Here is a 57,671-nt window from a genome sequence, read left to right on the forward strand (position 1 = left end):
AGGCGATCAGGGTTACTCATGCCGCCCTGCTGGAGCAGAAAACAGAGCGCAAGCCTGTGAGCCATTCCGCAGCGGTCGCGGCAGCGGCGCTTGCAAACACGCGCCCGGCAATGCTACTCATGCGGCAGCTGCGCTTCTTCGCGCTGGCGCGCACTGTGGAGGCGTTTACGCCCCGCATTTATTTTAGGTAGCCAGGCTGAAAACTGGTCAACGAGTCGATGAGCCTCTGCTTCATTATCGGCATAACAGATAAATATCCGGCTTTTTGCATTACTGTTTTCGTCAATAGCGTAAATTTCAAAATCCGCCCCATATTTGCTGTATATAATGGACGTAAAAAATATCTTTTCCCAGTACTCAATCCTGGTTTGAAACTGCTTATAATTCACTTGATTCACCTGATTATCATTACCGCATCTACCTAAAACCCGGTCGCGCCCGCGCATTATAATTGATACAAAGTGGCAAACCAGTGATTAAAAGAGTCATTCGCGTGGGCCTGACGCCCTTTCCCGCCAATACATTTGATTTAAATCAAATAAGCATCGATTTACACGCGACCCGACAGCTAAGCAGCCGCTTATGCTGCATTAAAGGAACTTTTTAAGTGAAAAAAATAACAGTAATAAGGTAAAAAAGAGGCGGTTATATCATTTTTTAATTACGGCTTCGCTTTATTTTTCGCGCGTAATACCGCTCCGCTATTATCAAATTCGTTATCTGTTTCTGCCGCCGCCTGATCCCTTAATGGTGAATGCAACCGGCAAAAGCGCGCGCGCTGTCGGGTATAAGCATAAGCCGCTGGCTTAGGGGTTATCCGGTTCATCAGTGTGCGCAGGCGGCAACAGCCTGTCGCTAATAATTTTATACGACATACGTTTAAACCAGGCGGAGGTTACCGGAACAGAGACCTGAGGTCGGTACCAGCCAAACTGTGATAAATAGTACCAGACCTGCGGCGGATCGTTTCCCGCCTGAACCCAATAGAAACCATCTTGCATACGCGGCTCGATCAGCTAACGCTGTGTGAAAGGCGACCATGAATGCCTGGAAATGGACCGCGATTTAACTGCCGCCCATGAGGGTTTCCCGGCATTCATGACACTGTACCCTGAGTGCTAAATAGTAGCATTTTTTATCAGCTGCGCAGGAAAATTAACAGCCAGATAACTATTTCCACTAACGCCTAAACAGATTTGATAAATTTTTATAACTAATAATCAATGAGTCTGATTTACAAAAACAGGAAAAAGCGGCACGAATAAACCGCTATTTTCTGACAAAAAAAACCTCGCCATAAAGCGAGGTTAGCGTTAAAGGCAGCGCGCGCGACAATTATTCTTCGCGCTGTAAAAGGCAGCGGTAAATAAGCCCACCCGCACAGCCGCCGGCAATCGGCGCCAGCCAGAAGAGCCAAAGCTGCTGTATGGCCCAGGTGCCCTGGAACAGCGCGACGGCCGTACTGCGCGCCGGGTTTACCGAGGTATTGGTCACCGGAATGCTGATAAGGTGGATCAGCGTCAGCGCCAGACCAATGGCAATGGGCGCGAAGCCTGCGGGCGCCTTTTTGTCCGTCGCGCCCATGATCACCAGCAGGAAGAATGCCGTCAGCAGCAGTTCAATAATAACCGCTGATTGCAGCGAATAACCGCCAGGGGAGTGCTCGCCGAAGCCATTGGCGGCAAAGCCGCTGGCGGTCACATCAAACCCGGCTTTACCGCTGGCAATAAGGTAGAGCGCAGCGCCTGCGGCAATGCCGCCGATAACCTGAGCGAGGATATAAGGCATAACGGCTCTGGCAGAAAAGCGCCCGCCCGCCCACAGGCCTAAGGTAACGGCCGGATTAAAGTGTCCGCCGGAGATATGCCCCACCGCATAGGCCATGGTTAAAACCGTCAGACCGAACGCGAAAGCCACGCCGGTAAAACCAATTCCCAATTGCGGATAAGCCGCAGCGAGGACCGCGCTTCCACAACCACCGAATACCAGCCAGAAAGTGCCGAAAAATTCAGCGGCAGTTTTTCTTAACATTTCTTCTTCCTTTAAATCTACTAAAGGTCAATGAGGTGCATAATATGCAAGTCTGTCGACGTTAATGGAATGGAGAGCAAGGTGAGGTAGTCTGGCGTATAACCGGTTTGCCTGCGTTACTGACCAGCGATGCCGTCATCTGACTCAACGGCATCGATATTACAGGCGCAAAAAAAAACCCTGAATCAACAGGGCGAGTTTTTAATACCAATAATAAGAATTACATTTTGATGACGTTGTTTGAGCCGGGTCGCTTAACAACATACCGGACCGATTGTAATTAATAATAAGCGGGCTTTTGTGATCTATATCATTTTAAAAAACAGAACAAAAAGGTTTAGCCCATAAAAATAGCATGTATGTTGCACTGTTATTAATTATGGCATTTTCATGTGAATATAAATTTCAGAACGTTTTCTTATTTTTATTATTTATGTAAAAAGAGCGTAACCGCGTCAGGCAAAGAGAGCATTTCTTTTTCTTCAGGGATAAAAAAACCGGCATCAGCCTGACGCTGATGCCGGTTGCGGCGATGTCAGCCTGTTACATATTTTCGATAATAGCGTCGCCAAACTCTGAACATTTCAGCAGTTTAGCGCCGTCCATCAGACGCTCGAAGTCATAAGTCACAGTTTTATTGGCGATTGCGCCTTCCATGCCTTTAACAATCAGGTCTGCCGCTTCGAACCACTGCATGTGGCGCAGCATCATTTCCGCAGAGAGAATAACGGAACCTGGGTTCACTTTATCCTGGCCAGCATATTTCGGCGCAGTACCGTGAGTCGCTTCAAACAGCGCGCATTCGTCGCCGATGTTAGCGCCCGGCGCGATACCGATGCCGCCAACCTGCGCAGCCAGGGCGTCAGAGATGTAGTCGCCGTTCAGGTTCATACAGGCGATAACGTCGTACTCTGCCGGACGCAGCAGGATCTGTTGCAGGAACGCATCGGCAATCACATCTTTAACAATGATCTCTTTACCGGTGTTCGGGTTCTTGATCTTCATCCAGGGACCGCCGTCCACCAGCTCAGCGCCAAACTCCTCTTTCGCCAGCTGGTAGCCCCAGTCTTTGAACGCGCCTTCGGTGAACTTCATGATGTTGCCTTTGTGCACCAGCGTCAGAGAGTCGCGGTCGTTGGTGATCGCATACTCAATCGCAGCGCGCACCAGACGTTTGGTCCCCTCTTCCGAACACGGCTTCACGCCGATGCCGCAGTCCTGCGGGAAGCGAATTTTCTTCACACCCATTTCGTCGCGCAGGAATTTGATCACTTTGTCAGCGTCGGCAGAACCGGCTTTCCACTCGATACCCGCGTAAATGTCTTCGGAGTTTTCACGGAAGATCACCATATCGGTATCTTCAGGACGTTTAACCGGGCTAGGAGTGCCTTTGTAGTAGCGCACCGGACGCAGGCAGACGTAAAGGTCCAGCTCCTGACGCAGCGCAACGTTCAGTGAACGAATACCGCCGCCAACCGGGGTAGTCAGCGGGCCTTTAATGGCAACGCGGTACTCTTTGATCAGGTCGAGGGTTTCCTGCGGCAGCCAGACATCCTGGCCGTAAAGTTCAACTGATTTTTCGCCGGTGTAAATCTCCATCCAGGAGATTTTGCGCTCACCGTTGTAGGCTTTCTTCACAGCGGCATCAACCACCTTCAGCATCACCGGAGAAACGTCAACGCCGATACCGTCACCTTCGATGTAAGGAATGATCGGGTTATTAGGTACGTTGAGCTTGCCCTGATCCAGGGTGATTTTTTGACCTTCCGCCGGAACAACTACTTTGCTTTCCATTAACCTCTCCTGGGCGTTTTGTTAATAAATTGTAAGATGTGACGTCATGATACTTGAATATTTACGCCGCGCCAATCGTCGCTGTTTCGCGTTATAATGCGCCGATTGTCACCGACTGCAAAGCTCATGCGAAAAAGTTCCCAGCAAATTCACCAGCATAAACGCCCTGACCGCGCGCAGCGCGGCGCTCAGCGTAATCCGCCGCGCCCCCGCGGGCCGCGGCGCGTCATATTATTTAACAAACCATTCGATGTTCTGCCACAGTTTAGCGATGAGGCCGGCCGCCAGACGCTAAAGGATTTTGTCCCGATCGGCGATGTGTACGCCGCAGGCCGTCTGGACCGCGACAGCGAAGGCCTGATGGTGCTGACCAACGACGGCGCGCTTCAGGCCGCGCTGACTCAGCCGGGTAAGCGTACCGGTAAAATCTACTATGTTCAGGTTGAGGGCGAACCGCAGGAGAGCGATCTTGCGGCGCTGCGTCATGGGGTTAATCTGAAAGATGGCCCTACGCTGCCGGCGGGCGTCGAAAAGGTCGCTGAACCCGCCTGGCTCTGGCCGCGCCAGCCGCCGATTCGCGAACGTAAGGCGATACCCACCAGCTGGCTAAAAATCACCCTTCACGAAGGCCGCAACCGCCAGGTGCGCCGCATGACGGCGCATATCGGCTACCCGACGCTGCGTTTGATCCGCTATGCCATGGGCGAGTACCGGCTGGATGGATTAGCGCCGGGCGAATGGCGCGAAATCGACGCGTCGGCCTGAAAATGTTCACTTTTTCGATAACGTCAGGTTAACCATTCGGGAGAATAGATGTTTAAACCTCATGTCACCGTGGCCTGTATCGTCCAGGCTGAAGGCGAACTGTTAGTGGTAGAAGAGCGCGTTAACGGTCGCGCCACCTGGAACCAGCCTGCTGGTCATCTTGAAGCAGACGAGACCCTGCTCGAAGCGGCACGCCGCGAGCTGCGCGAGGAGACCGGCATTGACTGCCCGCCCGACTATTTTCTCGGCGTACAGCAGTGGATCGCGCCGGATAACACGCCTTTTGTGCGTTTTCTGTTTGGCGTCGATCTGCCGGAAAAGCGTCCCACCGCGCCGCAGGACAGCGACATCGACTGCTGCTGGTGGTGTACGCCGCAGCAGATTATCGCGGCAGATAACCTGCGTTCGCCGCTGGTTGCCGAAAGCGTCAGGCTGTGGCGCCAGGGCGCGCGCTATCCGCTGCACCTGATTGCGCCGTTCCAGTGGCCGTTTCATGAGGGTGCGCGCCACGCCGACGCGTGATAGAATATGCCGCCTGTTTTTTTATCGTAATCAAGAGTGCGTCATGTCTGACAACAGCCAGAAAAAAGTGATCGTCGGTATGTCCGGCGGCGTCGATTCTTCCGTATCCGCCTGGCTACTGCAACAGCAGGGCTATCAGGTAGAAGGCCTGTTCATGAAGAACTGGGAGGAAGACGACGGCGAGGAGTATTGTACCGCCGCGGACGATCTGGCGGATGCGCAGGCAGTCTGCGACAAGCTCGGCATCAAACTGCACAAAATCAACTTTGCGGCAGAGTACTGGGATAACGTTTTTGAGCACTTCCTTGAGGAGTACAAAGCGGGCCGCACGCCCAATCCCGATATTCTCTGCAATAAAGAGATCAAATTTAAAGCCTTCCTGGAGTTTGCGGCGGAAGATCTCGGCGCGGACTATATCGCTACCGGCCACTACGTGCGACGCGCGGACGTCGACGGCAAAAGCCAGCTGCTGCGCGGTCTCGACGGCAACAAAGATCAGAGCTATTTCCTCTATACGCTGAGCCACGAGCAGATCGCCCAGAGCCTGTTCCCGGTCGGCGAGCTGGAGAAGCCCGAGGTGCGCCGCATCGCCGAAGAGCTGGATCTCATCACCGCGAAGAAAAAAGATTCTACCGGCATCTGCTTTATCGGCGAACGCAAATTCCGCGACTTCCTTGGCCGCTATCTGCCCGCGCAGCCGGGCGAGATCGAGACCGTTGACGGTCAGGTGGTCGGCGAGCATCAGGGGCTGATGTACCACACGCTGGGTCAGCGTAAAGGGCTGGGCATTGGCGGGCTGAAAGAGAGCAACGACGATCCCTGGTACGTGGTCGATAAAGATGTGGCGCGCAATCGTCTGATTGTGGCCCAGGGCGGCGACCATCCGCGTCTGATGTCGGTGGGCCTTATCGCCCAGCAGCTCCACTGGGTCGACCGTCAGCCGATCGCTGCCCCGCTGCGCTGCACGGTGAAAACCCGCTATCGCCAGACCGATATTCCCTGCGAAGTGATCCCGCACGGCGAGGATCGTATCGAAGTGCGTTTTGACGCGCCGGTTGCGGCGGTCACGCCGGGCCAGTCCGCCGTTTTCTACCTCGGCGATCGCTGCCTTGGCGGCGGTATTATTGAAGAGCGCCTGCCGCTGATTGCAGATTAAGTCGGCCCTGCTGACGCGTAGACAGGAGTAACCGTGGCTAAAAATTATTACGACATCACGCTGGCGCTGGCGGGTATCTGCCAGGCGGCGCATCTGGTCCAGCAGCTGGCGCATCAGGGCCAGTGCCAGCCGGAAGCCCTTGAGGTTTCGCTGCGTAGCGTGATCGATCTTAACCCCGCCTCTACGCTGGCGGTGTTCGGCAACGATGAATCCCATCTGCGCCTCGGACTGGAAACGCTGATGGCGGTGCTCAACAGCGGCAGCCGTCAGGGCGCAGGCGCGGAGCTGACGCGCTATACGCTGAGCATGATGGTGCTGGAGCGCAAGCTGAGCGCCAGTAAAACCGCGCTGGCGACGCTGGCGCAGCGCATTAGCCAGCTCGACCGTCAGCTGGCGCACTATGAGCCAGGCTCGGAAACTATTACCAGCGCCATGGCCGGCATCTATGTCGATGTGATCAGCCCGCTCGGCCCACGTATTCAGGTGACCGGCTCCCCCACCGTCTTACAGAATCCCGTGTTGCAGAGCCGGGTTCGCGCCGCGCTGCTGGCGGGCATTCGCGCCGCCGTGCTGTGGCAGCAGGTCGGCGGCGGCCGCTTTCAGCTGATGTTCTCGCGCCAGCGTCTGCTGCGCGAGGCGAAAACCATTTTATCCCGGCTCCCTCTGGCTTACTGAGCCGGAAAGCCATACTGTTAACGATTCAGGAGTTGCACTGATGGAATTATCCTCTCTGACCGCCGTTTCACCTGTCGATGGTCGTTACGGCGATAAAGTCAGCCCGCTACGCGCCATTTTCAGCGAATTCGGTTTGCTGAAATTCCGCGTTGAGGTTGAAGTACGCTGGTTACAAAAACTGGCGGCCACCGCAGAGATCAAGGAAGTTCCTGCATTTGATGGCGACGCAAACGCTTTCCTTGACGCGATTGTGGCAAATTTCAGCGAAGAAGACGCGACGCGCATCAAAACCATTGAACGCACCACTAATCATGATGTGAAAGCAGTGGAATACTTTCTGAAAGAGAAAGTGGAAAACGTCCCGGCGCTGCACGCCGTGTCTGAATTTATCCACTTCGCCTGTACCTCTGAAGATATTAATAACCTGTCTCATGCGCTGATGCTGGAAACCGCGCGTCGCGACGTGATCCTGCCCTACTGGCAGCAGCTTATTGATGCGGTAAAACGCCTGGCGCACGAATACCGCGACATTCCTCTGCTGTCGCGCACCCACGGCCAGCCGGCCACGCCCTCGACGATGGGCAAAGAGATGGCTAACGTCGCCTACCGCATGGAGCGCCAGCAGCGTCAGCTGAGCAAGATTGAGATTCTGGGCAAGATCAACGGCGCGGTAGGCAACTATAACGCCCATATCGCCGCCTACCCTGAGGTCGACTGGCACCAGCTGAGCGAGCAGTTCGTGACCTCGCTGGGCATTACCTGGAACCCCTACACCACCCAGATCGAGCCGCACGACTATATTGCCGAGCTGTTTGACTGTATGGCGCGCTTTAACACCATCCTGATCGACTTCGATCGCGACATCTGGGGTTACATCGCCCTGAACCATTTCAAACAAAAAACCATTGCAGGCGAAATCGGCTCTTCTACTATGCCGCACAAGGTTAACCCGATTGACTTCGAAAACTCCGAAGGCAACCTGGGCCTGGCGAACGCCGTCATGCAGCATCTGGCGAGCAAGCTGCCGGTATCACGCTGGCAGCGCGACCTCACCGACTCTACCGTGCTGCGCAACCTCGGCGTGGGCGTCGGTTATGCGCTGATCGCCTATCAGGCGACGCTGAAAGGCGTATCTAAGCTGGAAGTGAACCGCGACCGCCTGCTGGACGAGCTGGATCACAACTGGGAAGTGCTGGCCGAGCCGATTCAGACCGTGATGCGCCGCTACGGCATTGAAAAGCCTTACGAGAAGCTGAAAGAGCTGACGCGCGGCAAGCGCGTCGATGCGGCAGGCATGCAAACCTTTATCGACAGCCTGGCGCTGCCGGAAGAGGAAAAAACGCGCCTGAAACAGATGACGCCGGCTAACTATCTGGGCCGCGCGATTCAGATGGTTGACGATCTGAAATAAGGGGATTTCGCAGGCGGGTTCAGGCCCGTCTGCGTTAACCTTTTGTTTAAATGATTTTGCGTATACTTTATCTCTACTGAATGTTCTGAATAATTAAGGACAAGCCATGCGTGTTTTGGTTGTGGAAGATAATGCTCTGTTACGCCATCATCTCGCCGTTCAACTGCGTGAAATGGGTCATCAGGTCGATGCCGCTGAGGACGCAAAGGAAGCCGACTATTTTTTGCAGGAGCATTTGCCGGACATCGCGCTGGTTGATCTTGGCCTGCCGGATGAAGACGGCATGTCGCTGATCCGCCGCTGGCGCGGCCAGTCGGTGCGTCAGCCTATTCTGGTGCTGACCGCCCGCGAAGGCTGGCAGGCCAAAGTCGAGGCGCTGGAAGCCGGCGCCGATGACTACGTGACAAAACCTTTCCATATTGAAGAAGTGGCCGCGCGTCTACAGGCGCTGATGCGCCGCAACAGCGGACACGCCTCGCAGATCATCGATATGACGCCCTTCCAGGTCGATCTGTCGCGCCGCGAACTCACTATCCACGACCAGCCGGTCAAGCTGACCGCCTTTGAATACACCATCGTGGAAACCCTGATCCGCAACGCCGGTAAAGTGGTCAGCAAAGACTCGCTGATGCTACAGCTCTACCCCGATGCCGAGCTGCGTGAAAGCCATACCATTGATGTGCTGATGGGACGGTTGCGTAAGAAAATTCAGGCGCTGCATACGGATGAGGTGATCACAACCGTACGTGGGCAGGGATACCGTTTCGACATCTGATGAAGTGGTTTACACGCTATCGCCCGCTTTCGCTGCGCGCCCGCTTTTTGCTGGCCTGTTCGGCTATTGTGCTGTTTCTCTCGCTGTCATACGGCATGGTGGCCGTTATCGGCTATGTCGTCAGCTTCGACAAGAATACCTACCGCGTTATGCGCGGCGAAAGTAATCTGTTTTTTACGCTGGCGCAGTGGCAAAACAACCAGCTGACGATTGCGCAGCCAGAGCGCATGACGCTGAATTTCCCGACGCTGGTGTTTATTTACGATGAGCAGGGCAAGCTGCTGTGGCAACAGCGCGACGTGCCTGAAATCCGCGCGAAAATTCAGCCTGAGTGGCTGCTGAAGCCTGACTTCTATGAGATCGACACCAGCAACCGCACCAGCGCCGTCGCCATTGGCAACGATCTGTCGGCGCAAAAACGGCTGCACGCCATCGATAATGACAGCAACGATACCTTTACCCACTCGGTGGCCGTCAACCGCTACGACGCCACCACCAACCTGCCTGCGTTAACCATCGTGGTCGTGGATTCGATCCCGCAGGAACTTCAGCATTCCGATGTGGTGTGGTCATGGTTCAGCTATGTGCTGGCGGCCAACCTGATTCTGGTAATCCCCTTACTGTGGCTGGCGGCGCACTGGAGCCTGCGTCCGATTGGACGTCTTGCCACGCAGATACGCGAGCTGGAAACCAACCAGCGTGAGAACCTCGACGACTCGCCGCCGCAGGAGCTGCGCAGCCTGGTGCGCAATCTTAATTTGCTGTTGAGCAACGAACGGCAGCGCTATACCCGCTATCGCACTACCCTTTCCGACCTGACGCACAGCCTGAAGACGCCGCTGGCGGTCCTGCAAAGCACGCTGCGTTCGCTGCGCAACAGCAAAGAGGTCACGATAGAACAGGCCGAGCCGGTGATGCTGGAGCAGATCAGCCGCATTTCGCAGCAGATCGGCTACTATCTGCATCGCGCCACCATGCAGGCGGACCACAACCCCCTGCTGCGCGATCTGCACCCGGTTTCCGCGCTGCTCGACAGCCTCTGCTCCGCGCTCAATAAGGTGTATCAGCACAAAGGCGTAGAGATTACGCTGGACGTTTCTCCGGAAGTCACCTTTATCGGCGACAAGAACGACTTTATGGAAGTGCTGGGCAACGTGCTGGATAACGCCTGTAAATATTGTCTGGAGTTTATCGAAGTCAGCGCGCGCCAGACCGATCAGGCGCTGCATCTGTTTATTGATGATGACGGTCCGGGCATTCCCGAAAGCAAACGCGACCTGGTGTTTGTACGCGGACAGCGCGCCGATACGCTGCGTCCCGGCCAGGGCCTGGGCCTTGCCGTCGTGGTCGATATTCTGGAGCAGTATGAGGGCCAGGTGATTGCTACATCCAGTCCGTTGGGGGGGGCGCGCATGGAAGTTATCTTCCGACGCCAGGAAGTCGAACATCGCCGCGAGTAGAAAGGCGCGCGGGCTGTTATACTTGCCTGCATTTACCGCCCCATGTGGAACCACTCTATGGACTATCAGCTCGATCTTAACTGGCCCGACTTTATTCAGCGCTACTGGCAAAAACGCCCGGTGCTGCTCAAACGCGGATTTAAAAACTTTATTGACCCTATCTCTCCTGACGAGCTGGCCGGGCTGGCAATGGAAAACGAGGTGGACAGCCGCCTGGTGAGCCATAACAACGGTAAATGGCAGGTGAGCCACGGCCCGTTTGAAAGCTTCGATCATCTCGGTGAAAATAACTGGTCGCTGCTGGTACAGGCGGTCAACCACTGGCATGAGCCGTCGGCGGCGCTGATGCGTCCGTTCCGTTTTCTGCCGGACTGGCGCATTGACGACCTGATGATTTCATTCGCCGTACCGGGCGGCGGCGTGGGTCCGCACTTCGATCAGTACGACGTCTTTATTATTCAGGGCACCGGCCGCCGCCGCTGGCGCGTCGGGGAAAAAGTGCCGATGAAGCAGCACTGCCCGCATCCCGACCTGCTCCAGGTGGAGCCGTTTGACGCCATCATCGATGAAGAGATGGAGCCGGGCGATATTCTCTATATTCCACCGGGCTTTCCCCATGAAGGCTATTCGCTGGAAAACGCCATCAACTACTCAGTGGGTTTCCGCGCGCCCAGCGGCCGCGAACTGATCAGCGGTTTCGCTGATTACGTGCTGGCGCGCGAACTGGGCAGCTATCGCTACAGCGACCCTGACGTGCCCGCGCGCGACTGCCCGTCGCAAATCCTGCCGGAGGAGCTGGAAGGCATTCGCAAGGTCATGCAGGACGTTATCGATCAGCCAGAGCATTTCGCTAACTGGTTCGGCGAATTTATTTCTCAGTCTCGTCATGAGCTGGACGTGGCGCCGCCGGAACCGCCCTATCAGCCTGATGAGATCTACGATGCGCTGCAACAGGGCGATACGCTGTCGCGTCTGGGCGGCCTGCGCGTGCTGACTATCGGCGAGGCGGTCTATGTTAACGGCGAGCGCGTCGAGTGTTCACAGCCGGCAGTGTTGACAGCGCTGGCGCACCGCCATCAGCTAAGCCTTGAGGATTTCGGTGAGGCGCTGGATGATCCGTCGCTGCTGGCGCAGCTGGCCGCGCTGGTTAACGCCGGATACTGGTATTTCGGCGACGCTGAGTAAGCAACATAAAACGCTCCCTGACGGGAGCGTTGACCACTGTACCCAGGCGCCTGCTCACCCTGAGGCGGGCGCGCGTTTTACGCCTTTTTCTCTGCGGCCAGTGCCGCCAGCCGCACGATCACATCAACCGCCTGCGCCATGATATTGAGCGAGGCGAACTCATGTTTGCCGTGATAGTTATAGCCGCCGGTAAAGATGTTCGGGCACGGCAGTCCCTTCCACGACAGGGCTGAGCCATCCGTGCCGCCGCGGATCGGCTTCACCTTTGGCTCGATGCCGCAGTCGCGCATGGCCTGTAGCGCCAGTTCGATAATATGCGGATGCGGCTCCACCTTCTCACGCATATTGCGATAGCTGTTGCTGATCTCTACCGTCACTGAGCAGTCTTTATGCAAACCGGCGTTAATACGCTCCGCGATCGCCGTCAGCACCTGCTTACGCTGCTCAAACGATGCCGTGTCGAAATCGCGAATAATGTACTGCAACTCGGCGTGCTCTACTGTGCCCTTCATCTGGTGCAGATGGTAAAAGCCTTCGTAGCCGTCAGTAAACTGCGGGCGCTCTTTCGCCGGAACTTCCGCATGGAAGGCGGTCGCCACGTCCAGCGCGTTCACCATGACGCCTTTTGCCGAGCCGGGATGCACATTATTGCCCACAATCTTCACCACCGCTGACGCAGCGTTAAAGTTCTCATACTCAAATTCGCCCAGATCGCTACCGTCCACGGTATAAGCCCAGTCGGCGGCAAACCCTTCCACATCGAAATGAGAGGTGCCGCGTCCGATCTCTTCATCCGGGGTAAAGGCTACGCGAATAGCGCCGTGCGGAATATCGCCTTTAGCGAGGCGCGCCATCGCCGTCATGATTTCAGCAATGCCGGCCTTATCGTCAGCGCCGAGCAGCGTCTTACCGTCGGTCGTGATCAGGGTATGGCCGGTCAGCTTATGCAGGATGGGGAACATCACCGGCGACAGCACCTCTTCACCCGTGCCCAGCGCAATATCGCCGCCGCGATAGTGCTCAATAATCTGCGGATTGACATTTTTCGCCGTAAAGTCAGGCGAGGTATCCATATGGGAGATAAAGCCGATCACCGGCGTCGGCCAGTCGACATTAGCGGGCAGCGTGCCCATTACACAGCAGTGATCGCTGAGGGATACGTCAACAAAACCCAGCGCAATCAGCTCTTCCTGCAACTTGCGCGCCAGCGTCCACTGCCCTTCACTGCTCGGCACCTGACGCGCCTGCGGTTTAGCCTGCGTCTCTATCGCCACATAACTTAGAAAACGTTCAAGTAACTGGTCCATATGCCATCCTTCAAAGAAGCAGACTGTTATTATCAACAGCCGTATCCGACGCGTGTTGCGTCATATCATTATCTGACAGGTTAACCTGCGCTGCGCGATTGCAGAAGCGATGAAGGAAAAAAACCAGGGGCTGCATCAAAAGGCGCATTTATCGCAGGCGGTATCATGCGCAGGGTCGCGCGTTATACGCTCTTTTCACCGTCAAAACATGGCATTGCCATGATTTTCAGGTATCATCGCGCCCTCTCGCTGGCAGGCCGTTACCAACGGCTATGCTGTAACCTGTTCGACCTCATTACCAACTGAGTGACTAAAATGACGCAAACACGCGCGCAGCAGGCGCTGGTTACGCTTTCTGGCATCAGTAAAGCTTTCGACGGCAAGTCCATTATCAGCGACTTTAACCTGACTATCGGACACGGAGAATTTATTACTCTGCTCGGTCCGTCAGGCTGCGGCAAAACCACTATTCTGCGGCTGATCGCCGGGCTGGAAGAGGTCGACAGCGGCCGCGTGATGCTGGATGACAATGACATCACCGATACCCCCGCCGAGCACCGCCACGTTAATACCGTATTCCAGAGCTACGCGCTCTTTCCGCACATGTCGGTGTTTGAAAACGTGGCCTTTGGCCTGCGCATGCAGAAAACTCCGCATGCCGAGATCGCCGCGCGCGTCAGCGAGGCGCTGGCGATGGTGCAGCTGGAAACCTTTGCCGATCGCCGTCCGCATCAGCTGTCCGGCGGTCAACAGCAGCGCGTCGCCATCGCGCGCGCGGTGGTGAATCGCCCCAAAGTGCTGCTGCTCGATGAGTCGCTTTCGGCGCTGGATTACAAGCTGCGCAAACAGATGCAGAACGAATTAAAAGCGCTCCAGCGCAAGCTCGGCATTACCTTTATTTTCGTCACCCACGATCAGGAAGAGGCGCTGACCATGTCAGATCGCATCGTGGTCATGCGCGACGGCAAGATTGAGCAGGACGGCACGCCGCGCGAAATCTATGAAGAGCCGAAAAATCTGTTTGTAGCGCGCTTTATCGGCGAAATAAACGTCTTTGACGCCGACGTGCTCGACATCCGCGATGCGCCGCGCCTGCGCGCGCGCGTGGAGGGTCGGGAATGCGATATTCATTGCTCCTTCCCGGCGAGCGTCGGCGATCGCCTGCACGTTCTGCTGCGACCGGAAGATCTGCGCGTTGACGAAGTGCACAGCGACCAGGCGGTGGAAGGGTTAATCGGCTACGTGCGCGAGCGCAACTATAAGGGCATGACGCTGGAATCTACCGTGGAGCTGGAAAACGGCAAGCTGGTCACGGTAAGCGAGTTCTTTAATGAAGACGATCCCGACTTCGATCACTCGCTTAATCAGAAAATGGCGGTGAACTGGGTGCCCAGCTGGGAGGTGGTGCTGCCGTATGAAACTGATGCGTAATCGTTTCCAGAAAGGCGTCACGGCGCTAATCGTCGGCTGGCTGACGCTGTTTGTGCTGCTGCCAAACCTGATGATTTTTATCACCAGCTTTCTGACGCGCGACGACGCGCGCTTCGTGCGCGGCGTATTTACGTTCAGTAACTATACGCGGCTGCTCGATCCCCTCTACGGCGAAGTGCTGCTGCACTCGCTGAATATGGCGGTTATCGCCACGCTTAGCTGCTTGCTGCTGGGCTATCCCTTCGCCTGGTGCCTGACAAAACTGCCGGCGCGCCTGCGCCCGCTGATGCTGTTTCTGCTGATTGTGCCCTTCTGGACCAATTCGCTGATCCGCATTTACGGGCTGAAAATTTTTCTCAGCACGCGCGGCTGGCTGAATGACTTTTTATTGTGGCTGGGCGTCATCGAGTCGCCTTTTCGCATTATGTACACGCCGCAGGCGGTGATCCTCGGCCTGATCTATATCCTGCTGCCCTTTATGGTGCTGCCGCTCTACTCCAGCCTGGAAAAGCTGGATCGCGCCTGTCTGGAAGCCGCACGCGACCTGGGCGCCGGTAAAGCGCAGACCTTCTTTCGCATTATCCTGCCGCTCACCATGCCCGGCATCGCTGCGGGCTGTCTGCTGGTGCTTATCCCGGCGATGGGGCTGTTCTATGTGGCCGATCTGATGGGCGGCGCAAAGAATTTGCTGATCGGCAACGTGATTAAGAGCCAGTTCCTGACGATTCGCGACTGGCCGTTCGGCGCGGCCACCAGCATTGTCATGACGCTGCTGATGGGCCTGATGCTGCTGTTTTACTGGCGCGCCGCGCGCCTGCTGAACAAAAAGGTGGAGCTGGAATGATGACGCGCCTGCTACGCGGCGGCTTTATGGCCGTGATCTACGCCTGGTTTTATATCCCTATCGTCATCCTGATCGTCAACTCGTTTAACGCGTCGCGCTTTGGCATCAACTGGCAGGGTTTCAGCACGCAGTGGTACAGCCTGCTGATGAACAACGACAGCCTGATTCAGGCCGCGCAGCACTCGCTGATGATGGGCGTGCTCTCCGCCAGCTGCGCGACGCTTATCGGCTCGCTCACCGCGGTCGCCCTCTACCGCTATCGCTTTCGCGGCAAACCCTTCGTTAGCGGCATGCTGTTCGTGGTAATGATGTCGCCGGATATTGTCATGGCGATTTCGCTGCTGGTGCTGTTTATGCTGCTGGGCATTTCGCTCGGCTTCTGGTCGCTGCTCTTTTCGCATATTACGTTCTGCCTGCCCTTTGTGGCGATCACCGTCTATTCGCGGCTAAAGGGCTTTGACGTGCGCATGCTGGAGGCCGCGAAAGACCTGGGCGCCAGCGAAACCACCATTCTGCGCAAAATTATTCTGCCGCTGGCGATGCCTGCGGTGGCGGCGGGCTGGCTGCTGAGCTTTACCCTGTCGATGGATGACGTGGTGGTCTCTTCTTTCGTGACCGGTCCGACCTTTGAGATTTTGCCTTTGAAGATCTATTCGATGGTCAAGGTCGGCGTCTCGCCGGAGGTAAATGCGCTGGCGACGATTTTACTGCTGCTGTCGCTGCTGTTGGTCGGCGTTAGCCAGCTGTTGCTCCGTGATAAAACCAAATAGAGGATTGATGATGAAGAAATGGTCTCACTGGCTGGCGGCTGGGGCGCTGGCGCTGAGCATGCAGAGCGCGCAGGCTGATAGCAGCAATACGCTCTACTTCTACAACTGGACGGAATATGTGCCGCCGGGGCTGCTGGAGCAATTCACCAAAGAGACCGGCATCAAGGTGATTTACTCTACCTACGAGTCCAACGAAAGCATGTACGCCAAACTGAAGACCTGGAAAGAGGGCGCGTACGATCTGGTGGTGCCTTCCACCTACTTTGTCGCCAAAATGCGCAATGAAGGGATGCTGCAAAAAATTGACAAGACGCAGCTGAGCAACTTCCATAACCTCGATCCCAGTCTGCTGAACAAGCCGTTTGATCCGAACAATGACTACTCTATTCCCTATATCTGGGGCGCAACGGCGATTGGCGTCAATACCGATGTGGTAGACGCGAAGTCGGTGCAGAGCTGGGCCGATCTGTGGAAGCCGGAGTATAAGCAAAGCCTGCTGCTGACCGATGACGCGCGTGAAGTGTTCCAGATGGCGCTGCGCAAGCTAGGACTTTCCGGCAACACGCGCGATCCAAAAGAGATCAATGCCGCCTTTGAAGAGCTGAAAAAGCTGATGCCAAACGTGCTGGCCTTTAACTCCGATAACCCCGGCAATCCCTATATGGAAGGCGAAGTCAATCTGGGTATGATCTGGAACGGTTCCGCTTACGTCGCGCGCCAGGCGGGCACGCCGCTTGAGGTGGTGTGGCCGAAAGAAGGCGGCATTTTCTGGATGGATAACCTGGCGATCCCGGCGAACGCGAAAAACAAGGCGGGCGCGCTGAAACTGATTAACTTCCTGCTGCGTCCGGACGTGGCGGCGAAAGTCGCGGAAACCATTGGCTATCCGACGCCGAACCTCGCCGCCAGGGCGCTGCTGCCGAAAGCGGTGGCGAACGATCCGTCGCTCTACCCTTCCGCCGAGGTGATCAACAACGGCGAATGGCAAAACGACGTCGGCGACGCCAGCGTGCTGTATGAGACGCTGTTCCAGAAGTTAAAGGCAGGCCGGTAAAAAGCAGCCGTAACGGCTAAAGGCGGATTAGCTACTAAGAAGCCGCAGCAAAGTTTAACCGCGGGTGACAGGGAGCGGGGAGCAAAGCGTCCCGCGACAGAGACAAAAACGCCGAGGCGTTTTTAGACAACGCAGCGCGTTGGCCCGTTTACGGGCGCACCTCAGGGACGAGGTGCGTATCCGCGCGGGACGAGCTGGCAGGGATACCGTTTTTGCGTCTTTGCGATCGGGCCTTGTCGCCCGCGTTACGTCCCTGTCCTGCAGCGATAGTTTTTTGATTTTCTACTTATACAAACTGCGCAAAAAACCATCCACAAACTGCGGTACTTCCTGGCTCGCCAGACCGTAGTGACGCTCGGCAAACTCATTGCCCACCTGGCTCGGCTCCAGATTCAGCTCCACGGTATGCGCGCCCTGAAGTTTGGCCTCATGCACAAATCCTGCGGCCGGATAAACATGGCCGGAGGTGCCGATGGCGATAAACAGATCCGCCTTTTCCAGCGCGTGGTAGATCTCTTCCATGCCGATGGGCATCTCGCCGAACCACACCACGTGCGGGCGCAGCGGCGCGGGAAACTGACAGCAGGTGCAGCGATCGTCCGTGGTGATATCCTTATCCCAGCTGATGACCTGGCCGCTGCTGGTGCAGCGCGCCTTCAGCAGCTCGCCATGCATATGCAGCACGCGGGTATTGCCTGCGCGCTCGTGCAGATTATCAATGTTCTGCGTCACCAGCAGAAAGTTTTCGCCCAGCACCTGTTCCAGCTCGGCCAGCGCTTTGTGCGCGGCGTTAGGCTGAATGTCGCTGGACTGCAACGCCCGACGGCGCTGATTGTAAAAACGCTGCACCAGTTCGGGATCGCGGCGGTAGCCTTCCGGCGTCGCCACATCTTCCACCCGATGTTCTTCCCACAGGCCATCGGCAGCGCGAAAGGTCTGGATGCCCGATTCGGCTGAGATCCCCGCGCCGGTCAGCACCACCACAAAGGGCTGCGGATGGGCCGCCAGTTCCGCCTGACGATCGCGCTCAAAAATACGCTGGCGAAAACGCTGATGTACCTTGCGACGGGTCTTTCTGTAGCGGGCGAGCCGCAAGCGTCGACGCGGTGTGCGCATAAAAACTCCTTGTGGGCGATGTCAGTCGCGCCAGAAAACTCAGGTGTAGCGGCCACGCGTGACAGCGCGATGCCGCCTTTTTTACTGACCGCTCAGCACGCGGGCCGGATCGATACGGCTGGCGCGTCGCGCCGGATACCAGCTCGCCAGCAGGCTAAGCACGATGGCCGTCAGCAACACCGAGAAGACATCCAGCCAGTGCAGCTCAGACGGCAGAAAGTCGATAAAATAAATATCCCCCGCCAGCAAATGATGGCCGGTCAGCGATTCTAACCCGCGCACCAGCGAGGTCAGATTCAGCGCCACCAGCACGCCGATAACGACGCCGCTGACGCTGCCAAGCAGCCCCGCCAGCAAGCCGTACCAGATGAAAATGGCGCGGATTAGCCCGTCTTTAGCGCCAAGCGTGCGCAGCACCGCGATGTCGCTGCTCTTCTCTTTTACCGCCATTACCAGCGTCGAGACGATATTGAAACAGGCTACGCCAATCACCAGCACCATCGCCAGATACATAATGGCGCGGATCATCTGAATATCACGATACATATAGCCGAAAGTGCCGATCCAGCTGCGAATATAGACATAGGCGTGGGTGGCTTCGCCCGCGTCGCGCACCAGCTTCACCGCCTGAAACGGGTCTTTCATCTTGAGCGCGATGCCCGTGACACTGTCACCCATATCCAGATAGCTTTGCGCGTCGGCCAGCGGCACCAGCGCCAGACTATGGTCCAGCATACCGCTCAGCTGCAGGATGCCGCTAACCTGAAGGCGGACTCGCTTCGGCTGTAGCAGCTTAGTGCCGCCATCATTGTTGGGGATCATGATGGTGATCCAGCTGCCCTGCTTTACGTTCAGCGCGCGGGCGATGCCGCCGCCTAAAATAATCTGCTGCTTGCCCGCTGCGAAGCGGGACCAGGCGTCACCCTCGACAAACTGCGGCAGCGCGCTCAGGCGCGGCTCCTGCGCCGGATCGACGCCTTTTACCTGCAACGCTTGCAGCTTCGCGCCGCTCTCGATCAGGCCGGTAAAATTCACATAGGGCGCGGCGGCGGCAATGCCGGGCACCTGCTCTACCGGCGCAATCAGCGATTGCCAGTTGCGGAAAGGCTGGTTGACCGCCTCGATCTCACCGTGCGGCACCACCGCCAGAATGCGGTTATTCAGCTCGCGCTCGAAGCCGTTCATCGCGCTCAGGCCGATAATTAATACCGCCACGCCCAGCGCGATACCCAGCGTCGAGATCACAGAAATCAGCGATACCATGCCGCCGCCACGGCGGCCGCGGCTGAAGCGCAGCCCTAACAACAGGGATAACGACGAACCCATTACAGCGCTCCTGCTAAGGTCACCTGCTCGCTTAACTGACCATCGCGCATCTCCATCTGGCGCGACAGGCGTTTCGCCAGGTGCAGATCGTGCGTGACGACCAGAAAGGCGGTGCCCTGACGAACATTCAGCTCGCCCAGCAGCTCAAAAATGGCGTCGGCGTTACGCGCGTCAAGGTTGCCGGTTGGCTCATCCGCCATCACCAGGCGCGGACGGTTCACCAGCGCGCGCGCGATGGAGACGCGCTGGCGCTCGCCGCCCGACAGCTCTGAAGGACGATGATGGGCGCGTTTTTCCAGTCCAACCGCAGCCAGCATTTCGCGCGCGCGCTGCTGCGCCTCGCCCTTGCCGGTTTTGCCAATCAGCAGCGGCATCGCCACGTTTTCCAGCGCGTTAAAGTCGGGCAGCAGGTGGTGAAACTGATAGATAAAGCCCAGCTCGCGGTTACGCAGCGCGGCTTTAGCCGAGGAGGACATGGCGTTCAGCGACTGTCCGTCAAACACCACATCGCCGGAGGTCGGCGCGTCCAGACCGCCCAGCAGATGCAGCAGCGTACTCTTACCTGAGCCGGAACTGCCGACAATCGCCATCAGCTCGCCGGGTTGCAGGCTAAAGGTGACGTTGCGCAGCACGTCAGTCTGCACGCTGCCTTCCTGATAGCGTTTGCACAGCTCGCGGCACTGCAACAAAGGGGTGTTACTCATAACGTAAAGCCTCAGCGGGTTGAACGGCGGCGGCGCGCCAGGAAGGATAAAGCGTCGACAGCAGCGCAACGACCATTGCCGTTACGGCAATAGTCACCACCTGCCAGACATTAATGTCGACCGGCAGCGCCGCGCCATCAAGAAACAGGCCGATAACCGGCATCAGATTATTGAGCTGGCTGGCGAGCAGCACGCCCAGCAGCGTCCCCAGCAGCGCGCCGATAATACCGGCGCTGGCGCCCTGCACCATAAATACCGCCACAATCTGACGACGGGTCAATCCCTGGGTTTGCAGGATCGCCACCTCGCCCTGCTTCTCCATGATCAGCAGGCCAAGCGAAGTAATGATATTGAAGGCGGCAACGGCAACGATCAGGCTGAGCAGCAGCCCCATCATATTTTTCTCCATGCGCACCGCCTGGAACAGGTCGCCTTTGCGCTCGCGCCAGTCTTTCCATACCAGTCCGCCCGGCAGGGCTTGCTGGCTCAGCGTATCGACATCCAGCGGTTTATCCAGCCACAGCCGCCAGCCGGTAACATTGCCTGCCGGATAGCGCATCAGGCGCGAGGCGTCCTGCTGGTTAACCAGAATCTGGTAGCCGTCCACTTCGCTGTTGGCGGCGTAGGTGCCCGCGACGGTAAACAGACGCTGGCTCGGCACGCGGCCCATCGGGGTAAACTGACTGACCGACGGCACCATCAGCCGCAGTTCGTCGCCGCGCTTAACGCCAAGCTGCGAGGCCAGCTGTTCGCCCAGAATGACGTTGTACTGACCCGATTGCAGCAGGCTCTGCGGCGTATTGACTAAAAACGGCGTCAGCGGATCCTGCTGGTCAGGTTGAATGCCCAGCATCACGCCGACTGACACGTTGTGCGCGCTTTGCAATACCACGTCTGAGGTGGTGAGCGGCTCAACGCGGCTGACGCCCTGAAGATGAAGGCTGCTGACAGGCTGCTGCTGCGGATTAATGCTGCCTTTGTCGCTGGTGACCAGCGCCTGCGGCATTAATCCGAGAATATTGCCCTCCAGCTCGCGCTCAAAACCGTTCATCACGGACAGCACAGTGACAAGAGCGAGCACGCCGAGCGTGATGCCGATAGTGGAGAGCCAGGAAACGAAGCGACCAAAGCGATCCGATGCTCGCCCGCGCATATAGCGCAGGCCGATAAATAGCGCGACAGGTTGATACATGTATTCCGTCTTGGCAGTTGCCTTAAAGTAGACCAGTGATGATAAAGGAGGCGTTCGGTTTATGAAACCTCTAACCCTCTGAGTACGCGGCAAAGTATGGCCGATTTTTGTAAAAAGGGACGACTACGGCGTTGCTCATCGATCCGGGGCATAGACTACACTTAAGAACGGAGTCACGACCAGGTTCATCAGGCGCTGGAGTCTACACCATGTTCAAATATCCCAAAGGCAGTATTGTGAAGCATAAATCGGGAGAGATTAAAGGCGAGATTGTTAACGTTTTTGAACAGGGAGACTCGCCGACCGGTTACTACGTTAAGTGGGACGATGGCAACCACAGCTACCATCTGGAAACAGATTTAAGCTGGGCGAATATCGATCGTCCGCGTATGCACTACACCCAACCGTCCGTTAAATAACTCGGCCACCGCGCAAAGGAAAAACCGTCGCAGCAGGTGATCGCCAGGACGTTATGTGGAATCATGACGCCCTGGAAAAAATGGAGAGAACCACAAGATCCCATGTCCGAACAGACCCGCTATGCCCTGCCCGTTAACCCCGGCGATCGTCGCCAGCTCGGCCAGCTGATCGGTGCCGCACACGCGGTAGAGTGCGCCAGCATTACCGAGCGCCACGCTGGTCCGGTGCTAATGATCACTCCCGATATGCAAACCGCGCTGCGTTTGCTGGATGAAATCCGCCAGTTTACCGATCTGCCCGTCAGTCATCTCGCCGACTGGGAAACGCTGCCTTACGACAGCTTTTCGCCGCATCAGGATATTATTTCGGCGCGCCTTTCAACCCTTTATCAGCTGCCGACCATGACGCGCGGCATGCTGATTATGCCGGTGAACACCCTGATGCAGCGCGTCTGTCCCCATGCTTATCTGCACGGCCATGCGCTGGTGATGAAGCAGGGACAAAACCTGTCGCGCGACCGCCTGCGCGATCAGCTGGAGCAGGCGGGCTATCGTCACGTCGACCAGGTGATGGAGCATGGCGAGTACGCCACGCGCGGCGCCCTGCTCGACCTCTTCCCGATGGGCAGCGAGCAGCCCTATCGCATCGACTTTTTCGATGACGAAATCGACAGCCTGCGTCTGTTTGACGTCGACAGTCAGCGCACGCTGGAGGCGGTCCCGGCGATCAACTTACTGCCTGCGCATGAATTTCCCACCGATAAGGCGGCGATTGAGCTGTTCCGCACCCGCTGGCGCGAACTGTTCGATGTGCGCCGCGAGCCGGAGCATATCTACCAGCAGGTCAGCAAAGGCACCCTGCCTGCCGGGATTGAGTACTGGCAGCCGCTGTTTTTCGAACAGGAACTGCCGACGCTGTTCAGCTATCTGCCCGACAACACGCTGATTGTTAACTGTGGCGACCTGAGCGGCAGCGCGGATCGTTTCTGGCAGGATGTGGAGGCGCGCTATGAAAACCGCCGCGTCGATCCGATGCGTCCGCTGCTGACGCCCGCCACCCTTTGGCTGCGTCCGGACGCGCTGCTGAGCGAGCTAAACCACTGGCCGCGCGTGCAGATGACCAACGAGGTGCTGCCGGAAAAAGCGGCCAATACCAATCTTGGCTATCAGCCGCTGCCCGATATTGCCGTGCAGGCGCAGGCCAAAGCACCGCTGGATCCGCTGCGCCAGTTTCTGGACGCGTTTAGCGGTCAGGTTACCTTCTCAGTAGAGAGCGAAGGCCGTCGCGAAAGCTTGCAGGAGTTGCTGGCGCGCATCAAACTGCGTCCGCAGACGGTGCAACGATTCGATCAGGCTGAAGAACGCTTTACGCTGATGATCGGCGCCAGCGAACGCGGCTTTGTCGACACCCTGCGCGAACGCGCCCTGATTTGCGAAAGCGATCTGCTGGGCGAGCGCGTCAGCCGTCGCCGTCAGGATACGCGCCGCACTATCAATCCTGATATTTTGATCCGCAACCTGGCGGAGCTGACGCCCGGTCAGCCGGTGGTTCATCTGGAACACGGCGTGGGCCGCTATATCGGCCTGACCACGCTGGAAGCCGGCGGCATCATGGCGGAGTACCTGATGCTCTCCTATGCCAACGACGCCAAACTCTATGTGCCGGTTTCCTCGCTGCATCTGATTAGCCGCTATGCCGGTGGCGCAGATGAAAATGCGCCGCTGCACAAACTGGGCAGCGACGCCTGGTCGCGCGCGCGCCAGAAAGCGGCGGAAAAAGTGCGCGACGTCGCCGCCGAGCTGCTGGATATTTACGCTCAGCGCGCGGCTAAAGCCGGCTACGCGTTTAAACACGATCGCGAGCAGTACCAGCTGTTCTGCGAAAGCTTCCCGTTTGAAACCACGCCCGATCAGGCCCAGGCCATCAACGCGGTGCTGAGCGATATGTGCCAGCCGCTGGCGATGGATCGTCTGGTGTGCGGCGACGTCGGCTTTGGTAAAACCGAAGTGGCGATGCGCGCCGCCTTCCTCGCGGTCGAAAACCACAAACAGGTTGCGGTGCTGGTGCCGACCACGCTGCTGGCGCAGCAGCACTACGACAACTTCCGCGATCGCTTTGCCAACTGGCCGGTGCGCATTGAGATGCTGTCGCGCTTCCGCAGCGCGAAAGAACAGGCGCAGGTGCTGCAGGAGGCGAGCGAAGGCAAGGTTGATATTCTTATCGGCACCCACAAGCTGCTGATGAGCGATCTGAAGTGGCACGATTTAGGGCTGCTGATCGTCGATGAGGAACACCGTTTCGGCGTGCGCCACAAAGAGCGGATCAAGGCGATGCGTGCGGACGTGGATATTCTGACGCTGACCGCAACGCCGATCCCGCGCACCCTGAATATGGCCATGAGCGGCATGCGCGATCTGTCGATCATTGCCACGCCGCCTGCGCGTCGTCTGGCGGTGAAAACCTTTGTGCGCGAGTATGACAACCTGGTGGTGCGCGAGGCCATTCTGCGTGAAGTGCTGCGCGGCGGCCAGGTTTACTACCTCTACAACGACGTCGAGAACATCGAAAAGGCGGCGCAGCGGCTGGCGGAGCTGGTGCCGGAAGCGCGTATCGCCATCGGGCACGGCCAGATGCGCGAGCGCGACCTTGAGCGGGTGATGAATGACTTCCACCACCAGCGCTTCAATGTGCTGGTGTGCACCACCATCATTGAGACCGGCATCGATATTCCTACCGCCAATACGATTATTATCGAGCGCGCCGACCATTTCGGTCTGGCTCAGCTGCACCAGCTGCGCGGACGCGTAGGCCGGTCGCATCACCAGGCCTACGCCTGGCTGCTGACGCCGCATCCGAAGGCGATGACGACCGATGCGCAGAAGCGTCTGGAGGCGATCGCCTCGCTGGAGGATCTCGGCGCGGGCTTTGCGCTGGCGACCCATGACCTGGAGATCCGCGGCGCGGGCGAGCTGCTGGGCGAAGAGCAGAGCGGCCAGATGGAGACGCTGGGCTTCTCGCTCTACATGGAGCTGCTGGAGAACGCGGTGGATGCGCTGAAGGCCGGTCGCGAGCCGTCGCTGGAAGATCTCACCAGCAACCAGACCGAGATCGAACTGCGCATGCCCGCCCTGCTGCCGGAAGACTTTATTCCTGACGTCAATACGCGCCTGTCGCTCTATAAGCGTATCGCCAGCGCTGAGGGTGAAGAGGAGTTGCAGGAGCTGAAGGTCGAGATGATCGATCGCTTCGGCATGCTGCCGGACGCGGCGCGCAATCTGCTGGATGTCGCGGCGCTACGCCTGGTGGCGCGCAGTTTTGGTATCCGCAAGATTGAAGCCAGCGATAAAGGCGGCTTCTTTGAATTTGCGCCGCAAAACAGCGTCGATCCCGCCTGGCTGATTAGTCTGTTGCAGAAAGATCCCCAGCAGTGGAAGCTGGACGGTCCGACACGGCTGCGCTTCACGCGCGATCTGACGGAGCGCAAGCTACGCATGGAATGGGTGCAGAGCTTTATGGCCCAGCTGCGCGAGAATCGTGTTTAATCTGCCTGTCGCCTGAAACGTCTCCCGCCCGTCGGGAGACGTTTTCTCCGTTACTTCAGCCCCATCGCACTACGCAGCGTAAAGAAGAGATCGGTCTGATCGGTTAACCCTACGACATTCGCGGCATAAGGACCATAGGCCGCAATGCGCAGCTGCGTTCCGGTATGGCCCTGTGAATCGGTATCCGAGTTGCCGTAGCTGAGGGTCATGATCGCGTTGTCTTTGGTGTTTAACGCCTGCGTCAGGCCTGGCGCTGCCGTGCCGTTAGCAATGATCTGGCTGCTGTGGGCGTGATCCGCTGTCACCACCACCAGCGTGTTGCCCTCTTCACGGGCAAAAGCCAGCGCCTGCTGAACGGCTTCGTCGAGATCCACCGTTTCGCCAGTCTGACCGCACGGGTTCGCTGCGTGATCTTCTTTATCAATAGAAGCGCCTTCAACCTGTAAGAAGAAGCCGTTCTGGTTGGTTTTCAGCAGGTCTATCGCTTTGGCCGTCATCTGCGCCAGCGTTGGCGTGGCGACCGGGCGATCTTTATTTATCTCGCAGGTCACCGCGGGCCGATCGATGTTGCCGTGATAGCTTGCCTTCGGCCCTTTCCAGCGCACGGGCATATTTCCCTCCGCAAAGAGACCGAGCAGCGGTTGCCGATCGTTCGCGGCGCTAACCGCATTCAGCTCCTGCCAGTCGCTGACCAGCCGGTAGCCCCGCGCCTCTGCCTGCTCGCGCAGGGTTTTGCCCTGGTATTCGCCCGCTTTCGCCACTTCATTAAAAGATTTGGCTCCGCCGCCCAGCACGACGTCAGCGCGGGTTTGCAGGATTTGTTCGCTGATCGATCCCCGACCGCCCTGCTCCAGCGCATTGCTGGCGCACAGTTCGCTGGTTTTCTCCGGGCCGTAGCATTTGCGGCTGGTGACATGCGCCATCAGCGCAGCGGGCGTGGCATCCTGTATTTCAGCTGTTGAGACGTTGCCGGTCGCTTTACCTGCCGCTTTGGCGATCTCCAGCAGGGTTTGCTGATCCTTGCCGTTAACATCGACGCCGATAGCGCCGTTATAGGTTTTGGTGCCGGTGGCCCAGGCGGTCGCGGAAGCGGCAGAATCCGTTACGTAGTCAGGCTTATGGGTTTTCTTGTCCAGGGAGTAGTGGGTGTACTGCCCCGTCAGCGGCAGCGCGTCAATGCCTTTAAAGAAGCCGCCCGCGCCCTCCGCCAGGTTACGCGCGGCGGTGATCTCTGAATCGCCCATGCCGTCGCCAATCAGCAGAATGACATTTTTCGCCGTGGTGTTGCGCAGCGACGCCTTCAGCGCCTCTGTTTGATCGCCGGTCAGGCGACGCGCGCCGCCGTGCTGGGTAATATCACCGGTAGCGGCGCGCGTGTACGCGCCATCAGCGGCTGTGCTGGCCGTTTCCGCGCTAACGGAAAGGCTTATCAGCGAGGCCAGCAGCGAAAAAGTAAAAAAGCGCATCGGTTTCATCTTGTGTTCCCTTATTAGCAAAATTTACCAGAAGTTTCAGGCGTTAAGTCTGTGATGCTTTGGTGACATTTTTGTGGCTGGCGGATTTCGTTTTAATGACAATCGAAGCGAAATGCGCAGAGATAAAACGATTCGAACAGAGCTTAAGCGGATAGAAGAAAAGAGAAAAATAGTGCTTGACCCTTTCAGGGCGACTCCCTATAGTAGCGCCCCGTTGACCCAGCAAGGTCAGCGAACAAAATGTGGTGAGGTGTCCGAGTGGCTGAAGGAGCACGCCTGGAAAGTGTGTATACGGCAACGTATCGGGGGTTCGAATCCCCCCCTCACCGCCATCATTTCAGAGAAGAGCCTGAACGAAAGTTCAGGCTTTTTTCGTTCATATTCTCCGATGAGGGGGGGTATGAGAACCCCCGCCGGGTTCGACAGCAGGCGCAGCCTGCTGGACAGCGGAGCCTGCGACGCTGCCCGCAGGGCGAGCGCAGCGAGTCAGTCCCCCCCTCACCGCCATAGATTCCAGAAAAATGCCTGAACTTACGTTCAGGCATTTTTTTTCATATTCTCCGATGAGGGGGGTATGAGAACCCCCGCCGGGTTCGACAGCAGGCGCAGCCTGCTGGACAGCGGAGCCTGCGACGCTGCCCGCAGGGCGAGCGCAGCGAGTCAATCCCCCTCACCGCCATCATTTCAGAGAAGAGCCTGAACGAAAGTTCAGGCTTTTTTCGTTCATATTCTCCGATGAGGGGGGTATGAGAACCCCCGCTGGGGTTCGACAGCAGGCGCAGCCTGCTGGACAGCGGAGCCTGCGACGCTGCCCGCAGGGTTAACTGGTTGCACAACAAAAGAAAAGCTCGCCGAAGCGAGCTTTTATTAAAAGAAAGCCTTTAATCTGAATTCTTCATCAAGAAAAGGATCAGATCTTTAAGAATGGAAATTCCACCATAAAAACAAAAAAGAATCACCATAAATCGAGCAATCTCGTATGGTATAAATGCCATCCATCCATTAGGGAACAAATTAACAGAGGTTAACGCCATACCTGCCAGAAATATGCCCGGTATAATACAGGCTCCCTTAACCCTTTTTGCTCTACCATGTGCACGTTCCGATTCCGACATGATTACTCCCCGAACCGCCGCCATTGCCATTACCCCCAGAAAAACATTGCCCGGTGAAAGCCCCTAAGACAGCGCCCTTAATTGCGTTAGGTAATGAAGGGGCTCCAGCTAAAGCGCCGGCAACAATACTAACGGCACAAGAATTATCTCTCAATATGGAAAGAAGATCTAACCCATTGGACTGAGTGCCAACAAAACCGCCACCTTGACCACCATACGTGGGATGTCCTGTATTGAACGTATGGCTATTGAAGGATTCATAAGCACTGTTAGCATTTGCGCCCGCAACCATATTTAATTGCGCTCTACTCAAAATTCCCCTATTTGAATCTCCTGAATGTGCTTTGTTGAAATCAAAACCGGCAGCGCTGCCTTTTTTATATCACCATCGTGTCTAGCGTTCAAAAAAAAATAATTAATTCAAAATAGCCAAATATCTATTTGAAAAAAAATAATAATTACCTGTGCTATTTCCTGACAACCTCAAAAAATAACAATTATTTCCATTCATCTGGCAAAAAATGACAAAATATCGCGACATCAATCACATAAAAATAAAGAAATTTTGGATTTTTTTAAAGTTAACAATTTATTTACGTGGATTTTAGCTCTCGCCTGAGTAAGAGAACACTGCCCCCTCGCCGCTATTATGTCAATGACTCCGCCTCTCACTCCGCCATAAAAAAACCCGGCTTGCGCCGGGTTTTGCTTGCTACACAGACCTACTCAATCATCCATACGCATGCAGGGTGCGCTGACAAAGCGCCGAGCGCACACAGTCATCTTTGCCGAAGCGTACAATGCCGACCATCTCGTCCTCTTCGAATCGCGCCAGCGCGTCCGCAAGACCGGAAGGCACCCCAGCGGGCAAGTCGCACTGGGTAATATCACCGTTAACAATCACCGTGACGTTTTCGCCAAGGCGCGTCAAAAACATTTTCATCTGAGCCGCGGTCACGTTTTGTGCCTCGTCGAGGATCACCACCGCATTTTCGAAGGTACGACCGCGCATATAGGCGAAAGGCGCAATTTCGACCTTGCCGATTTCGGGTCGCAGACAGTACTGCATAAAGGAAGCGCCAAGACGTTTAACCAGAACGTCGTAGACCGGCCGGAAATACGGGGCGAATTTTTCTGAGATGTCCCCAGGCAGGAACCCCAGATCTTCATCGGCCTGTAACACCGGTCGTGTGACGATAATCCTGTCGATGTCCTTATGTATCAGGGCCTCTGCCGCTTTCGCGGCGCTGATCCAGGTTTTACCACATCCGGCCTCACCGGTTGCAAAGATCAGCTGTTTCGTTTCTATGGCCTGGAGATAGTGCGCCTGAGCGTCATTTCTGGCGGCGATCGGCGAACGGTCGCGAATATCACGCGCCATCCCGATTGCATCCAGCCCACCCATCTGCACCAGCGAAGTGACCGATTCTTCTTCACGCTGACGATGACTACGAGAGTCATTACGAAGCACCCTTCTGGCTTCACGACGCGCTTTGATCACTGCTTTCTGTCTTCCCATAGTCGCACCTTACAGTTGGTTTCATTTCCCGCGTTGGGCCGATGCCCGCCACGATTAACTGAACGCTTTAGAGGTTTGATTGGCTTCCTTTTGAGCCATGACGTGCCGTTGATAAAGATGTGCTGCCGCACCGAGGCGCAACCGCACACCGGTAAAATGGAGGAAAGAAAACTATTTACGAAAGAAGAGGAAGCTGCCGAGGGTATCTTACCCCTCGCCGACGAGTGCGAAACTTGAAGTGAAACTTTTTGTCCTGTACAGGACGTTCCCATGCGCGACTCCAGTCTGCTAACCAACACGCTTATCCATTAAACTGCACTAATTTTAACAGATTTGGCAACAATAATTTTACGCTTCGTCGAGGAAACAGACAATGACGCAGCGCAGGCCGTCAACCGCAAAGAGATTTATTATGGCGATCAACGGATTGCATTGTTCCCCCCGCGGAAAAAATATTTTTTAATGGGGACAAAATTACGCCGCCATTGCGGCGGCGTGAATCAAATCAGGCTTCCAGCAGCGGCTGACCCAGATAGTGGCTGGCGTCAGGAACGCCCGGTAAAACAAAGAAGTAGCCGCCGCCAATCGGGCGGACATACTCCTCCAGCGCTTCGCCGTTGAGCCGTTTCTGTACGGTGATAAAGCCCTTTTCCAGATCGTGCTGATAACACACAAACAGCAGCCCCATATCCAGCTGCCCCGATGCGGTTACCCCCGCCGAATAGCTGTAGCCACGGCGCAGCATCAGGCTGCTCTCTGTCTCGCGTGTGCGCGGATTGGCGAGGCGAATGTGCGCATCAAGGGCGATCACCTCGCCGTTGGGATCGCTGCTGTAGTCCGGCTCATCGTGCTCGTGCCGCATACCAAGCGGCGCGCCGCTCAGCTTGTCACGCCCAAAAATGGTTTGCTGCTCCTTGAGAGGCGTGCGGTCCCACATCTCAACGCGAAAACGAATAATCCGTGCCGCCTGATAGCAGCCATTGCGCGCCCACGCTGGTTCCTGCTGATCCGCCGTAACCCATAGCAGTTTGTCCATCAGCGCCTTGTTCTGGGTATCAGGATTAGCCGTGCCGTCCTTAAAGCCCAGCAGATTGATCGGCGTCTCTTTACCCCGGCTGCGCGCGGCGTGATCGGCGATAAAGCCCTCGCGTCGCCAGCGTACGCCAAGCAGATCGGGCGTGTGTTTGACGATGTCGCGCAGCGCGTGAATGACCGTATCCTGCGTATTGGCGCAGATTTGCAGCAGCAGATCGCCGTGACACTGCGCCGCATCCAGCGAATCGTTGGGAAAACGCGTCATGTTCTGTAGCCGCTTCGGCTTCAGCGCCTGAAGGCCAAAACGGTCATCAAACAGCGCTGCGCCCACCGACACGGTAATGGTGAGATTATCCGGCGCGATATCCGCGCCCAGAATACCCGAATCCATCGGCGGCAGCTGCGGGTTGGCAACAGACGGCGCGGGTCCGCCTGTTGTCAGAAAGGCGATGCGCGCGGTAAGCAGTTGAAACAGACGCACCAGCCCGGCTTTATCGCTGGCCAGCACATCAAACGCCACCAGCATCATCGATGCCTGCTGCGGTGTGATAATGCCGGCCTGATGCTGACCGTAAAAAGGTTGCACCTGCTGACGCGCATCGGGCGCCACCGTTCCGGGCGCGAAACTGTCAGCCGAGGCATGAAACGGACAACCGCCGCTCAGGGCGGCCGCGCCGCCCAGCATACCTAATCCCTTTAACAGGCGTCGCCGCGCAGGCTGCGCCTCGTCCCGTGGGTTACTCATATCAATCCAGTCCTAACGTGCCGCGCAGCATTGAGAGATCTTCCGCCAGCGCGGTAATCGGGCCTTTAAGCGCATTACGATCCGCGCTGGTCAGCTTTTCGTAGGAAGCGAATCCCTCCCCGATGCGATATTTAGCAAGAATGGCGTCCACTTTTTTAAAGTTGGCATCGATCTTCGTCAGCAGCTGCGGGTTTGCCTGCTGAAGCTGAGGGCGCAGCAGCTCTACAATCTTCTGCGCGCCGTCGATGTTCGCCTGGAAGTCCCACAGATCGGTACGGCTGTAGCGATCCTCTTCGCCGGAAATTTTGCTGGAAGCCACCTCTTCAATCAGGCCTGCTGCGCCGCCCACCACTTTTACCGGCGGGAAGGCCAGTTCGCTGATACGCGTTTGCAGCTCCTGCACATCGCGGTTGAGCTGGGTTGCGTAGCCTTCCATGCCTTTGGTGTTGTTGTCGCCGAACAGGGCTTTCTCAAGGCGATGGAAACCGGTGAATTTGGGATCTTCCGCCTTCTGCTCGTAATCATCCTCACGCGCATCAATGCTGCCGTCGAGGTCGGAGAAGAGTTCAGCGATAGGTTCAATGCGCTCGTAGTGCTGGCGCGTCGGCGCGTAGAGCGCCTTGGCTTTTTCAATGTCGCCCGCTTTCACCGCATGGGTAAAGGCCTCCGTTCCCGCCACCAGCTGCGCGACTTCCTGCATAACGTAAGCTTTATAGTCCGTAATCGGGCCAGCGAGCGTCATAATGCCGGGCTTATCGCTTTTAGCGGCTGATGCACCGTCGCCTGCAACCGTGAGTTTGCCCTTTGGATTGCTCAGCAGGCCGCAGGTCATCTCATACTCGCCCGCCTCAAGATTCGCGGTCAGCTTCTGGCTGAAGCCCGGCGCGATATTCTCGCGCTCTTCCACCACCAGCACGCCCTTGAGAATTTCCCACTCCAGCGCTTTCTGACTGCTGTTTTTAATCAGGAACTGCGTTTTGCCCGGTTTAACCGTCAGCTGCATCGGCTCACACTGTTTGTCCGTAACGTTAATGCTGACCTGCGGAATATCGGCAGCCGCAGCGGTTGCCGACAGCGTCAGCAGAGAAGCCAGCAGCGTGGTGCGGCGAAAGCGAATCGTCATAATGGTGTCCCTGTTACATAGAGAGTTGGCGCGTCGGGCGCGCAGGCATAACAAACAGCAGCAGTGCCGGGATAAGATAGAGGCAATAGACCGTGACTTCGCTGACGCTTGGCGTCTCCTGATAGCCCAGTACGCCCTCCAGCAGCGTGCCAAACAGCGAATGGGTAGAGAGCACATTGCTCAGGTCAAAGGCAATCTGCTGAAAATGATTCCAGAGTCCGGCTTCATGGAAAGCGCGGATCGCGCCCGCCGCCAGTCCGGCGGCGACAAAAAGAATAAACAGGCTGGTCCAGCGGAAAAAGTGCGCCATATTGAGCCGCACGCCCCCCCAGTAAAGCAGCATGCCCAGCGCCACGGCGGTCGCCAGTCCCAGCACGGCGCCGACGGGCGGCGCATAGCCGACATCCTGCGTAAAGGCGGCCAGCAAAAAGAACACCGACTCCAGCCCTTCACGCGCCACGGCAAGGAAGACCATCACCACCAGCGCCAGTCCGCCGCGACCGGAACGACTGAGCGCCTGATCGACGGCCTGCTCCAGCTGCACGCGAATATTGCGCGCCACTTTGCGCATCCAGAACACCATGGAGGTCAGAATCGCCACGGCGATCACCGCCACAATGCCTTCAAACAGCTCTTGCTGCTTCTGCGGAAACTCGCCGGTGGTCTGGTTGATAAAAACGCCGAGGGCAAGGCAGAGCGCGGCGGCGATAAAAACCCCCGCCCACAGCGCAGGAAACCACTGCGTTCGTCCGGTGCGCTTCAGGTAACTGGCGATAAGACTGACGATGAGCGCTGCTTCAAGACCTTCGCGCAGCATAATAAGAAAGGGAACAAACATCGCCGACCTCTTGAATGTTAAGCAGCGTCAATCACGGGTAAAGTTAAGTAAAATACGAACGATACCGATTATCATTATCGCCAGTTAAAAAACAAGTAATCTGTGGAAATTATTTCACGTCAATTTCGGCATAAAAAAAGCCCGCTTTCGAGGATAAAAGCGGGCCTGATAGCTTAACGCGTTTATTTTGTTAAATATTCCGCTTCAGCGGCGTCAAAGCGCTGCTGCGCTGCGGCAGACGGCTCACGGCCAAGCAGACTGAACACGATAATCGCGATGCTGGCGAAAGCGAAGCCAGGGATGATTTCATAGAGATCCAGCCAGCCATACTGCTTCCAGATAAGCACGGTGGCCGCGCCGATAATCATGCCCGCCAGCGCGCCGTTGCGCGTCATACGCTTCCAGCAGACACCAAACAGCACCACTGGTCCGAAAGCGGCGCCAAAACCGGCCCAGGCGTAGCTCACCAGTCCCAGCACGCGGTTATCCGGATTCGAGGCCAGCGCAATAGAAACCAGCGCCACCAGCAGCACCATAGCGCGACCAAACCAGACCAGCTCAGTCTGGCTGGCGTTTTTGCGCAGGAAGCCCTTATAGAGATCCTCAGTGAGTGCGCTGGAGCAGACCAGTAGCTGACAGCTCAGCGTTGACATCACTGCCGCCAGGATAGCCGACAGCAGAATCCCGGCGATCCAGGGGTTAAACAGAATACGCGCCAGCTCGATAAACACGCGCTCGCCGTTACCGCTGACCCCAGCCGCCTGTTCCGGGTGATTCTGGAAGTAGGCGATGCCAAAGAAGCCGACTGCGACCGCGCCCGCCAGACACAACACCATCCACGCCATGCCGATACGGCGCGCGGTACGGATTGAGCGGTGAGAATCGGCGGCCATAAAGCGCGCCAGAATATGCGGCTGACCAAAATAGCCCAGCCCCCAGCCAAGCAGCGAAATCACCGCGACGAAGTTCAGCCCCTTCAGCATATTGAGGTTCTCAAGACTTTTCGCTTCGATGACCGCCAGCGAGTCATTCAGCCCGCCGACCGCGACAATCACGATCACCGGCGTCAGGATCAGGGCAAAAATCATCAGGCTGGCCTGCACGGTATCGGTCCAGCTCACCGCCAGGAAACCGCCTACCAGCGTATAGAGAATGGTGGCCGCCGCCCCGGCCCACAGCGCCGTTTCGTAGCTCATGCCAAAGGTGCTTTCGAACAGTCGCGCGCCCGCCACTACGCCCGACGCGCAGTAGATGGTGAAGAAGATCAGGATAACCAGCGCGGAGATCACGCGCAGAATTTTACTTTTGTCTTCGAAGCGGCTGGTAAAGAAGTCCGGCAGGGTTAAGGCATTATCATGATGCTCGGTCTGTACGCGCAGACGTCCCGCCACAATCTTCCAGTTCAGCCAGGCGCCAATGGTCAGGCCAATGGCGATCCAGCTTTCAGAAATACCAGAGAGGAAAATCGCGCCGGGCAGGCCCATCAGCAGCCAGCCGCTCATATCTGACGCGCCCGCTGAAAGCGCGGTGACTACACTGCCGAGACTACGTCCACCCAGAATATAATCATCGAAATTCTTCGTAGAACGGTAAGCCACAAACCCTATTAGCACCATCCCAAGGATATAAATTACAAACGTCACCAGCATTGGTGTGCTTACACTCATTCGTCTCTCCACTTTATAATTGATTTCCCAAGAGAAACCGTACCCTGCTGCCTTACCGGAACGGGGTAAAGCAACAGTTTTTTTTCATATTCAGGCGCTCGACATTTCCTGAGGCGCGGTATCCTGCCGGAAAGGTGCGGCGCGCACAATGGATTTAACACAAGCATCACAGCGATTTCACCTGTTAATGGCTAAATTTTGTCAACAGGTTGCACTCGCTCACAGTTCACAAGTTGCACCTCCGCAAACCCTCCTGAATGCAGCAAGTTAGCGCTATGACATTCTGGCGAGATTCTTGCAGCAAGTTCCATGCCGTCTTTTTTATCGTTAACAAATTAATCATTAAAAAGGCTGCAACACGGGTCACACTTAACACGGTTGCACAAAGTTGCAACATCAGTAATAGTGCTGCCCACGCAGTAAGATACCGACACAGGAGCAGAGACGTCATGGGCACGACTACCATGGGGGTGAAGCTGGATGAAGCCACCCGCGAACGCATTAAACTGGCGGCGCAACGCATTGACCGCACCCCGCACTGGCTGATTAAGCAGGCTATTTTCAACTATCTTGGCCAGCTGGAAAGCGGCGATGCGCTGCCGGAGATCCCGCTGGCGGCGGGCGCGCTGGCGGAGTCTGACGAGCTGACGCCGGAAGAGCCCCATCAGCCCTTTCTCGACTTTGCCGAGCATATTCTGCCGCAGTCGGTAACGCGCGCGGCGATTACAGCCGCCTGGCGTCGTCCGGAGACGGACGCCGTGCCGATGCTGCTGGAGCAGGCGCGACTGCCTGCTCCGCTGGCGGAGAAAACGCACCAGCTCGCCTGGCAGCTGGCCGACAAGCTGCGGCACCAGAAAGGGGCAACCGGACGCGCCGGAATGGTGCAAAGCCTGCTCCAGGAGTTCTCGCTCTCTTCGCAGGAAGGCGTTGCGCTGATGTGTCTGGCCGAAGCGCTGCTGCGTATTCCTGATAAGCCGACACGCGACGCGCTTATCCGCGACAAAATCAGCAACGGCAACTGGCAGTCGCATCTGGGCCGCAGCCCTTCCCTGTTTGTTAACGCCGCGACCTGGGGACTGCTGTTTACCGGGCGTCTGGTCTCGACCCACAACGAAGCCAACCTGTCGCGTTCGCTGAACCGCATTATCGGCAAGAGCGGCGAGCCGCTGATCCGTAAAGGCGTCGATATGGCTATGCGTCTGATGGGCGAGCAGTTCGTCACCGGCGAAACTATCGCCGAGGCGCTGGCGAACGCGCGCAAGCTGGAAGAGAAAGGCTTTCGCTACTCCTACGATATGCTGGGCGAAGCGGCGTTGACCGCCAGCGACGCCAGAGCCTATCTGGTCTCCTATCAGCAGGCGATCCACGCCATCGGCAAGGCCTCGAACGGCCGCGGCATTTATGAAGGACCAGGCATCTCCATTAAGCTCTCTGCGCTGCATCCGCGCTACAGCCGCGCCCAGTACGATCGCGTGATGGAAGAGCTTTACCCGATTCTGAAATCCCTGACGCTGCTGGCGCGTTCATACGACATCGGCATTAATATCGACGCCGAAGAGGCCGACCGGCTGGAGCTGTCGCTCGACCTGCTGGAAAAACTCTGCTTCGAGCCAGAACTGGAAGGCTGGAACGGCATCGGCTTCGTTATTCAGGCCTATATGAAGCGCTGCCCCTTTGTGATTGATTCCTTGATCGACCTGGCCCAGCGCAGCCGCCGTCGCCTGATGATCCGCCTGGTGAAAGGCGCCTACTGGGACAGCGAAATCAAGCGCGCCCAGGTTGAGGGACTGGAAGGCTATCCGGTCTATACCCGTAAGGTTTACACCGACATCTCCTATCTCGCCTGCGCGCGCAAGCTGCTGGCGGTGCCAAACCTGATCTATCCGCAGTTCGCAACGCACAACGCCCATACGCTGGCGGCGATCTATCAGCTGGCAGGCAATAACTACTATCCGGGACAGTACGAGTTCCAGTGCCTGCACGGCATGGGCGAACCGCTGTATGAACAGGTGGTAGGCAAAGTGGCTGACGGCAAGCTAAACCGTCCGTGCCGTATCTATGCGCCGGTCGGCACCCATGAAACCCTGCTGGCCTATCTGGTGCGTCGCCTGCTGGAAAACGGCGCCAACACCTCTTTTGTTAACCGCATCGCCGATACCTCGCTGCCGATTGATGAGCTGGTGGCGGACCCGGTGACAGCCGTAGAGAAACTGGGCGCGAGCGAAGGCGCTATCGGTCTGCCGCATCCCAAAATTCCGCTGCCGCGCGATCTCTATGGCGCGGGACGCAGCAACTCCGCCGGTATCGATATGGCCAACGAGCATCGCCTGGCGTCGCTCTCCAGCGCCCTGCTCAGCAGCGCAGCGCAGCCGTGGCTGGCGCAGCCGATCATTGAGGGCGAACTGGGCGAAGGCGAAACCCGCCCGGTGCTCAACCCGGCCGCCCCAGGCGACGTTGTCGGTCAGGTGCGCGAAGCCAGCGAAGCGGAAGTGTCGCTGGCGCTGGATGCCGCCGTCAGCGCCGGTCCGATCTGGTTTGCCACGCCGCCGGACGAGCGCGCGGCTATCCTCGATCGCGCCGCGCAGCATATGGAAGACGGTATGCAGCAGCTGATCGGGATTCTGGTGCGCGAAGCGGGCAAAACCTACAACAACGCCATCGCCGAAGTGCGTGAAGCGGTGGATTTCCTGCGCTACTACGCGGGCATGGTGCGCGATGACTTCGATAACGAAACCCATCGTCCGCTCGGTCCGGTGGTGTGCATCAGCCCGTGGAACTTTCCGCTGGCGATCTTCACAGGTCAGATTGCCGCCGCGCTGGCGGCAGGCAACAGCGTACTGGCTAAACCGGCGGAACAGACTCCGCTGATCGCCGCGCAGGCGGTACAAATTCTGCTGGATGCCGGCGTGCCGTCGGGCGTGCTGCAACTGCTGCCTGGCAATGGCGAAACCGTTGGCGCGCAGCTTACCCGCGATCCGCGCGTGCGCGGCGTCATGTTTACCGGCTCTACCGCCGTCGCCACGCTGTTGCAGCGTAACCTGGCCGGCCGCCTCGATCCCCAGGGCCGTCCGACGCCGCTGATCGCGGAAACCGGCGGCCTGAATGCAATGATCGTCGACTCGTCGGCGCTGACCGAGCAGGTTGTGGTCGATATTCTCGCCTCCGCCTTCGACAGCGCTGGCCAGCGCTGCTCGGCGCTGCGCCTGCTCTGTATTCAGGAAGACGTAGCGGACCATACGCTGAAGATGCTGCGCGGCGCGATGGCCGAATGCCGCATGGGCAACCCGGAGCGTCTCTCTACCGATATTGGCCCGGTGATTGACGCCGAGGCGAAAGCCAATATCGAGCGCCATATTCAGGCGATGCGTAATAAAGGCAATACCGTGTATCAGGCGGTGCAGGAAAATCCGCAGGACAGCGCAGAGTGGCAGAGCGGCACCTTTATCAAGCCGACGCTGATCGAGCTAAATCAGGTCAGCGATCTCGATAAAGAGATTTTCGGTCCGGTGCTGCACGTGGTGCGCTTCGCGCGTCATGCCCTGCCGCAGCTGATTGAGCAGATCAACGCAGGCGGCTATGGCCTGACGCTGGGCGTGCACACCCGTATCGACGAGACCATTGCGCAGGTAACGGCGAACGCTAAAGTCGGCAACCTCTACGTTAACCGCAATATGGTGGGCGCGGTGGTCGGCGTGCAGCCGTTCGGCGGCGAAGGTCTTTCTGGCACGGGTCCGAAAGCGGGCGGCCCGCTCTATCTCTACCGCCTGCTGGCCAGCCGTCCGGAAGAGGCGTTGACCACCACCTTCAACCGTCAGGATGCTGACTGTCCGGTTGACGGCACGCTGCGCGAGGCGCTGCTGGAGCCGCATAAGGCGCTTACCGCCTGGGCGCAGCAGGATAAGCCGGAACTGGCGGCGCTCTGCCAGCGCTATGCCGGCCTGGCGCAGGCAGGCACCGTACGTCTGCTGACCGGTCCGACCGGTGAGCGTAACACCTTCTCGCTGCTGCCGCGTGAGCGCGTGCTCTGTCTGGCCGATAACGAGCAGGATGCGCTGGTGCAGCTGGCGGCGGTGACCAGCGTCGGCAGCCAGGCGCTGTGGCCGGATGACGAGCTGCATCGCAAGCTGCGCAACACCCTGCCGCATGCGGTACAGGGGCGCGTCGCGCTGGCGAAAGATGTGTTCGCCGCTCCTTTCGACGCGGTGATCTACCATGGCGACGCCGACCAGCTGCGCGCGCTGTGCGAGCAGATTGCGGCGCGCGACGGCGCGATTGTCTCGGTACAGGGCTTTGCGCGTGGCGAAACCCATCTGCTGCTGGAGAGATTGCTGATTGAACGTTCGCTGAGCGTCAATACCGCCGCGGCTGGCGGCAACGCCAGTCTGATGACGATCGGTTAATCCGGTTAATCGCGCTCGCAGGATAAAAAAAGGCCCATCGCAGATGGGCCTTTTTCATTATGGTTGCTGTATGGGAATCTTTGCCCGTTTAAGCCTGATTGCTGTTCAGGATGAGCTGGCCGTTACGGTCCAGCGGGATGCGGGTGCCAGGGTCGTTTTCCATGCGGATTTTGCCCTGCTGGTTGCCTATTTTATAGGTCACATCATAACCCAGCATCTTTTCTTGTTTATCGTAAACTGTTTTACAACGCTGTTCTGAGGTGGTGTAGGTATCGCGCTCCTGCAGGCCGCCTTGCACCTGGTTGCCGGCATAGCCGCCCGCCAGCGCGCCAGCGACCGTCGCCACATCGCGCCCGCGGCCGCCGCCAAACTGATGGCCCAGCACGCCGCCCGCTACGGCGCCCAGCACCGAACCGGTAATGCGATTTTCATCCTGCACCGGACGGCGGTGCGTCAGGGTAACGTTGCGACACTCCTGCCGCGGCTGTTTGATGCTCTCTTTAATCGGGGTGGCCGAAAGCACCTGCGCATATTGCGGACCACGGTCAAATACATCCATGCTGGCAACAGCCGCAACGCCCAGCGCTGCTGCTACACCGATACCGATACCCGCTAACATTGATTTATTCACAGGATTATCCTCCTGAAGTTGTTACCGTGCATGCGTGCCGCGACGATGTCCTCTGTCGCTGAAGCACAGACGGCGTGCACGACCCGCCGTACTCAGTGAGGAAAGTTTTACAGATGGCCCGAAATTGCAACATCAGATTAATGGAGGAAAACGCAGCGCAGGCGCGGCAGGGCCAGCTTTTCGGAGAGTTCTTAACCAGGCCAGCAAGCAGGATTTAATTAATTTGTGTTATGGGTCAGTAGGTTATCAAGCGGCAAAAACCTGAAAAGGCGGCTTGCGCCGCCTGAATACATTAGTGCAGCTTGAGACGTGGACGAATGACCCGGTTCAGGCTGCCAACCAGCATCATCAGGCCGGTCTTGAAATAGCCGTGGAGCGCAATCTGGTGCATACGATACAAGGAGATGTAGACAAAACGCGCAATGCGTCCTTCAACCATCATGGAACCGCGCATCAGGTTGCCCATCAGGCTACCGACCGTGCTGAAGCGCGACAGTGACACCAGCGAGCCGTGATCTTTATAGACATAGGCTTTCAGCGGTTTTCCGCTGCGCTGCGCCAGGATGTTCTCCATCGCGCGCGACGCCATCTGGTGCGCCGACTGGGCGCGCGGCGGCACAAAGCCGCCGGACGGCAGCGCGCAGGAGGCGCAGTCGCCGATGGCGTAGATGTCGTCATCGAGCGTGGTTTGCAGCGTCTCTTTAACCACCAGCTGGTTAATGCGGTTGGTTTCCAGTCCACCGATATTTTTCAGGAAGTCCGGAGCCTTAATACCCGCCGCCCAGACCATAAGATCGGCTTCGATAAACTCCCCGCCTTTGGTATGCAGACCGTTTTTATCGGCGCTGGTAACCATGGTTTGCGTCAGCACGCGCACGCCCAGCTTGGTCAGCTCGCTGTGCGCGGCGGCGGAGATGCGCGGCGGCAGCGCAGGCAGAATGCGCTCTCCCGCCTCCACCAGCGTCACGTTCAGCGCTTCGCTGCTCAGTCCTTTATAGCCATAGCTGTGCAGCTGTTTCACCGCGTTGTGCAGCTCTGCCGACAGCTCAACGCCGGTCGCGCCGCCCCCCACGATCGCGATATTGACCTTCTCAAGCTGGCCTTCGCTGGCGGAGAATTTCAGGAACAGATTCAGCATCTCATTATGAAAACGCCGCGCCTGATGCGGATTGTCGAGGAAAATGCAGTGATCTTTAACGCCCGGCGTGCCGAAGTCGTTCGAGGTGCTGCCCAGCGCCATTACCAGGGTGTCGTAGGCCAGCTCGCGCTGCGGCACCAGCACTTCGCCGTTGTCGTCACGCATCTCCGCCAGCTCAATGGTTTTGTTCTCGCGGTTGATGTTGGTCAGCGCGCCTAACTGAAACTGAAAGCCGTGATTGCGCGCGTGCGCCAGATAGCTCAGCGCGTCAATGCCTTCGTCCATTGAACCGGTCGCTACTTCATGCAGCAGCGGTTTCCACAGGTGACTGTGGTTGCGATCGACCAGAATAATCTCGGCCTTTTTCTTGCGGCCCAGCTTATGACCCAGCTGCGTGGCCATTTCCAGCCCGCCCGCGCCGCCGCCGACAATAACGATTTTTTTCATAGATATAGTCAACAAGACCCCCTCAAAATGTGAACCAATAGTTAATCAATGGTTAAATTAAACCTTAATAAACATAGGGTTGGCGAAGTTAAAATCGCTGCTGAGGGCAGAATAGCATGGGCAGGGAAGATGGTCATACCAAAATTGATCCACATCAATTACGCTGCGGATAACTCAGAATATTACGCAAAATCACCGGACGCCTGCTCGGCGTCCGTTAGCTTAACCTAATGTTTTGAAAGCATTAATGCTCTGGAGGTGGTGTGAGATATTTTTGAACTTATGCGTTTCGACGTCGTCCCAGACGATCTCATAGTAGGGATGCAGGGTAGCCGCGCTGCGCTGGCTGTTAAGCGCCTCGTCATGACGCGACAGAAACACCAGGCAGCGCTCACGGTTTTTCTCGCGAAAGTCGCTGACGCATTTCGTGGCGATGTCGAGATACTCTTCCGGCCGGTCGATTTTTCCCTCCATATTTTCGTAGGGAAACAGGTTAGGGTTAAAGATCGCCTGACGAATGCCACAGAGGAAACCGATGCGCTCCGCCCAGTATCCGCCCAGCCCGACGCCGCAGATCAGCGACTGTCCGCTGCCTGACTGCGTCAGCATTTTATCGGTCTCTTTCAGCAGAAACTGCATGTCATGTTTGGGATGGCGGGTGCTGTAACTGATCAGTCTAACGTCAGGATCGATAAACTGCAGTTGCAGCACCTTTTCATGGTTGCCCGGACTGTTGGAATCGAAACCGTGCAGATAAATAATCATGACTCTCCTCGCGTGGTGCGCGCCAGGAGAAAAGCCTATTTTCCTGACGCTTTGTGTTCCAGCCAGCGCGCCTGCAACTGACCCAGCTGCTGCGCATTCTGTTTCCAGCGCGCGCTCTGTTGCAGACTCTGACGGGTAAGGGTTCCCCGATGGTACAGGCGCGGCACGCGTTCAGCGCCGATCGCGATCAAATTATCCAGCACGCTGATTGCGCCTTCGCGATGATTACAGACCAAAATCATGTCGCACCCGGCTGACAGCGACTGCTGCGCGCGCTCCGCGTAGCTGCCCATGATCGCCGCGCCCTCCATCGACAGATCGTCAGAGAAAATCACGCCGTCAAAGCCAAGCTCGCCGCGCAACACGGTTTTCAGCCAGTAAGGCGAACCGCTGGCGGGCAATGGATCTATCTCAGTATAGATAACGTGCGCGGGCATGACGGCGTCCAGCGCGCCTTCTTCAAACAGCGCCTGGAAGATAGCCATATCATGCTGACGCAGGACGCGCAGATCGCGCGGGTCGCGCGGCGTCTCCTTATGGGAGTCTGCGCTGACCGCACCGTGGCCGGGAAAGTGCTTGCCGGTGGTTTTCATCCCCGCTTCATGCATTCCGGCGATAAAGCGGCGCGCCATCGCCAGCGCGATCTGCGGATCGGTGTGGAAAGCGCGATCGCCGATCGCCGCGCTGATGTGGCCCAGATCCAGTACGGGCGCGAAGCTGATATCGATGTCCATGGCGATCATCTCCGCCGCCATCTGCCAGCCCGCCTGCTGCGCCAGCTCGCCGCCCGTTTCAGCGTCATGCAGCGCGGCAAAGGACTGCATCGCCGGTAAGGTGGTAAAACCCTCGCGGAAACGCTGTACGCGTCCGCCCTCCTGATCGACGGCGACCACCAGGCGCGTGTGCGACGCGCGGCGAATCTGGCTCACCAGCTCCGCCAGCTGCGCCGGATCGTGGTAGTTGCGTGCAAACAAAATCACCCCGCCTACCGTGGGATGTTTTAAGATCTCGCGCTCTTCAGCGTCCAGTTCAAACCCTTCGACGTCCAGCATCAGCGGGCCGGGAAGTTGAGTCGTCATATTCAGTTCCTGACGCAGCGTCCAGCGCCGCGCAAATTAAAGGTGTTGCCAGCTCTGCCGCGCCAGCTGACGCAGCTGGGCGTCGGCGCTCTGCTCGGCACGTAGCTGATACCAGCTTGCCATCAAAAGACGTAGCCAGGGCTGCCAGCGGGCGACCTGACGCGCCAGCCGCGCCGGGCATAACCGGGCTGCCTGCGCATAGCTTTCCAGCCAGCCCTCCGCCTGTTCGGGCGCGGCGGCGCACAGCGCGGCCAGCTCCAGCGCGACGTCGCCATCGGCGGCGTACTCCCAGTCGATCAGGTGCAGCCCCTGTTGACTGGCTATCAGATTGCCGCTGTGTACATCCATATGCAGCGGCGCCAGCCGCAGCGGCCGGGGTTCGCCTGTGCGCTGTAGCTGACGCAGCGCGCGCTGCCAGCGAAGGTCACGCTGCTGGCATAGCTGCCAGTAGCGCTCCAGCAGCGGCAGCAGGTGCAGAGCATAGCCGGTCAGCGGCTGACGATGCAGGCGCAGCAGCAGAGCCACGACTTCTTCGCTGCGCTGCTGAAACGCCTGCGATGACAGCGGTTCGCCCTCCTGCCACGGCAGTATCAGCAGCTGCGCGTCGCCTGTTAACGGACGCGGCGCTACGCCTCTGGCGGAGAGTTTGCGCAGCAGGCGCGCTTCGCGCTGACGATCGATAAAGGGGATCGGCTGCGGCGGCGCGCGCCTGACAATAAAGGCCTCCTGCCCGTGTAGCAGTTTACTGCTCTGTCCGGTCAGCCCTGGCAGCGGCAGCAAACTGCTGGCTGTCACTCCCGGCAGTCTCTTTTCAATTCGCTTTAGCAGCGAAGGATCAATTCTGGGCAATCCCTTTACCTGACCAGACGATCTCGCCGGTCTGCACCAGCATCAGCTGCATCTGCAAGGTCGGGGTTTTCACATCGCCCTGCGCCGTGCTGTAAAGCACATACTGCGCATTAAGGGTGCGGGCCAGACCAATCGCCTTACTGCGCGAGTTCAGGCTGTCATCCGGCGAAAGCCCCAGCGTCTGCTTGGCCTGCGCCAGCTGATCGTTGGTGACCAGCGTGAACTTGCCGTTGTTGGCTAATGCATTTTGAATGGCGTCAGTGGCCTTCTCGCTCTGCAACGCGCCGTTGGTGCTGTTTTTAATACGGTCCACCATCAGCACGCTGCCCGGCGTAGCGCCGTTGGATGAGTTCAGCATTTGCGCCACCAGCGGCTGTACGCTGGCATCCCAGTTAATGGTTTTCAGCTTCGGCGGCTGCGGCACCGGCTGCGTCGGTTCAGGAACAGGCTGCGGCTGCGGCACCGGCTGCGGCTGCGTCGGTTCAGTGGGTTGCGTGGGTTCAACGGGCGCGGGCTGCTGCTGTTTGATTACACAGCCGGAAAGAATAAGCGCCATCAGTAGCGTTGCGGAACGAGGGAGTCGGCGAATCACGTAACAGTCCTCAGAGATAAAGGTAGAGACGAACCTTGCTGGCCGTCAGGTTGCCCATTTGGGAAGCGGCGACAATGCTGCCGTGCGCCGGAACAGTGACGGTTTGCGCCGGTTCGCGCGGCGCAATTTCCAGTCCTTTGTCATCGTACCAGTAGTAACGATAGTGGATCACCACTGGCGTTTCGCGCTGGTTGTAGAGCACGCTGCGCGCGCGCTGCTGTCCATCTTCTTCATCGACCACCGGTTCATCGGTAATGATACCGGCAGAAAGCACCGATGATTCCATCACCAGCGACTGCGACGTATCGATCATCGGTTTCTCGCTGCTGCACGCCGTCAGCGTCAGCAGGAGCGGCAGAGACATTAGCCATTGGCGCATAACTTGCTTCCGCCCGAAAAAATCACTCGGCCAGCATCGGTCCCAGCGGACGTCCGCCGAGCAAATGCATATGAATGTGGTACACCTCCTGACCGCCGTGACGATTGCAGTTCACGATCAGACGATAGCCGTCTTCATCAATCCCTTCCGCGCGCGCGATTTTTGCCGCGACGGTAAACAAGCGGCCCAGCGCCTGCTCGTGCGCGGGCAGCGCGTCGTTGGCCGTGGGAATTAAGACATTGGGAACAATCAGAACATGAGTTGGCGCTTTGGGAGAAATGTCACGAAATGCGGTGACCAGTTCATCCTGATACACCACGTCAGCGGGGATTTCGCGACGGATGATTTTACTGAAAATGGTTTCTTCAGCCATGGTGCAATTCCTTAAGCCTGATTAACAGTCGATCAGTATGCGTGAGGAAATTGTTTTCTTTCAAGTTCAGTACCACTTTTCCCCGATCGACTGCCTGCCTTTGCAGCGTTTTTCGCCGTTGTTTTTACCTGTGCGCTGCTTCGCAAACTGCCGCTCTGCTTACCCGTAAAATGAAACGCTGTTTTATAAATTAGAAATGCGCCGCCCTTTTCTTTGCATTTTTGCCAGACAGCGACAGACCCTGTCGAAATTGCGAAGGTTTGCCCCGCGCTGCCGCTCTACTTTCATACCATTCCAGGAGTGTTGTCCGGGATACAAGGGATGTATGTCAATAACGATAAAGGAGCATCTGTATGCGCTCACGTAAGATTGGTTTTGGTCACTATCTGGCTTACGGTTCCGGGGATTTCCTTGGAGCAGGCACCACGGCGTTAACTGCCGCCTGGCTGCTCTATTTCTATACAACCTTCTGCGGCCTGACGCCCATTGAAGCGACCTTTATTTTTGCCACCGCGCGCGTGCTTGATGCGGTGGTCAGCCCGCTGATGGGCTTTCTGACCGATAACTTTGGCTCAACCTGGCTGGGCAAACGCTTTGGCCGACGCAAATTTTTTATCCTGCTGGGTATCCCCTGCGTTTTTAGCTACAGCCTGATGTGGATTGGGGATATGAGCTTCTGGTGGTATCTCGCCACCTACCTGCTGTTTGATATTGTCTACACCATGATCCTGGTGCCTTACGAAACGCTGGTGCCGGAAATGACCGATGACTTTAAACAGAAAACCCGCTTCTCCGGCGCCCGTATTGCCCTGGCGCAGCTGTCGGCCATTCTGGCGGCGTTCCTGCCTGGCATCCTGATTGGCGCGCTGGGTAAAGAAAATCCCCACTCCTTCTTTTACGCCAGCCTGGTCTTTTCCATTATCTGCGCGCTGGTGCTGACGCTGGTCTGGCTCTTCACCTGGGAACGCGATCCTGATGACTTTTCTGAAGAGTCGCGTCGCGCTGAAGAGGAGAAACGCAAGCTGACGCTGCTTCAGAACCTGAAACGTCTCTATGTCGAACTGGCGTCGACGCTGCGTATCCGCATTTTCCGCCAGCATCTTGGCATGTATCTCGGCGGCTATATTGCGCAGGACGTCTTCAACGCCGTCTTTACCTGGTATGTGGTGTTTGTGCTGATGCAGAGCGCGCAGATCGCCTCTAACCTGATGGGCACCATGGCGGTGCTACAGTTTATCGCCGTGATGGGCATGATCCCCCTCTGCATCCGCATGGGACCGGCGCCAGCCTATCGTCTGGTGGTGGTGCTGTTCGCGGCGGCGGCCCTCTCTTACGCCGGGCTGTGGTATGCAGGCATGAATGACAACTTCTCCCTGCTTCTGCTGATTTCCGCGCTGGCGGGCCTGGGACGCGGCGGGATTAACTATGTGCCGTGGAATACCTACACCTATATCGCCGACGTAGATGAGGTTATTACCGGCCAGCGCCGCGAAGGCATCTTTGCCGGCATTATGACCCTGACCCGTAAAGCCTCTCAGGCAGGCGCGGTGATGCTGGTGGGAATCGTGCTGCAACTCTCTGGTTTTGTCTCTGGCCAGGCGACGCAGACAGAGAGCGTAGGCCACACCATTCTTGGCATCCTCAGCATCGGTACGCTGTGCGTGCTGGCCTGCGGCTTTATCGTTTCGCTGCGCTTTAAGCTCAATCTGCAAACGCACACCGTGCTGCGCGAAGAGACCCTGAAAATGCGTGAAGCCGACCGCGTCCTGCCCGAACGTATTACGCCGGAAGCCCGTGACATTGTCGAAACCCTCGCGGGCATGCCTTACGAAAACCTGTGGGGCAATAACAACATTGGCTACCTCAACCGTCATAAACCGGCCGCGCCGACGCTGAAGTCTGCGCGTACTACCGCTTCTCCCTTACTACGACCTTGAAATGATAGGAATGAACCATGACTGTATTTCCTGTGAAACAGAGTGCTCTTTTGTGCCAACCGGAATTTCTGCTGCCGCGCCAGGAGCTGTTGCAACTGATTCACAAACTGACGCAAAACCTGGTAAACATTACCGATGAAACCGGTGAGTTCCTGCTGCGTCTCGATGACGGACGCGTGATTGATACCAAAGGCTGGGCAGGCTGGGAGTGGACGCACGGCATCGGTCTGTACGGTATGCTGCACTACTATCAGCAGACCGGCGATCGGCAGACGCTGAACATTATCGATGACTGGTTCGCCGCGCGAATGGCGGAAGGCACGCCCACCAAGAATGTGAACACGGTCGCGCCCTTCCTGACGCTGGCCTATCGCTATGAAGAGACCGCCAACGCCGCCTGGCGTCCGGTGCTGGAGCGCTGGGCCGAATGGGTGATGTATGAGATGCCGCGCACCGAGCAAGGCGGTTTGCAGCATATCGTCTACAACAATGAAAACCATCAGCAACTGTGGGACGACACGCTGATGATGAGCGTGATGGCGCTGGCTAAAATCGGCCAGCTGCTGGATCGCCCGGAATTTGTTGAGGAAGCCAGCTATCAGTTCCTGCTGCACACGCAGTACCTGATGGATCGTCAGACTGGTCTGTGGTTCCACGGCTGGAACTTCGAGGGTCGCCATAACTTCGCGAATGCCCGCTGGGCGCGCGGCAATAGCTGGCTGACTATCGTTATTCCCGACTTCCTGGAGATGATGAACTGGCCGGAACAGCATGCGACGCGTCGTTTCCTGTTGCAGGTACTGGAGAGCCAGGTAAAAGCGCTGCGCGACTGCCAGCATCCGAGCGGCCTGTGGCATACGCTGCTGGACGATCCCGACAGCTATCTGGAGGCGTCAGCGACGGCGGGTTTCGCCTACGGCATTATCAAGGCGGTGCGTAAGCGCTATCTCAGCGCCGAGTATCTGCCTACCGGCCTCAATGCGCTGCGCGGCGTGATGGCTAACATCGATGAAGACGGCGAGCTGAAGCAGGTGTCGTTCGGTACCGCGATGGGCAGCGATCTTGATTATTATCGCAACGTTCCGCTGACGTCGATGCCCTACGGACAGGCAATGGCGCTGTTGTGTCTGACCGAGTATCTTCGGGCCTATCTCTGAGTGTCGCTTAAAAGCCCCGTTAAGGGGCTTTTTTATTGCCGGGTTAAAGAGCACCCCGTCCAGAGTGGATTGTGGGCTGTCCACCCCAACGGCATATCCCCCAGGGAAATTCCAGTCGCGTCACACCCTTCTAAGGTATGCCCATCATGTGTCGCATTCCCGCCATGCCTGACGCGCCCTCGCCCGCGGCGTTAACTTTACCGACCCCTGAAAACGGCGCTACCGGCAGGCGCAACGCTGAGCCACAGAGAGAGAGCAAACAGGATGGCGAAGATAGCAAGTTCGTTCAGGATGCTCTGACCAGGCTGACCGCGGATGCGGGTGACGCAGAAGGGAAAACAGAGGGGAGCGCTGACAGCAGCGAGAGAAGACGTACCCGCCCGCGGCGTAGCAGCCGCAGGCGGGTATCTGGCCGTTACATACTGCGGATGTAATCGTCCATATCGGTTTTCAGGTTATCGGATTTGGTGCCGAAAATCGCCTGAACGCCAGAACCTGCTACCACCACGCCGCGCGCGCCGAGGCTTTTAAGCTCGTTCTGATCGACCTTGCTCACATCCGCCACGCTGACGCGCAGGCGAGTAATGCAGGCATCCAGGTTGGTGATGTTCTCTTTGCCGCCGAATGCCGTAACCAGCTTACCTGCCATTTCGCTGCCGGTAGCCGACGTCGTCTCGCTCGTTGTCTCTTCGCGACCCGGCGTTTTCAGGTTCAGCTTCACAATCAGCACGCGGAAAATGGTGTAGTAAACCAGACCGTAAATGATGCCGATAATCGGGAACAGCCAGATCTTGCTGCTGTTGCCGCTCAGCACAATAAAGTCGATCAGGCCGTGCGAGAAGCTGGTGCCGTCACGCATGCCGAGCAGAATACAGATCGGGAACGCCAGGCCGGCCAGGATAGCATGGATAACATACAGGATCGGGGCCACGAACATGAACGAGAACTCGATCGGCTCAGTAATGCCGGTCAGGAACGCGGTCAGCGCAGCGGAGATCATGATGCCGCCTACTTTGGCGCGGTTTTCAGGCTTCGCAGAGTGCCAGATAGCAATGGCAGCCGCCGGCAGGCCATACATTTTGAACAGGAAGCCGCCTGACAGTTTGCCCGCGGTTGGGTCGCCCGCCATATAGCGCGGAATATCGCCGTGGAATACCTGCCCTGCCGCATTGGTAAATTCGCCAATCTGCATCTGGAAAGGAACGTTCCAGATATGATGCAGACCGAAAGGCACCAGCGCGCGCTCGATTACCCCGTAAATGCCGAAAGCGACCACCGGGTTCTGATAAGCAGCCCACTGCGAGAACTCCTGAATCGCCGCGCCAATCGGCGGCCAGACAAAGGAGAGCAGCACGCCCAGGATAATCGCCGCCAGGCCGGAAATAATCGGCACAAAGCGTTTACCGGCAAAGAAGCCCAGATATTCCGGCAGCTTAATACGGTAGAAGCGGTTAAACATATAGGCCGCAATCGCACCGGCGATGATGCCGCCCAGCACGCCCGTATCCGCCAGATGCTTGGCGGCGATCTCTTCGGCAGAAAGATGCAGTACCAGCGGCGCAACCACCGCCATGGTTTTCACCATGATGCCGTAAGCGACAACCGCCGCCAGTGCGGACACGCCGTCGTTATTGGTAAAGCCGAGCGCCACGCCAATAGCGAAGATCAGCGGCATATTGGCAAATACCGAACCGCCCGCTTCAGCCATAACGTGTGAAACCACCGCTGGCAGCCAGCTGAAGTTTGCCGAACCTACACCTAATAAAATGCCGGCGATCGGCAGAACCGATACCGGCAGCATGAGCGATTTACCGACCTTTTGCAGGTTCGCAAATGCGTTCTTGAACATAGCCTGAAGCTCCTGAGTATGAGTGCGATTTTGCGCAGTGCGCGAGGTTATGGGGGAGGATCCACAACCCAGTGACGGTGACCGCCTTTTAATTATTACGAAGGGTAAAATAAATAAGCTGACGTTACTTTGATGGCTATCACGTTTCCTGGATTAGCTGGCGCGGAGATCGGTGGATTCTTACAGACTCAGCAGTATTTTTCACCATAAAACAGTAGCCCTGTCGCCTGAAACAGGGCTATTTATCAGTATGACCGAATTATTACAGGTGCTGAAATAAAACCTCAGCGGCTGAGACGCGACGCCGGGATCTGGAAAAGCGTAGCGAAATTCTGCGTCGTGGCCGCTGCAAAAGTTTCAATATCCACGCCTTTTAGCACGGCAAGGTAGTCTGCCACATCGCGCGTATAGGCGGGCTGATTCTCTTTGCCGCGGTAAGGCACCGGCGCCAGATAGGGCGAGTCCGTTTCAACCAACATACGGTCCAGAGGAACATAGCGTGCGGCTTCGCGCAGCTGTTCGGCATTGCGAAAGGTTACAATGCCGGAAAAAGAGATATAGAAGCCCATATCCAGTAGTTTTGCCGCGGTGGCCTGATCTTCGGTGAAGCAGTGCAGCACGCCGCCGCAGCGCTCGACCTGCTCTTCGCGCAATATCGCCAGCGTATCGTCACGCGCGTCGCGGGTGTGCACGATAATCGGCTTATTAAGCGCAATGCCGGTGCGGATATGCTCGCGGAACGACGCCTGCTGCTGCGCTTTGGTCTCCTGCTGATAGTAGTAGTCGAGACCGGTTTCCCCCAGCGCGACGACGCGAGGATCGGCAGCCAGACGGCGGAACTCGTCGACGTCGTAAGGCTCTTCCTGATTCAGCGGATGAACGCCGACCGAAAGCGCAATATTTTCCCGCTCGCCCACCAGCGCTTTCAGCGTATGAAAACCCGGCAGCGTGGTCGCAATGGCCAGCATAAACTTCACGTCGCGCGCGGCGGCTTTCGCAATCACATCATCCAGATCGCGATGGTTCTTTTCGTAATCCAGGCCATCAAGATGGCAGTGGGAGTCCACAATAAACATAATTTGTCTCGTATAGCGTTAAGCGACAACGCCAGGCTTACGTTTATCAGCCCAGCTCAGAAGTCGGTCGGTTAACAAAAGTTCGCGGTTAACGGCGGCAACATAGAGTAGTTGCTCGCGGCACTGCATCCATTCGCGCGCGCTTTCGTCCAGCGCGCGCGCAGAGTAGGTGTCGGCCAGCAGGGCAATCGCATCCTGACGATCGGGGTTGCTCAGCCAGCGCGTGGCGCCCTGCTGCCATTTCAACGCGTCCACCAGCAGCGCTAACAGCCAGCTGATGCGCACGGCCACGTCGTCGCTGTTCAGTAAGGGCAACAGCTGGAGAATGTCCTGCTGTAGCGCGCCGGGGAGCGCGTCGCACAGGCTGTCCCGCGCCTTCCAGCGCGCAGGCTCCAGCAGTTGCAGCGCGGCGGCGGGCGCGCCGGCGCTAAGACGCAGCGCGGTTTGCAGCGCCGCTTCGTCCTGCGGCATCTGGCGGCTCAGCCATTGCAGGCTCTGCGCCTCATCCGGCGGTGTCAGCGTCAGCGCGACGCAGCGGCTGCGCAGCGTGGCTAACAGCCGGGAAGATTCGCGGCTTGACAGGAAAAACCAGCAGTTGGCCGGCGGTTCTTCCAGCGTTTTCAACAGCGCATTCGCTGCCGATTCGCTCAGCTGCTCGGCATCGGGCAGCCAGACGACTTTCGCGCCGCCCTGCTGGGCAAAGCGGGAGAGCTTTTCCGTTACCTGGCGCACCGCGTCAATGCCCAGCGTGCTTTTTCCCTTTTCCGCCTCCAGCCGATACCAGTCAGGATGCGTCTGCGCCTGCATAAGCTGGCAGCCATGACAGACGCCGCAGCTTTTCAGCCCCTCCGGCTGCTGGCACATCAGCCAGCGGCTCACCCCCCATACCAGCGCATCGTCGCCCATGCCGTTGATGGCCTGAATCAGCAGCGCATGGTGGGCGCGTCCAGCCTGATGCTGGCCGATAATATGCCGGTAGGGCTGATTCAGCCACGGATACCAGTTCATGCCTGCTGTTCCAGCCAGCGCGTCAGCGTGGCTTTAATGGCCTGCGTTACGCGGTCAAGCGACTGCGTGGCGTCGATAGTCAGGATTGTGCTGTCTTCAGCCGCCAGCGCAAGATAACGTTCCCGCGTGCGCTCAAAGAAACGCAGCGACTCCTGCTCAATACGATCCAGCTCGCCGCGCGCGCGGGCGCGCTGTAACCCAATCTCCGGCGTCACATCGAGATAGAGCGTCAGGTCGGGACAGAAGTCGCCCAGCACGGCGTCGCGCAAGGTGCGCATCAGCGCGCTGTCCAGCCCGCGTCCGCCGCCCTGATACGCCTGCGAGGAGAGATCGTGACGATCGCCAATCACCCAGGCGCCGCGCGCCAGCGCAGGCTTGATGACGGTGTCCACCAGCTGGACGCGCGCGGCATAGAGCATCAGCAGCTCCGCCTTAGCGGTGACCTGCTCCCCTTCAATGCCCTGCTTTACCAGTACGCGCAGCTGCTCCGCCAGCGGCGTGCCGCCTGGCTCGCGGGTAAAAACCATCTCCTCGATCCCCTGCTCACGCAGCGTGGCGACCACGGCGTCGCGCGCGGTGGTTTTTCCGGCCCCTTCCAGACCTTCAATGACGATAAACTTACTTTTCATCTTTTTCCTTCAGCGCCTGACGGTAAAGCTGCACGGCCCGGTTATGACTGGCAAGATTAGTGGTAAAGGTATGGCCGCCTTTTCCGTCGGCAACAAAATAGAGGTAATCCGTTTTTTCAGGATGCGCGGCGGCCTCCAGCGAGGCTCTGCCCGGCACGGCGATTGGACCTGGCGGTAAGCCGCTAATGGTATAGGTATTGTAATCGGTTGGCGTCTCAAGGTCTTTACGCGTCAGCACGCCGCTATATTTGTCGCCCATGCCATAGATCACGGTAGGATCGGTTTGCAGCTTCATGCCGGTGCGTAAGCGATTGATAAACACCGAAGCGACGCGGGCGCGCTCGGCGCTGACCGCGGTCTCTTTTTCAATAATCGAGGCCATCGTCACCATTTCCTGCGGATTCTTATAGGGCAGATGGTCCATCCGCCCCTGCCAGATCTTCTCCACCAGCGCCGTCATGCGGCTATGGGCGCGCTGCAATATCGCCATATCGGTGGTATTTGCGGTATAGAGCCAGGTGTCCGGATAGAAACTGCCCTCAAGCATGCGCGGCTCGATATTCAGCGCCGCCGCCAGCGTCTCGACGCTGTCGTCTTTCAACGTGTGTCTGATATAGGGCGCGGAACGGAGTTCAGCCAGCCATTCGCTCAGCCGCTGCCCTTCCACCAGCCTGAGCGGAAACTGCGCCTCTTTGCCGCTGGCAAGCAGCTCAAGCAGCGCGCGCACCGTCATGCCCTTCTCCAGCCGATAGGTGCCCGCTTTGAAGCGGGCCAGCTCAGGCTCTAGCTTGAGCAGCGGGCCGAACCAGATGCTCTGTGGGATCAGATGCTGGCTCTCCAGCTGCGCTTCCAGCACGACACGGCCGGTGCCGGCAGGCAAGGTGTAGAGGGTTTGCTGGTCAATGGGTAACGGCGTTGCGGCAAAGCGCTTGATCTGCCAGTAACTAAAGATCGCCGCAAGGATCGCTATCACCGTGGCGACGATGAGAAAGGTTTTAATTCGACTCATTTTGCTTCCATAAAATAACAACTGTCCTGTAACCAGTGACAGAGCTGGCGATCGCTGAACGATCGGCTATCTATCTGCCGCACCGGCAAGACCGGCATCAGCGCATTGCAGATAACCACCTCGTCGGCCGCGAGCAGCTGCACGGGTTTAGCTCGTACCACGTGACAAACCTGGCCCGCCGCCGCTATCTGCGCCATCAGATAACGCCGCATTATGCCGTCCACGCCTGAGGCCGTCAGATCGGGCGTAAAAATACGTTCGCCCTGTCGCCAGAATAAATTGGCCGCACAGCATTCCACCACGTAGCCCGCAGTGTCAAGCACCAGCGCCTCGTCAGCTTCGCTCTGGTCGAGATGTGCGCGGATTAGCACCTGCTCCAGACGGTTCAGATGCTTAATCCCCGCCAGTAAAGGGTTCTGCGCCAGCGGGACAGGACTGGTTTCCAGCCTGACGCCCTGCTGTTGCAGCGCCTGATAGTGCTGCGGCCAGGGGGAGACAGAGACAATTCGCGTCGCGCAATGAATGCCCTGGCGACTGTAGCCGCGGCCGCCGGAACCGGCGCTGATAATCACCTTTAACACCGCCTCGACTTGCAGCTCAGCGGCGGCGCGCATTTCGCTTTCCAGCCGAGTCCAGTCGACACCGGGCATCATCAGCCGCGCGCAGCCCTCGCGCAGGCGTTGCAGATGCGCGTCCAGCAGCAGAATCTGGCCGTTGCGTACCGCCGCCGTGGTAAAGCAGCCATCGCCGAACTGGGTCGCGCGATCGCTGGCGGCCAGCGACGTCTGCTCAACTCCGTTAATCCACATAGCGCTCTCTCGCCGATAAAAGCGCTATGGTACCGCTTTATCGCAGCGGGATCTGTTTCCGGTTTTTTCCAGACAAAAAAAGGCCCGCATTTGCGGGCCTTCTGGCAGAACGTGAATAATCAGACCTTACGGAAAATCAGCGAGCCGTTTGTGCCGCCAAAGCCGAAAGAGTTACACAGCGTGTACTCCAGATTGCTGACCTGACGCGCCGTGTGCGGCACGAAGTCGAGATCGCAACCTTCGTCTGGATTGTCCAGGTTGATCGTCGGCGGAACGGCCTGGTCGCGCAGCGCCAGAATCGAGTAGATCGATTCTACCGCGCCCGCCGCGCCCAGCAGGTGACCCGTCATGGACTTGGTGGAGCTGACCATCACGCTTTTAGCGGCGGCGCCGAAGACGGATTTCACCGCCTGCGCTTCCGCTTTGTCACCGGCTGGCGTGGAGGTGCCGTGCGCGTTGACGTAGCCAATCTGCTCCGGCGACAGCTGAGCGTCGCGCAGTGCGTTTTCCATCGACTGCGCCGCGCCCGCGCCGTTTTCCGGCGGCGACGTCATATGGTAGGCATCGCTGCTCATGCCAAAGCCGACAATTTCCGCGTAGATTTTCGCACCGCGTTTTTTGGCGTGCTCGTACTCTTCCAGCACGATAATGCCCGCGCCGTCGCCCAGTACGAAACCATCACGATCTTTATCCCACGGACGGCTGGCCGCCTGCGGATTATCGTTACGGGTCGAGAGCGCGCGCGCCGCGCCGAAACCGCCGACACCCAGTGGGGTACTGGCCTTTTCCGCGCCGCCCGCCAGCATCACGTCAGCATCGTTATAGGCGATGATGCGCGCCGCATGGCCGATGTTGTGCACGCCTGAGGTACAGGCCGTTGCGATAGAGATGCTGGGACCTTTCATTCCGTACATAATCGTCAGATGACCCGCGATCATGTTCACAATGGTGGAAGGCACAAAGAACGGACTGATTTTGCGCGGACCGCCATTGACCAGCGAAGTATGGTTCTCTTCAATCAGACCCAGTCCGCCGATGCCGGAACCAATCGCCGCGCCGATGCGGGCAGCGTTTTCATCGGTGACAACCAGTCCCGAATCCTGCATAGCCTGCACGCCGGCAACGATGCCGTATTGAATGAAGTCATCCATTTTGCGCTGATCTTTGCGCGAGATGATTTCATCACAATTAAAATCTCTTACGATGCCAGCAAAGCGCGTTGCATAGGCACTCGTATCAAAATGGTCGATCAGGTTAATGCCGCTCTGACCGGCAAGGAGAGCACTCCAGGTAGACTCTACGGTTTTGCCGACAGGAGACAACATGCCAAGACCGGTCACAACTACACGACGCTTAGACACGTTCGTCCTCCAGGGAGGGGAAATAAAAACTCTGTGGGACAAGCATAAAACTCAGGCGGTCGAGCGACCGCCTGAAGATATTCATTAGCCTTGGTGGCTATTGATGTAGTCGATCGCTGCCTGAACGGTAGTGATTTTCTCAGCTTCTTCGTCTGGAATTTCAGTATCAAACTCTTCTTCCAGAGCCATTACCAGCTCAACGGTGTCAAGAGAATCAGCACCCAGGTCTTCAACGAAAGATGCAGAGTTAGTTACTTCGTCCTCTTTCACACCCAGCTGCTCAGCAATGATTTTCTTAACGCGTTGTTCGATATCGCTCATACTATTTAATTTCCTATCAAAACTCGCTTTCGCGATGGTTTTCGTAGTGTATAAAATGTTGAAAAAGATGCAACAAAATCCCGGCTGGTCGAACCACGATTTTACGCTATTTTGCGGTTTTTACCGCAAATAATGCAAATGATTTCGTGAATATCAGACCATGTACATGCCGCCATTGACGTGCAGCGTCTCACCCGTGATGTAGGCTGCTTCGTCAGAGGCTAAGAATGCTACAGCATTGGCGATTTCCTGCGCGTCGCCTAAACGACCTGCGGGAACCTGCGTCAAAATGCCGGAACGTTGATCTTCGCTCAGTGCACGCGTCATGTCCGTCTCAATAAAGCCCGGAGCCACGACGTTTACGGTAATGCCACGTGACGCGACTTCCCGCGCCAGTGATTTGCTAAAGCCAATCAAACCCGCTTTGGCTGCCGCGTAGTTTGCCTGACCCGCATTGCCCATGGTGCCGACAACGGAACCAATGGTAATGATACGGCCTACGCGCTTTTTCATCATGGCGCGCATAACCGCCTTAGAAAGGCGGAAAACAGACGTCAGGTTGGTATCAAGGATATCCGCCCATTCGTCGTCTTTCATGCGCATCAACAGATTGTCACGCGTAATGCCTGCATTATTGACCAAAATGTCTACTTCGCCAAATTCTGCGCGAACCTTCTCCAGCACGCTGTCGATCGATGCGGGATCGGTCACATTCAACAGCAGACCTTTGCCGTTATCGCCAAGGTAAGCGCTGATAGCGTCTGCGCCGCTTTCGCTGGTGGCGGTGCCCACCACTTTCGCGCCGCGCGCGACCAGCGTCTCTGCAATCGCGCGACCAATACCGCGGCTCGCGCCGGTTACCAGC

At 57.5% G+C, this 57,671-nt stretch carries 49 protein-coding genes and 1 tRNA gene (1 of these 50 cut by a window edge); 18 read left to right on the forward strand and 32 right to left on the reverse strand.

Translation table 11 applies throughout. The features are described from left to right. Positions 1 to 113 precede the first annotated feature (113 nt). The 3 genes from BBB56_RS15930 to icd form a co-directional block, all read right to left on the reverse strand. Entirely contained in the window at positions 114 to 398 is a 285-nt protein-coding gene (locus BBB56_RS15930; RefSeq protein ID WP_233593044.1) for a hypothetical protein, read from the reverse strand. A gap of 937 nt (positions 399 to 1,335) precedes the next feature. Next, complete coding sequence (aqpZ, locus tag BBB56_RS15935; protein WP_123801922.1) at positions 1,336 to 2,031, reverse strand: aquaporin Z; 696 nt, start codon at positions 2,029 to 2,031, stop codon at positions 1,336 to 1,338. A 543-nt stretch (positions 2,032 to 2,574) separates the two neighbouring features. Continuing rightward, on the reverse strand, positions 2,575 to 3,825 hold the full coding sequence (gene icd, locus BBB56_RS15940; RefSeq protein ID WP_123801923.1) for an NADP-dependent isocitrate dehydrogenase: 1,251 nt from the start codon (positions 3,823 to 3,825) through the stop codon (positions 2,575 to 2,577). Between the two features lie 96 nt (positions 3,826 to 3,921). On the opposite strand from icd, the gene rluE reads away from it, so the two are divergent. From rluE to BBB56_RS15980, 8 genes are all read left to right on the forward strand, one after another. Beyond that, complete coding sequence (gene rluE / locus BBB56_RS15945) at positions 3,922 to 4,590, forward strand: 23S rRNA pseudouridine(2457) synthase RluE (protein WP_123801924.1); 669 nt, start codon at positions 3,922 to 3,924, stop codon at positions 4,588 to 4,590. A gap of 48 nt (positions 4,591 to 4,638) precedes the next feature. Next, a complete protein-coding gene (locus tag BBB56_RS15950) occupies positions 4,639 to 5,112 on the forward strand; it encodes an NUDIX domain-containing protein (RefSeq protein WP_123801925.1) in 474 nt (157 codons plus the stop codon). 43 nt (positions 5,113 to 5,155) lie between these two features. Then, positions 5,156 to 6,268, forward strand: a complete 1,113-nt coding sequence (gene mnmA / locus BBB56_RS15955) for a tRNA 2-thiouridine(34) synthase MnmA (protein ID WP_123801926.1) — start codon at positions 5,156 to 5,158, stop codon at positions 6,266 to 6,268. A 33-nt stretch (positions 6,269 to 6,301) separates the two neighbouring features. Further along, positions 6,302 to 6,943, forward strand: coding sequence for a high frequency lysogenization protein HflD (gene hflD, locus BBB56_RS15960; protein WP_123801927.1), 642 nt, complete (start codon positions 6,302 to 6,304; stop codon positions 6,941 to 6,943). Positions 6,944 to 6,983: 40 nt separating this feature from the next. Next, positions 6,984 to 8,354, forward strand: a complete 1,371-nt coding sequence (gene purB / locus BBB56_RS15965; RefSeq protein WP_123801928.1) for an adenylosuccinate lyase — start codon at positions 6,984 to 6,986, stop codon at positions 8,352 to 8,354. 106 nt (positions 8,355 to 8,460) lie between these two features. Beyond that, positions 8,461 to 9,129, forward strand: a complete 669-nt coding sequence (phoP, locus tag BBB56_RS15970; protein WP_123801929.1) for a two-component system response regulator PhoP — start codon at positions 8,461 to 8,463, stop codon at positions 9,127 to 9,129. Then, the gene (gene phoQ, locus BBB56_RS15975; RefSeq protein ID WP_123801930.1) at positions 9,129 to 10,589 is read left to right on the forward strand and encodes a two-component system sensor histidine kinase PhoQ; all 1,461 of its coding nucleotides are present in this window, start codon (positions 9,129 to 9,131) and stop codon (positions 10,587 to 10,589) included. Before phoP ends, phoQ begins: the two co-directional genes overlap by 1 nt. A gap of 57 nt (positions 10,590 to 10,646) precedes the next feature. Beyond that, positions 10,647 to 11,774 carry a ribosomal protein uL16 3-hydroxylase gene (locus BBB56_RS15980; RefSeq protein ID WP_123801931.1) on the forward strand — a complete coding sequence of 376 codons (1,128 nt, stop codon included), beginning with the start codon at positions 10,647 to 10,649 and terminating at the stop codon, positions 11,772 to 11,774. Positions 11,775 to 11,851: 77 nt separating this feature from the next. Here the strand turns inward: BBB56_RS15980 and pepT are convergent, their stop codons facing one another. Continuing rightward, entirely contained in the window at positions 11,852 to 13,081 is a 1,230-nt protein-coding gene (gene pepT, locus BBB56_RS15985) for a peptidase T (RefSeq protein WP_123801932.1), read from the reverse strand. Positions 13,082 to 13,396: 315 nt separating this feature from the next. Here pepT and potA point away from each other — a divergent pair, with 315 nt between their 5' ends. From potA to potD, 4 genes are read left to right on the forward strand one after another with little or no spacing between them, the layout of a single operon-like run. Beyond that, the gene (gene potA, locus BBB56_RS15990; RefSeq protein ID WP_123801933.1) at positions 13,397 to 14,512 is read left to right on the forward strand and encodes a spermidine/putrescine ABC transporter ATP-binding protein PotA; all 1,116 of its coding nucleotides are present in this window, start codon (positions 13,397 to 13,399) and stop codon (positions 14,510 to 14,512) included. After that, positions 14,496 to 15,356, forward strand: coding sequence for a spermidine/putrescine ABC transporter permease PotB (gene potB, locus BBB56_RS15995; protein WP_123801934.1), 861 nt, complete (start codon positions 14,496 to 14,498; stop codon positions 15,354 to 15,356). Before potA ends, potB begins: the two co-directional genes overlap by 17 nt. After that, positions 15,353 to 16,126 (forward strand): spermidine/putrescine ABC transporter permease PotC, encoded by a 774-nt coding sequence (gene potC / locus BBB56_RS16000; protein ID WP_123801935.1) that lies wholly within the window; start codon positions 15,353 to 15,355, stop codon positions 16,124 to 16,126. Before potB ends, potC begins: the two co-directional genes overlap by 4 nt. A gap of 10 nt (positions 16,127 to 16,136) precedes the next feature. After that, the gene (gene potD, locus BBB56_RS16005; RefSeq protein ID WP_123802003.1) at positions 16,137 to 17,180 is read left to right on the forward strand and encodes a spermidine/putrescine ABC transporter substrate-binding protein PotD; all 1,044 of its coding nucleotides are present in this window, start codon (positions 16,137 to 16,139) and stop codon (positions 17,178 to 17,180) included. 282 nt (positions 17,181 to 17,462) lie between these two features. On the opposite strand, the gene cobB is transcribed toward potD, so the two are convergent. The 4 genes from cobB to lolC form a co-directional block, all read right to left on the reverse strand. After that, positions 17,463 to 18,296: a Sir2 family NAD+-dependent deacetylase gene (gene cobB / locus BBB56_RS16015; RefSeq protein ID WP_123801937.1), complete on the reverse strand. Its 834-nt coding sequence runs from the start codon at positions 18,294 to 18,296 to the stop codon at positions 17,463 to 17,465. An 81-nt stretch (positions 18,297 to 18,377) separates the two neighbouring features. Beyond that, positions 18,378 to 19,622, reverse strand: coding sequence for a lipoprotein-releasing ABC transporter permease subunit LolE (gene lolE / locus BBB56_RS16020; protein ID WP_123801938.1), 1,245 nt, complete (start codon positions 19,620 to 19,622; stop codon positions 18,378 to 18,380). Continuing rightward, the gene (lolD, locus tag BBB56_RS16025; RefSeq protein WP_123801939.1) at positions 19,622 to 20,326 is read right to left on the reverse strand and encodes a lipoprotein-releasing ABC transporter ATP-binding protein LolD; all 705 of its coding nucleotides are present in this window, start codon (positions 20,324 to 20,326) and stop codon (positions 19,622 to 19,624) included. The genes lolE and lolD overlap by 1 nt, the downstream gene beginning before the upstream one ends. Beyond that, entirely contained in the window at positions 20,319 to 21,518 is a 1,200-nt protein-coding gene (lolC, locus tag BBB56_RS16030) for a lipoprotein-releasing ABC transporter permease subunit LolC (protein WP_123801940.1), read from the reverse strand. The genes lolD and lolC overlap by 8 nt, the downstream gene beginning before the upstream one ends. 209 nt (positions 21,519 to 21,727) lie before the next feature. On the opposite strand from lolC, the gene BBB56_RS16035 reads away from it, so the two are divergent. After that, positions 21,728 to 21,937 carry a hypothetical protein gene (locus BBB56_RS16035; protein ID WP_123801941.1) on the forward strand — a complete coding sequence of 70 codons (210 nt, stop codon included), beginning with the start codon at positions 21,728 to 21,730 and terminating at the stop codon, positions 21,935 to 21,937. A gap of 102 nt (positions 21,938 to 22,039) precedes the next feature. Continuing rightward, a complete protein-coding gene (gene mfd, locus BBB56_RS16040) occupies positions 22,040 to 25,480 on the forward strand; it encodes a transcription-repair coupling factor (protein ID WP_123801942.1) in 3,441 nt (1,146 codons plus the stop codon). A gap of 50 nt (positions 25,481 to 25,530) precedes the next feature. On the opposite strand, the gene phoA is transcribed toward mfd, so the two are convergent. Beyond that, positions 25,531 to 26,955: an alkaline phosphatase gene (gene phoA, locus BBB56_RS16045; RefSeq protein ID WP_123801943.1), complete on the reverse strand. Its 1,425-nt coding sequence runs from the start codon at positions 26,953 to 26,955 to the stop codon at positions 25,531 to 25,533. A gap of 244 nt (positions 26,956 to 27,199) precedes the next feature. Here phoA and BBB56_RS16050 point away from each other — a divergent pair. Continuing rightward, positions 27,200 to 27,287 (forward strand) — tRNA-Ser (locus tag BBB56_RS16050). Between the two features lie 549 nt (positions 27,288 to 27,836). On the opposite strand, the gene BBB56_RS16055 is transcribed toward BBB56_RS16050, so the two are convergent. The 6 genes from BBB56_RS16055 to putP form a co-directional block, all read right to left on the reverse strand. Next, entirely contained in the window at positions 27,837 to 28,070 is a 234-nt protein-coding gene (locus tag BBB56_RS16055; protein ID WP_123801944.1) for a hypothetical protein, read from the reverse strand. Between the two features lie 730 nt (positions 28,071 to 28,800). Beyond that, positions 28,801 to 29,589, reverse strand: a complete 789-nt coding sequence (phoH, locus tag BBB56_RS16060) for a phosphate starvation-inducible protein PhoH (protein WP_123801945.1) — start codon at positions 29,587 to 29,589, stop codon at positions 28,801 to 28,803. A 505-nt stretch (positions 29,590 to 30,094) separates the two neighbouring features. Then, on the reverse strand, positions 30,095 to 31,369 hold the full coding sequence (gene efeB, locus BBB56_RS16065) for an iron uptake transporter deferrochelatase/peroxidase subunit (RefSeq protein WP_123801946.1): 1,275 nt from the start codon (positions 31,367 to 31,369) through the stop codon (positions 30,095 to 30,097). A 1-nt stretch (position 31,370) separates the two neighbouring features. Then, positions 31,371 to 32,492, reverse strand: a complete 1,122-nt coding sequence (gene efeO / locus BBB56_RS16070) for an iron uptake system protein EfeO (RefSeq protein ID WP_123801947.1) — start codon at positions 32,490 to 32,492, stop codon at positions 31,371 to 31,373. Between the two features lie 13 nt (positions 32,493 to 32,505). Further along, positions 32,506 to 33,330, reverse strand: a complete 825-nt coding sequence (efeU, locus tag BBB56_RS16075) for an iron uptake transporter permease EfeU (RefSeq protein WP_123801948.1) — start codon at positions 33,328 to 33,330, stop codon at positions 32,506 to 32,508. A gap of 182 nt (positions 33,331 to 33,512) precedes the next feature. After that, positions 33,513 to 34,997 (reverse strand): sodium/proline symporter PutP, encoded by a 1,485-nt coding sequence (gene putP, locus BBB56_RS16080; RefSeq protein ID WP_123801949.1) that lies wholly within the window; start codon positions 34,995 to 34,997, stop codon positions 33,513 to 33,515. A 449-nt stretch (positions 34,998 to 35,446) separates the two neighbouring features. Between putP and putA the strand changes: the two genes are divergently transcribed. Next, positions 35,447 to 39,397 carry a trifunctional transcriptional regulator/proline dehydrogenase/L-glutamate gamma-semialdehyde dehydrogenase gene (gene putA / locus BBB56_RS16085; RefSeq protein WP_123801950.1) on the forward strand — a complete coding sequence of 1,317 codons (3,951 nt, stop codon included), beginning with the start codon at positions 35,447 to 35,449 and terminating at the stop codon, positions 39,395 to 39,397. Positions 39,398 to 39,485: 88 nt separating this feature from the next. On the opposite strand, the gene BBB56_RS16090 is transcribed toward putA, so the two are convergent. From BBB56_RS16090 to hinT, 8 genes are all read right to left on the reverse strand, one after another. After that, the gene (locus BBB56_RS16090; protein WP_123801951.1) at positions 39,486 to 40,028 is read right to left on the reverse strand and encodes a glycine zipper 2TM domain-containing protein; all 543 of its coding nucleotides are present in this window, start codon (positions 40,026 to 40,028) and stop codon (positions 39,486 to 39,488) included. Between the two features lie 292 nt (positions 40,029 to 40,320). Next, positions 40,321 to 41,625 (reverse strand): NAD(P)/FAD-dependent oxidoreductase, encoded by a 1,305-nt coding sequence (locus BBB56_RS16095; protein WP_123801952.1) that lies wholly within the window; start codon positions 41,623 to 41,625, stop codon positions 40,321 to 40,323. Between the two features lie 210 nt (positions 41,626 to 41,835). Beyond that, a complete protein-coding gene (gene ycfP / locus BBB56_RS16100) occupies positions 41,836 to 42,378 on the reverse strand; it encodes an alpha/beta hydrolase YcfP (protein ID WP_123801953.1) in 543 nt (180 codons plus the stop codon). 35 nt (positions 42,379 to 42,413) lie between these two features. After that, positions 42,414 to 43,457, reverse strand: coding sequence for a beta-N-acetylhexosaminidase (gene nagZ, locus BBB56_RS16105; protein ID WP_123801954.1), 1,044 nt, complete (start codon positions 43,455 to 43,457; stop codon positions 42,414 to 42,416). Positions 43,458 to 43,493: 36 nt separating this feature from the next. After that, positions 43,494 to 44,252, reverse strand: a complete 759-nt coding sequence (thiK, locus tag BBB56_RS16110) for a thiamine kinase (RefSeq protein ID WP_233593046.1) — start codon at positions 44,250 to 44,252, stop codon at positions 43,494 to 43,496. Positions 44,253 to 44,292: 40 nt separating this feature from the next. Then, the gene (gene lpoB / locus BBB56_RS16115) at positions 44,293 to 44,862 is read right to left on the reverse strand and encodes a penicillin-binding protein activator LpoB (RefSeq protein ID WP_370661865.1); all 570 of its coding nucleotides are present in this window, start codon (positions 44,860 to 44,862) and stop codon (positions 44,293 to 44,295) included. A gap of 46 nt (positions 44,863 to 44,908) precedes the next feature. After that, positions 44,909 to 45,277 carry a YcfL family putative periplasmic lipoprotein gene (locus tag BBB56_RS16120; RefSeq protein WP_123801957.1) on the reverse strand — a complete coding sequence of 123 codons (369 nt, stop codon included), beginning with the start codon at positions 45,275 to 45,277 and terminating at the stop codon, positions 44,909 to 44,911. 22 nt (positions 45,278 to 45,299) lie between these two features. Further along, the gene (gene hinT, locus BBB56_RS16125) at positions 45,300 to 45,650 is read right to left on the reverse strand and encodes a purine nucleoside phosphoramidase (protein WP_123801958.1); all 351 of its coding nucleotides are present in this window, start codon (positions 45,648 to 45,650) and stop codon (positions 45,300 to 45,302) included. A 353-nt stretch (positions 45,651 to 46,003) separates the two neighbouring features. Between hinT and BBB56_RS16130 the strand changes: the two genes are divergently transcribed. Further along, on the forward strand, positions 46,004 to 47,587 hold the full coding sequence (locus BBB56_RS16130) for an MFS transporter (RefSeq protein WP_123801959.1): 1,584 nt from the start codon (positions 46,004 to 46,006) through the stop codon (positions 47,585 to 47,587). Between the two features lie 17 nt (positions 47,588 to 47,604). Further along, a complete protein-coding gene (gene bglB, locus BBB56_RS16135) occupies positions 47,605 to 48,744 on the forward strand; it encodes a beta-galactosidase BglB (RefSeq protein ID WP_123801960.1) in 1,140 nt (379 codons plus the stop codon). A gap of 415 nt (positions 48,745 to 49,159) precedes the next feature. Here bglB and ptsG read toward each other — a convergent pair whose 3' ends face one another. The 9 genes from ptsG to fabG form a co-directional block, all read right to left on the reverse strand. Then, positions 49,160 to 50,593: a PTS glucose transporter subunit IIBC gene (gene ptsG, locus BBB56_RS16140; RefSeq protein WP_123801961.1), complete on the reverse strand. Its 1,434-nt coding sequence runs from the start codon at positions 50,591 to 50,593 to the stop codon at positions 49,160 to 49,162. A 284-nt stretch (positions 50,594 to 50,877) separates the two neighbouring features. Then, positions 50,878 to 51,669 carry a metal-dependent hydrolase gene (locus BBB56_RS16145; protein ID WP_123801962.1) on the reverse strand — a complete coding sequence of 264 codons (792 nt, stop codon included), beginning with the start codon at positions 51,667 to 51,669 and terminating at the stop codon, positions 50,878 to 50,880. 18 nt (positions 51,670 to 51,687) lie between these two features. After that, a complete protein-coding gene (holB, locus tag BBB56_RS16150) occupies positions 51,688 to 52,677 on the reverse strand; it encodes a DNA polymerase III subunit delta' (protein ID WP_123801963.1) in 990 nt (329 codons plus the stop codon). After that, a complete protein-coding gene (gene tmk, locus BBB56_RS16155) occupies positions 52,674 to 53,306 on the reverse strand; it encodes a dTMP kinase (RefSeq protein ID WP_123801964.1) in 633 nt (210 codons plus the stop codon). The genes holB and tmk overlap by 4 nt, the downstream gene beginning before the upstream one ends. After that, on the reverse strand, positions 53,296 to 54,315 hold the full coding sequence (gene mltG, locus BBB56_RS16160; RefSeq protein ID WP_123801965.1) for an endolytic transglycosylase MltG: 1,020 nt from the start codon (positions 54,313 to 54,315) through the stop codon (positions 53,296 to 53,298). Before mltG ends, tmk begins: the two co-directional genes overlap by 11 nt. Continuing rightward, a complete protein-coding gene (gene pabC, locus BBB56_RS16165) occupies positions 54,312 to 55,124 on the reverse strand; it encodes an aminodeoxychorismate lyase (RefSeq protein WP_123801966.1) in 813 nt (270 codons plus the stop codon). Before pabC ends, mltG begins: the two co-directional genes overlap by 4 nt. A gap of 119 nt (positions 55,125 to 55,243) precedes the next feature. Further along, positions 55,244 to 56,485 carry a beta-ketoacyl-ACP synthase II gene (gene fabF, locus BBB56_RS16170; protein WP_123801967.1) on the reverse strand — a complete coding sequence of 414 codons (1,242 nt, stop codon included), beginning with the start codon at positions 56,483 to 56,485 and terminating at the stop codon, positions 55,244 to 55,246. 84 nt (positions 56,486 to 56,569) lie between these two features. Beyond that, complete coding sequence (gene acpP / locus BBB56_RS16175) at positions 56,570 to 56,806, reverse strand: acyl carrier protein (RefSeq protein ID WP_025901771.1); 237 nt, start codon at positions 56,804 to 56,806, stop codon at positions 56,570 to 56,572. A 153-nt stretch (positions 56,807 to 56,959) separates the two neighbouring features. Beyond that, positions 56,960 to 57,671, reverse strand: the 3' portion of a protein-coding gene (gene fabG, locus BBB56_RS16180) for a 3-oxoacyl-ACP reductase FabG (RefSeq protein ID WP_123801968.1). Its footprint extends 23 nt past the window's final position; only the last 712 of its 735 coding nucleotides appear in the window; its start codon lies off the right edge, out of view; it ends in the stop codon at positions 56,960 to 56,962.

The organism is Candidatus Pantoea deserta (assembly GCF_003813865.1).
In the GTDB taxonomy this organism is placed as follows: Bacteria; Pseudomonadota; Gammaproteobacteria; order Enterobacterales; family Enterobacteriaceae; genus Pantoea; species Pantoea deserta.

Excerpts from the sequence above, each read along its gene's own strand:
- BBB56_RS16130 (WP_123801959.1), top strand. The coding sequence starts at position 46,004 with ATGCGCTCACGTAAGATTGGTTTTGGTCACTATCTGGCTTACGGTTCC.
- putP (WP_123801949.1), bottom strand. The coding sequence starts at position 34,997 with ATGAGTGTAAGCACACCAATGCTGGTGACGTTTGTAATTTATATCCTT.
- efeB (WP_123801946.1), bottom strand. The coding sequence starts at position 31,369 with ATGAGTAACCCACGGGACGAGGCGCAGCCTGCGCGGCGACGCCTGTTA.
- efeU (WP_123801948.1), bottom strand. The coding sequence starts at position 33,330 with ATGTTTGTTCCCTTTCTTATTATGCTGCGCGAAGGTCTTGAAGCAGCG.
- cobB (WP_123801937.1), bottom strand. The coding sequence starts at position 18,296 with ATGCGCACACCGCGTCGACGCTTGCGGCTCGCCCGCTACAGAAAGACC.
- ptsG (WP_123801961.1), bottom strand. The coding sequence starts at position 50,593 with ATGTTCAAGAACGCATTTGCGAACCTGCAAAAGGTCGGTAAATCGCTC.
- purB (WP_123801928.1), top strand. The coding sequence starts at position 6,984 with ATGGAATTATCCTCTCTGACCGCCGTTTCACCTGTCGATGGTCGTTAC.
- mnmA (WP_123801926.1), top strand. The coding sequence starts at position 5,156 with ATGTCTGACAACAGCCAGAAAAAAGTGATCGTCGGTATGTCCGGCGGC.
- lpoB (WP_370661865.1), bottom strand. The coding sequence starts at position 44,862 with ATGGCGCTTATTCTTTCCGGCTGTGTAATCAAACAGCAGCAGCCCGCG.
- ycfP (WP_123801953.1), bottom strand. The coding sequence starts at position 42,378 with ATGATTATTTATCTGCACGGTTTCGATTCCAACAGTCCGGGCAACCAT.
- holB (WP_123801963.1), bottom strand. The coding sequence starts at position 52,677 with ATGAACTGGTATCCGTGGCTGAATCAGCCCTACCGGCATATTATCGGC.
- BBB56_RS16035 (WP_123801941.1), top strand. The coding sequence starts at position 21,728 with ATGTTCAAATATCCCAAAGGCAGTATTGTGAAGCATAAATCGGGAGAG.
- pepT (WP_123801932.1), bottom strand. The coding sequence starts at position 13,081 with ATGGACCAGTTACTTGAACGTTTTCTAAGTTATGTGGCGATAGAGACG.
- potD (WP_123802003.1), top strand. The coding sequence starts at position 16,137 with ATGAAGAAATGGTCTCACTGGCTGGCGGCTGGGGCGCTGGCGCTGAGC.
- pabC (WP_123801966.1), bottom strand. The coding sequence starts at position 55,124 with ATGTGGATTAACGGAGTTGAGCAGACGTCGCTGGCCGCCAGCGATCGC.
- BBB56_RS16055 (WP_123801944.1), bottom strand. The coding sequence starts at position 28,070 with ATGTCGGAATCGGAACGTGCACATGGTAGAGCAAAAAGGGTTAAGGGA.
- lolC (WP_123801940.1), bottom strand. The coding sequence starts at position 21,518 with ATGTATCAACCTGTCGCGCTATTTATCGGCCTGCGCTATATGCGCGGG.
- potC (WP_123801935.1), top strand. The coding sequence starts at position 15,353 with ATGATGACGCGCCTGCTACGCGGCGGCTTTATGGCCGTGATCTACGCC.
- nagZ (WP_123801954.1), bottom strand. The coding sequence starts at position 43,457 with ATGACGACTCAACTTCCCGGCCCGCTGATGCTGGACGTCGAAGGGTTT.
- phoH (WP_123801945.1), bottom strand. The coding sequence starts at position 29,589 with ATGGGAAGACAGAAAGCAGTGATCAAAGCGCGTCGTGAAGCCAGAAGG.
- acpP (WP_025901771.1), bottom strand. The coding sequence starts at position 56,806 with ATGAGCGATATCGAACAACGCGTTAAGAAAATCATTGCTGAGCAGCTG.
- lolD (WP_123801939.1), bottom strand. The coding sequence starts at position 20,326 with ATGAGTAACACCCCTTTGTTGCAGTGCCGCGAGCTGTGCAAACGCTAT.
- phoP (WP_123801929.1), top strand. The coding sequence starts at position 8,461 with ATGCGTGTTTTGGTTGTGGAAGATAATGCTCTGTTACGCCATCATCTC.
- icd (WP_123801923.1), bottom strand. The coding sequence starts at position 3,825 with ATGGAAAGCAAAGTAGTTGTTCCGGCGGAAGGTCAAAAAATCACCCTG.
- BBB56_RS15980 (WP_123801931.1), top strand. The coding sequence starts at position 10,647 with ATGGACTATCAGCTCGATCTTAACTGGCCCGACTTTATTCAGCGCTAC.
- phoQ (WP_123801930.1), top strand. The coding sequence starts at position 9,129 with ATGAAGTGGTTTACACGCTATCGCCCGCTTTCGCTGCGCGCCCGCTTT.
- tmk (WP_123801964.1), bottom strand. The coding sequence starts at position 53,306 with ATGAAAAGTAAGTTTATCGTCATTGAAGGTCTGGAAGGGGCCGGAAAA.
- potB (WP_123801934.1), top strand. The coding sequence starts at position 14,496 with ATGAAACTGATGCGTAATCGTTTCCAGAAAGGCGTCACGGCGCTAATC.
- bglB (WP_123801960.1), top strand. The coding sequence starts at position 47,605 with ATGACTGTATTTCCTGTGAAACAGAGTGCTCTTTTGTGCCAACCGGAA.
- BBB56_RS16145 (WP_123801962.1), bottom strand. The coding sequence starts at position 51,669 with ATGTTTATTGTGGACTCCCACTGCCATCTTGATGGCCTGGATTACGAA.
- hinT (WP_123801958.1), bottom strand. The coding sequence starts at position 45,650 with ATGGCTGAAGAAACCATTTTCAGTAAAATCATCCGTCGCGAAATCCCC.
- putA (WP_123801950.1), top strand. The coding sequence starts at position 35,447 with ATGGGCACGACTACCATGGGGGTGAAGCTGGATGAAGCCACCCGCGAA.
- mfd (WP_123801942.1), top strand. The coding sequence starts at position 22,040 with ATGTCCGAACAGACCCGCTATGCCCTGCCCGTTAACCCCGGCGATCGT.
- efeO (WP_123801947.1), bottom strand. The coding sequence starts at position 32,492 with ATGACGATTCGCTTTCGCCGCACCACGCTGCTGGCTTCTCTGCTGACG.
- potA (WP_123801933.1), top strand. The coding sequence starts at position 13,397 with ATGACGCAAACACGCGCGCAGCAGGCGCTGGTTACGCTTTCTGGCATC.
- BBB56_RS15950 (WP_123801925.1), top strand. The coding sequence starts at position 4,639 with ATGTTTAAACCTCATGTCACCGTGGCCTGTATCGTCCAGGCTGAAGGC.
- BBB56_RS16120 (WP_123801957.1), bottom strand. The coding sequence starts at position 45,277 with ATGCGCCAATGGCTAATGTCTCTGCCGCTCCTGCTGACGCTGACGGCG.
- phoA (WP_123801943.1), bottom strand. The coding sequence starts at position 26,955 with ATGAAACCGATGCGCTTTTTTACTTTTTCGCTGCTGGCCTCGCTGATA.
- mltG (WP_123801965.1), bottom strand. The coding sequence starts at position 54,315 with ATGAGTCGAATTAAAACCTTTCTCATCGTCGCCACGGTGATAGCGATC.
- aqpZ (WP_123801922.1), bottom strand. The coding sequence starts at position 2,031 with ATGTTAAGAAAAACTGCCGCTGAATTTTTCGGCACTTTCTGGCTGGTA.
- rluE (WP_123801924.1), top strand. The coding sequence starts at position 3,922 with ATGCGCCGATTGTCACCGACTGCAAAGCTCATGCGAAAAAGTTCCCAG.
- lolE (WP_123801938.1), bottom strand. The coding sequence starts at position 19,622 with ATGGGTTCGTCGTTATCCCTGTTGTTAGGGCTGCGCTTCAGCCGCGGC.